General features: G+C 31.6%; 45 protein-coding genes and 5 pseudogenes (1 of these 50 cut by a window edge). 10 read left to right on the forward strand and 40 right to left on the reverse strand.

What is annotated here, in order from left to right:
- The 4 genes and pseudogenes from AC1Q51_RS23210 to AC1Q51_RS23225 all read right to left on the reverse strand — a co-directional run.
- Positions 1–197, reverse strand: a pseudogene (locus AC1Q51_RS23210) (GNAT family N-acetyltransferase); its annotated part reaches 79 nt to the left of the window's first position; the annotation flags it as partial.
- A gap of 142 nt (positions 198–339) precedes the next feature.
- Entirely contained in the window at positions 340–1,209 is an 870-nt protein-coding gene (locus tag AC1Q51_RS23215) for an ankyrin repeat domain-containing protein (RefSeq protein ID WP_000287336.1), read from the reverse strand.
- 286 nt (positions 1,210–1,495) lie between these two features.
- Positions 1,496–1,999 (reverse strand): nitrous oxide reductase accessory protein NosL, encoded by a 504-nt coding sequence (locus AC1Q51_RS23220; protein WP_000865665.1) that lies wholly within the window; start codon positions 1,997–1,999, stop codon positions 1,496–1,498.
- 135 nt (positions 2,000–2,134) lie between these two features.
- Complete coding sequence (locus AC1Q51_RS23225) at positions 2,135–2,389, reverse strand: hypothetical protein (RefSeq protein WP_000857376.1); 255 nt, start codon at positions 2,387–2,389, stop codon at positions 2,135–2,137.
- A gap of 254 nt (positions 2,390–2,643) precedes the next feature.
- Here AC1Q51_RS23225 and AC1Q51_RS23230 point away from each other — a divergent pair, with 254 nt between their 5' ends.
- On the forward strand, positions 2,644–3,948 hold the full coding sequence (locus tag AC1Q51_RS23230; protein ID WP_053565293.1) for a CitMHS family transporter: 1,305 nt from the start codon (positions 2,644–2,646) through the stop codon (positions 3,946–3,948).
- A gap of 46 nt (positions 3,949–3,994) precedes the next feature.
- Here AC1Q51_RS23230 and AC1Q51_RS23235 read toward each other — a convergent pair whose 3' ends face one another.
- The 7 genes and pseudogenes from AC1Q51_RS23235 to colA form a co-directional block, all read right to left on the reverse strand.
- Positions 3,995–4,687, reverse strand: a complete 693-nt coding sequence (locus AC1Q51_RS23235) for a response regulator (RefSeq protein ID WP_000503468.1) — start codon at positions 4,685–4,687, stop codon at positions 3,995–3,997.
- Between the two features lie 2 nt (positions 4,688–4,689).
- Positions 4,690–6,297 (reverse strand): ATP-binding protein, encoded by a 1,608-nt coding sequence (locus AC1Q51_RS23240; RefSeq protein WP_003269387.1) that lies wholly within the window; start codon positions 6,295–6,297, stop codon positions 4,690–4,692.
- 144 nt (positions 6,298–6,441) lie between these two features.
- Complete coding sequence (locus tag AC1Q51_RS23245) at positions 6,442–7,389, reverse strand: methyl-accepting chemotaxis protein (protein ID WP_372584488.1); 948 nt, start codon at positions 7,387–7,389, stop codon at positions 6,442–6,444.
- Positions 7,384–8,418: pseudogene (locus AC1Q51_RS23250) on the reverse strand (HAMP domain-containing protein); the annotation flags it as partial. The pseudogene AC1Q51_RS23250 and the gene AC1Q51_RS23245, both read right to left, overlap by 6 nt.
- Before the next feature lie 248 nt (positions 8,419–8,666).
- A complete protein-coding gene (gene floT, locus AC1Q51_RS23255) occupies positions 8,667–10,235 on the reverse strand; it encodes a flotillin lipid rafts scaffold protein FloT (protein ID WP_000154998.1) in 1,569 nt (522 codons plus the stop codon).
- 12 nt (positions 10,236–10,247) lie between these two features.
- Positions 10,248–10,796, reverse strand: coding sequence for an NfeD family protein (locus AC1Q51_RS23260; RefSeq protein WP_001173146.1), 549 nt, complete (start codon positions 10,794–10,796; stop codon positions 10,248–10,250).
- A gap of 245 nt (positions 10,797–11,041) precedes the next feature.
- A complete protein-coding gene (gene colA, locus AC1Q51_RS23265) occupies positions 11,042–13,939 on the reverse strand; it encodes a collagenase ColA (RefSeq protein WP_492331744.1) in 2,898 nt (965 codons plus the stop codon).
- Between the two features lie 246 nt (positions 13,940–14,185).
- Between colA and opuD the strand changes: the two genes are divergently transcribed.
- Positions 14,186–15,736, forward strand: coding sequence for a glycine betaine transporter OpuD (opuD, locus tag AC1Q51_RS23270; protein ID WP_071739131.1), 1,551 nt, complete (start codon positions 14,186–14,188; stop codon positions 15,734–15,736).
- A gap of 101 nt (positions 15,737–15,837) precedes the next feature.
- On the opposite strand, the gene AC1Q51_RS23275 is transcribed toward opuD, so the two are convergent.
- The 4 genes and pseudogenes from AC1Q51_RS23275 to AC1Q51_RS23290 all read right to left on the reverse strand — a co-directional run bounded on the left by AC1Q51_RS23275 (position 15,838) and on the right by AC1Q51_RS23290 (position 20,486).
- Complete coding sequence (locus AC1Q51_RS23275; protein ID WP_090978362.1) at positions 15,838–16,701, reverse strand: GNAT family N-acetyltransferase; 864 nt, start codon at positions 16,699–16,701, stop codon at positions 15,838–15,840.
- A gap of 156 nt (positions 16,702–16,857) precedes the next feature.
- Positions 16,858–19,854 (reverse strand): leucine-rich repeat domain-containing protein, encoded by a 2,997-nt coding sequence (locus tag AC1Q51_RS23280; RefSeq protein ID WP_492331745.1) that lies wholly within the window; start codon positions 19,852–19,854, stop codon positions 16,858–16,860.
- Positions 19,855–19,982: 128 nt separating this feature from the next.
- Positions 19,983–20,135, reverse strand: a pseudogene (locus tag AC1Q51_RS23285) (sporulation protein YhbH); the annotation flags it as partial.
- A gap of 183 nt (positions 20,136–20,318) precedes the next feature.
- Positions 20,319–20,486: a hypothetical protein gene (locus tag AC1Q51_RS23290; RefSeq protein ID WP_166504398.1), complete on the reverse strand. Its 168-nt coding sequence runs from the start codon at positions 20,484–20,486 to the stop codon at positions 20,319–20,321.
- Positions 20,487–20,608: 122 nt separating this feature from the next.
- Here AC1Q51_RS23290 and AC1Q51_RS23295 point away from each other — a divergent pair, with 122 nt between their 5' ends.
- From AC1Q51_RS23295 to AC1Q51_RS23310, 4 genes are all read left to right on the forward strand, one after another.
- Positions 20,609–22,156, forward strand: a complete 1,548-nt coding sequence (locus AC1Q51_RS23295; RefSeq protein ID WP_492331746.1) for a recombinase family protein — start codon at positions 20,609–20,611, stop codon at positions 22,154–22,156.
- A 585-nt stretch (positions 22,157–22,741) separates the two neighbouring features.
- Positions 22,742–23,059, forward strand: a complete 318-nt coding sequence (locus AC1Q51_RS23300) for a PadR family transcriptional regulator (RefSeq protein WP_492331747.1) — start codon at positions 22,742–22,744, stop codon at positions 23,057–23,059.
- Positions 23,052–23,639, forward strand: a complete 588-nt coding sequence (locus AC1Q51_RS23305) for a DUF1700 domain-containing protein (protein ID WP_492331748.1) — start codon at positions 23,052–23,054, stop codon at positions 23,637–23,639. The genes AC1Q51_RS23300 and AC1Q51_RS23305 overlap by 8 nt, the downstream gene beginning before the upstream one ends.
- Positions 23,636–23,800 (forward strand): hypothetical protein, encoded by a 165-nt coding sequence (locus AC1Q51_RS23310; RefSeq protein ID WP_492331749.1) that lies wholly within the window; start codon positions 23,636–23,638, stop codon positions 23,798–23,800. Before AC1Q51_RS23305 ends, AC1Q51_RS23310 begins: the two co-directional genes overlap by 4 nt.
- 314 nt (positions 23,801–24,114) lie before the next feature.
- On the opposite strand, the gene AC1Q51_RS23315 is transcribed toward AC1Q51_RS23310, so the two are convergent.
- The 5 genes from AC1Q51_RS23315 to AC1Q51_RS23335 all read right to left on the reverse strand — a co-directional run bounded on the left by AC1Q51_RS23315 (position 24,115) and on the right by AC1Q51_RS23335 (position 27,499).
- Entirely contained in the window at positions 24,115–24,894 is a 780-nt protein-coding gene (locus AC1Q51_RS23315; protein WP_492331750.1) for a hypothetical protein, read from the reverse strand.
- On the reverse strand, positions 24,891–25,559 hold the full coding sequence (locus tag AC1Q51_RS23320) for an ATP-binding cassette domain-containing protein (protein ID WP_492331751.1): 669 nt from the start codon (positions 25,557–25,559) through the stop codon (positions 24,891–24,893). The genes AC1Q51_RS23315 and AC1Q51_RS23320 overlap by 4 nt, the downstream gene beginning before the upstream one ends.
- A 12-nt stretch (positions 25,560–25,571) precedes the next feature.
- Positions 25,572–26,312 (reverse strand): hypothetical protein, encoded by a 741-nt coding sequence (locus AC1Q51_RS23325; RefSeq protein ID WP_492331752.1) that lies wholly within the window; start codon positions 26,310–26,312, stop codon positions 25,572–25,574.
- Positions 26,293–27,234, reverse strand: coding sequence for a YydG family radical SAM peptide epimerase (locus AC1Q51_RS23330; protein ID WP_492331753.1), 942 nt, complete (start codon positions 27,232–27,234; stop codon positions 26,293–26,295). Before AC1Q51_RS23330 ends, AC1Q51_RS23325 begins: the two co-directional genes overlap by 20 nt.
- A gap of 79 nt (positions 27,235–27,313) precedes the next feature.
- Entirely contained in the window at positions 27,314–27,499 is a 186-nt protein-coding gene (locus AC1Q51_RS23335) for a hypothetical protein (RefSeq protein WP_492331754.1), read from the reverse strand.
- A gap of 1,529 nt (positions 27,500–29,028) precedes the next feature.
- On the opposite strand from AC1Q51_RS23335, the gene AC1Q51_RS23340 reads away from it, so the two are divergent.
- The gene (locus tag AC1Q51_RS23340; RefSeq protein WP_492331755.1) at positions 29,029–29,628 is read left to right on the forward strand and encodes a hypothetical protein; all 600 of its coding nucleotides are present in this window, start codon (positions 29,029–29,031) and stop codon (positions 29,626–29,628) included.
- Positions 29,629–29,899: 271 nt separating this feature from the next.
- Here the strand turns inward: AC1Q51_RS23340 and AC1Q51_RS23345 are convergent, their stop codons facing one another.
- The 7 genes from AC1Q51_RS23345 to AC1Q51_RS23375 form a co-directional block, all read right to left on the reverse strand.
- A complete protein-coding gene (locus AC1Q51_RS23345; RefSeq protein ID WP_098577411.1) occupies positions 29,900–30,580 on the reverse strand; it encodes an MAE_28990/MAE_18760 family HEPN-like nuclease in 681 nt (226 codons plus the stop codon).
- Entirely contained in the window at positions 30,573–31,691 is a 1,119-nt protein-coding gene (locus AC1Q51_RS23350; RefSeq protein WP_098577412.1) for a DUF262 domain-containing protein, read from the reverse strand. The genes AC1Q51_RS23345 and AC1Q51_RS23350 overlap by 8 nt, the downstream gene beginning before the upstream one ends.
- Positions 31,692–31,714: 23 nt before the next feature.
- Positions 31,715–34,231 (reverse strand): BsuBI/PstI family type II restriction endonuclease, encoded by a 2,517-nt coding sequence (locus AC1Q51_RS23355; RefSeq protein WP_327906223.1) that lies wholly within the window; start codon positions 34,229–34,231, stop codon positions 31,715–31,717.
- 48 nt (positions 34,232–34,279) lie between these two features.
- Positions 34,280–34,711 (reverse strand): GIY-YIG nuclease family protein, encoded by a 432-nt coding sequence (locus tag AC1Q51_RS23360; protein ID WP_180226271.1) that lies wholly within the window; start codon positions 34,709–34,711, stop codon positions 34,280–34,282.
- A gap of 371 nt (positions 34,712–35,082) precedes the next feature.
- Positions 35,083–36,651 (reverse strand): recombinase family protein, encoded by a 1,569-nt coding sequence (locus tag AC1Q51_RS23365; protein ID WP_492331756.1) that lies wholly within the window; start codon positions 36,649–36,651, stop codon positions 35,083–35,085.
- Positions 36,648–38,102 (reverse strand): recombinase family protein, encoded by a 1,455-nt coding sequence (locus AC1Q51_RS23370; RefSeq protein ID WP_492331757.1) that lies wholly within the window; start codon positions 38,100–38,102, stop codon positions 36,648–36,650. The genes AC1Q51_RS23365 and AC1Q51_RS23370 overlap by 4 nt, the downstream gene beginning before the upstream one ends.
- Positions 38,103–38,157: 55 nt before the next feature.
- Entirely contained in the window at positions 38,158–38,289 is a 132-nt protein-coding gene (locus tag AC1Q51_RS23375; protein ID WP_257147204.1) for a hypothetical protein, read from the reverse strand.
- Between the two features lie 40 nt (positions 38,290–38,329).
- On the opposite strand from AC1Q51_RS23375, the gene AC1Q51_RS23380 reads away from it, so the two are divergent.
- Positions 38,330–38,707, forward strand: coding sequence for a helix-turn-helix domain-containing protein (locus tag AC1Q51_RS23380; protein WP_070174212.1), 378 nt, complete (start codon positions 38,330–38,332; stop codon positions 38,705–38,707).
- Positions 38,708–38,801: 94 nt separating this feature from the next.
- Here AC1Q51_RS23380 and AC1Q51_RS23385 read toward each other — a convergent pair whose 3' ends face one another.
- Entirely contained in the window at positions 38,802–38,969 is a 168-nt protein-coding gene (locus tag AC1Q51_RS23385) for a hypothetical protein (RefSeq protein WP_492331758.1), read from the reverse strand.
- A 123-nt stretch (positions 38,970–39,092) separates the two neighbouring features.
- Between AC1Q51_RS23385 and AC1Q51_RS23390 the strand changes: the two genes are divergently transcribed.
- Positions 39,093–40,640: a recombinase family protein gene (locus tag AC1Q51_RS23390; RefSeq protein WP_492331759.1), complete on the forward strand. Its 1,548-nt coding sequence runs from the start codon at positions 39,093–39,095 to the stop codon at positions 40,638–40,640.
- Positions 40,641–41,051: 411 nt separating this feature from the next.
- On the opposite strand, the gene AC1Q51_RS23395 is transcribed toward AC1Q51_RS23390, so the two are convergent.
- The 10 genes and pseudogenes from AC1Q51_RS23395 to AC1Q51_RS23440 form a co-directional block, all read right to left on the reverse strand.
- A complete protein-coding gene (locus AC1Q51_RS23395; protein ID WP_492331760.1) occupies positions 41,052–41,705 on the reverse strand; it encodes a serine hydrolase in 654 nt (217 codons plus the stop codon).
- A pseudogene (locus AC1Q51_RS23400) lies at positions 41,689–41,868 on the reverse strand (hypothetical protein); the annotation flags it as partial. The pseudogene AC1Q51_RS23400 and the gene AC1Q51_RS23395, both read right to left, overlap by 17 nt.
- Positions 41,869–41,909: 41 nt before the next feature.
- Positions 41,910–42,143: a hypothetical protein gene (locus AC1Q51_RS23405; RefSeq protein ID WP_492331761.1), complete on the reverse strand. Its 234-nt coding sequence runs from the start codon at positions 42,141–42,143 to the stop codon at positions 41,910–41,912.
- A gap of 264 nt (positions 42,144–42,407) precedes the next feature.
- Entirely contained in the window at positions 42,408–43,520 is a 1,113-nt protein-coding gene (locus AC1Q51_RS23410; RefSeq protein WP_492331762.1) for an MBL fold metallo-hydrolase, read from the reverse strand.
- A 25-nt stretch (positions 43,521–43,545) separates the two neighbouring features.
- Positions 43,546–45,729, reverse strand: a complete 2,184-nt coding sequence (locus AC1Q51_RS23415) for a hypothetical protein (RefSeq protein ID WP_492331763.1) — start codon at positions 45,727–45,729, stop codon at positions 43,546–43,548.
- Positions 45,730–45,747: 18 nt separating this feature from the next.
- Positions 45,748–46,977 carry an MFS transporter gene (locus AC1Q51_RS23420; RefSeq protein WP_492331764.1) on the reverse strand — a complete coding sequence of 410 codons (1,230 nt, stop codon included), beginning with the start codon at positions 46,975–46,977 and terminating at the stop codon, positions 45,748–45,750.
- 20 nt (positions 46,978–46,997) lie between these two features.
- Entirely contained in the window at positions 46,998–48,248 is a 1,251-nt protein-coding gene (locus AC1Q51_RS23425; protein ID WP_492331765.1) for a zinc metalloprotease, read from the reverse strand.
- On the reverse strand, positions 48,241–49,653 hold the full coding sequence (locus AC1Q51_RS23430; protein WP_492331766.1) for an ABC transporter substrate-binding protein: 1,413 nt from the start codon (positions 49,651–49,653) through the stop codon (positions 48,241–48,243). Before AC1Q51_RS23430 ends, AC1Q51_RS23425 begins: the two co-directional genes overlap by 8 nt.
- Positions 49,650–50,768, reverse strand: a complete 1,119-nt coding sequence (locus AC1Q51_RS23435) for a ThiF family adenylyltransferase (RefSeq protein WP_492331767.1) — start codon at positions 50,766–50,768, stop codon at positions 49,650–49,652. Before AC1Q51_RS23435 ends, AC1Q51_RS23430 begins: the two co-directional genes overlap by 4 nt.
- A 311-nt stretch (positions 50,769–51,079) precedes the next feature.
- Positions 51,080–52,513: an ABC transporter substrate-binding protein gene (locus AC1Q51_RS23440; protein WP_492331768.1), complete on the reverse strand. Its 1,434-nt coding sequence runs from the start codon at positions 52,511–52,513 to the stop codon at positions 51,080–51,082.
- Positions 52,514–52,677: 164 nt separating this feature from the next.
- Between AC1Q51_RS23440 and AC1Q51_RS23445 the strand changes: the two genes are divergently transcribed.
- On the forward strand, positions 52,678–53,925 hold the full coding sequence (locus AC1Q51_RS23445) for a helix-turn-helix domain-containing protein (protein WP_492331769.1): 1,248 nt from the start codon (positions 52,678–52,680) through the stop codon (positions 53,923–53,925).
- A 231-nt stretch (positions 53,926–54,156) separates the two neighbouring features.
- Here AC1Q51_RS23445 and yhbH read toward each other — a convergent pair.
- Positions 54,157–55,191, reverse strand: a pseudogene (yhbH, locus tag AC1Q51_RS23450) (sporulation protein YhbH); the annotation flags it as partial.
- A 452-nt stretch (positions 55,192–55,643) separates the two neighbouring features.
- The gene (locus tag AC1Q51_RS23455) at positions 55,644–57,539 is read right to left on the reverse strand and encodes a PrkA family serine protein kinase (RefSeq protein ID WP_000353273.1); all 1,896 of its coding nucleotides are present in this window, start codon (positions 57,537–57,539) and stop codon (positions 55,644–55,646) included.
- Positions 57,540–57,671: the final 132 nt, after the last annotated feature.

Consider the following 57,671-nt stretch of genomic DNA (forward strand, 5'->3'; position numbering starts at 1 on the left):
GCGGTACTATAAAGTGGAATGCGCCTTTTCTCTTGTATTGATATGGCCCAGGCTGTAACAACATCAGTACCATATCCGTTCCCTTGAAACTCCGCTAAAGTTTCCACACTTGCCTCAGCAGCTACGGGCGTACTTCTGGCACTGCAACAAACAGAAACTACTTTTTCATTTTTTACAATTGCCAAATAAGGTTGCCTCCTTATTTACTCCATATACAATCCATTCATAATCTATTTTTCATGTTCAAAATAAAAATCCCATTCAAATACACATTACTGAATCCATCATACTAACTGATTTCTTCATTCTGTCTATCTAAATGGGATTATTTTTCGTTTTTTACTCTACTGGTTGTTGTGGCTGTACTACTTCATTCGCTCCAGCTACCCTCAACATATTTACAATATCTTTAAAACCTCTTTTTTCAGCGTATTGCAGTGGCGTCAGATGTTCCTTGTTAGCCATGTTTACATCTGCACCGTGATCAATAAGCAATTGAATTACTTTCTTATGGTTTTCACTACCATTTCCTAATACAATTGCTTCTAATAGCGCTGTTCCACCACGTTCATTTTTATAATTCACATCAATATCTGTATGCTCTAATAATTCTTTAACAACCTCTACATGGCCACGTTCAGATGCAGAAATAAGTGCTGTCCCACCTGACCTAGTCGTTTCTTTCGTATTAACTCCTGCATTAATTAATACTTTTACAATATCCGTATATCCTTCTCTACTTGCATAAAGAAGTGGATTACTTTTTTTCTCATCTTTAATTTCAATATTAGCACCTGCACCAATTAATGCTTTAACTGTCTCTACATGATTTTGGTACGTCGCTGCAAGGACAGGCGTTTCTCCGTTGTCACCTTCTACGTTTATATTCGCTCCATCCTGAATCAACTTCATAGCTGTCTCTGTGTCTCCAAGAGTAGCTGAAAGTAACAACTGTTTGTCCATTAAATTTATACTTTTCTCTTCTTTAGATTCTTCCTGTTCTTTATGCTTCTCTTTTTTCTTTTCATTTTTCACATGAACCGGTTTCGATTCTGGTTCTTCTTGCTTATCGCAAGCCACTACCGTCATTAAAAGTCCTAATAAAATACATAATAAAATTTTTTGTTTTCTCACAACTACAGCTCCTATGAAAGATAATGTTTTCTTAACCATTCCTCCATCACATACAATAACTCTTCTTGAGTACATTTATCCATAAGCCCTTTAGATTCCTTCTTTAATCGGATTATCTTAAGCTTATACTATGTTTCTCAACCTATTGAAATGATACGCCTGATGGCCCCATCATTAACATTATGAAGCAATTAGTTTAGCACGTTTTTACCGCATTTGTATACATTTCTAAAAAGTACATAAATGATTGCTTTAGGTTACTATATTCCATTGTAACCGTTCTGCTAAAAATTTTACACCTTTTCTATATTTGCACCTGAGTAATAATAGAAAAAGACAACTACATAGTTGTCTTTTTCTATTAATGATGTCCACCATGATTTCCTGCTTTCGGTTTCCCCATCATCTCTTTATTCATTTCCCATTTATGCTCTGCTAGCTCTTTATACGAAAGAACTTTCCCCTTATAGTTAGATACAAAGCTCTCTGCATCTTTTTTATTTTTAAATGAAATGACATTATAAGCCATCGGTGTCGTTATTGTTTTATCATATACGTAAGTAGCGTCTTCTAACGAAATCCAATCTTTCGAATCATAATCTCGGACAAATTTCTCTTTCGTCTTTTCATCTGAGTTGATCTCCATCCATTTATACATACAACCGATATCATCAAACTTTAACGCTTTTCCATTTTCTAAAATAATTTCTGTTGCAAATTGATTATCTGTTACCCCAATTTGGCAAATATCACATTTATCATGTTTCTCATCAATGGCAACAGCTGCTGTTTCCTTTTTCCCACACCCGACTACTGTAAATACGAAACATAAACATATAGCAAGTACGACATATTTTACTTTCATCAATATTCCTCCCTAGAAACCGTATACTCCACGAAAAGAATACCAAAAGGTTGTGTGAGATTTGTGAAAAAACAATGTGCTTTTTGTAATATAGGAAACAAAAAAAGATGTGTAGTTATTTCTACACATCTCTCATCACTCACAACCTGTAATTAATAAATCATCTTCTAATTTAACTAATAATGTATCCGCACTAATTTCCTGTCCAACTTCTACATTTACCAATCTTATATTTCCACTAATCCCGACTGCAATTTTTTTTAGCTCACCGTCATTTTTTCGGATCATCAGTAATTTTTCCCATTCATATACGTAAGAAGATTCATTAATAAAAATCTCCTCTACTTTTCCTTCATAAGAGCTATAAATCTCTTCTATTCTCGTTTTCATATAACATCTACTCCCTATTTCACACTTCACTATTTTCATCTTATTCTACCATTCTTACGAGGAGTGGCTTACTTTTTAAAAATTCAAATTAACTACCGTGAACAAAATGAACAAAATAAAAATTATGCTTCTAATGATGTTATTTTTCAAATTATTTACCATTTGAATAGCTGCTTTTATTATAAATAAAAAACCTTTTTCTGAATTTTTATTCTATTTTGAAAGCGCAATCATTCTTTTGAGGGGGAAATTACATGTTAGCACTACTTGGATTTGCGATGGTATTTGTCTTTATGTTTTTAATTATGACGAAACGTATGTCAGCACTAGTAGCCTTAATATTAATTCCGAGTGTTTTTGCAGTAATTGGCGGATTCTATGCCAATATGGGGCCTATGATGTTAGAGGGGATTCAAAAATTAGCACCTACTGGTATTATGCTTATGTTCGCTATTTTATATTTTGGGATTATGATTGATAGCGGTTTATTTGATCCTGTCATTAGTAAGATTTTAAAATTTGTAAAAGGAGATCCTTTAAAAATCGTTGTCGGAACGGCTATATTGACTATTATCGTTTCTCTAGATGGTGATGGTACAACAACATACATGATTACAGTTTCCGCAATGTATCCACTATATAAGCGCCTTGGAATGAACCCCCTCATATTAGCTGGAGTTGTTATGTTAGGGGCGGGGGTAACAAATCTTACACCTTGGGGTGGACCCACAGCTCGTGTTATGAGCGCACTTGGACTTGAGGCTTCCGAATTATTTACACCTCTTATTCCAGGAATGATTGCTGGTGCAATTTGGGTTGTTTTCGTTGCCTACTATCTTGGAAAAAAAGAAAGAAAACGTTTAGGAATTATGGATGTACAGTATTTAAAACAAATGCAAACAATGGATGAGCAAGCTGCAACTGTTGAAGCTGCAGCGCATAAACGCCCTAAACTTCTATGGATTAACTTTTTATTAACCGCTGCATTACTTGTTTGTCTCATACTAGAAGTTATGCCGTTACCTGTTTTATTTACAGTCGCTTTTGCTATTGCTGTTATGATTAACTATCCAAACTTAGAGCAACAGAAAGAACGTATTGCTTCTCATGCAGGGAATGTATTAGCAGTTGTTTCTCTCGTATTTGCTGCCGGTATTTTCACTGGTATTTTATCTGGAACAAAAATGGTAGATGCAATGGCTAACAGTGTAGTAACTCTTATACCAGATGCACTTGGACCACAACTACCAATTATTACAGCACTTCTCAGTATGCCATTCACATTTTTCATGTCTAATGATGCATTTTACTTCGGGGTATTACCTATTTTGACGAAAGCTGCTGCTACTTACGGAATTAGTGCAGCTGAAATGGGACGCGCTTCCTTACTTGGGCAACCCGTTCACTTATTAAGTCCTCTTGTCGCTTCCACTTATTTATTGGTCGGAATGGCCAAAGTTGATTTCGGTGAACATCAACGCTTCACTTTATTGTGGGCCGTTGGAACGACAATGGTTATGTTAATTACCGGAATTGTAATTGGGATTATTCCAATATAAGATGCAAAAAAACAGTAGAAGAAATAAAATCCTCTACTGTTTTTTATTATGAAGAAGCAAGAAAATACCGTCTCTCCGGTCTCCCAACACTTCCATATATTAGCTCTGCGTGGACTTTCTTCCCAGATATCAAATACTCTAAATAGCGCCTTGCCGTTGATCGGCTTACTCCAATCATTGAGCTTAACATTTCTGCTGTAATCCCTTCTTCATTAACTGTTAACATATGCTTTTTTACTTTCGCTAAAGTATAAGGATCTATCCCTTTCGGGGCATATTCTATTTGATCTCCCTTCACGCCTCTTTGAGACCATAAATATTCAATTTGTTCCGTAGATAATTGATTGTTCTTCTTTAACTGTATAATCTTTTTTTGATAGCCTTCTAGACTTGCTTTAAATCGATCAAACATTAGTGGCTTTACGATATAATCTGTTACTCCGCCCCGTAGGGCGTGCCTCACTACATCTGTTTCCGATGCCGCTGTAATCATAATAATATCTGTATCGTGCAAATGATTCCTAATATATGTGACAAGTTCCGTTCCTTGCATATCAGGTAAGTACACATCTAATAACACGAGCTGTGGCTTCACAAGCTCTAGCCATTCTTTCGCTTGTTCTCCAGTCGTTGCCGTTCCAATTACTTTAAATCCCTCAATTTTTTCAGTAAAACGACGATGAATGTCAGCAATCCGAATATCATCTTCTACAATTAATACTTCAATCTCCTCACCCATTACTATTCGCCTCTCTCTTTCGGTAGTGCAATAATAAATAACGCACCACCTAAATCCCCTTTTTCAATCGCAATACTTCCATTTAAATCTTCTACTAACTCTTTCACTTTTGCTAATCCATACCCTCGCTCTCCTCCTTCTTTCGTCGAAAAGCCTTTATAGAATATGCTAGTAATTATTTCATCATGAATCCCTTGCCCTGAATCTTCCACTTCAATTAATATTTCTTCTCCAATATCAGTTACAAACATCCTTACTTTCTTATCATTCTCTTCATTTTTTTCAATTGCTTCAAATGCATTCGTAATTAAATTCCCTAAAATAGAAACGACATAATTACTCTCAATATGTGGACTTAATTTGTCTAAACCACTTTCTCTATCTAGCATAAAATCAATCTTCAACTCTCGTGCTCTATTATAAAATCCAATTAAAATTCCACCTAGCCATGGATTTTGAATCCGCTTCATAATAAATTGAACAAAATCTTGATATACCGCTGTTTCCTTATGAATAAGCTCTAAAGCATCTTCGTATGATTCTAATTGGATAAGACCTGAAAGCGTATACAATAAATTGTTATATTCGTGCGTTTGCGCTCGTAATGCCTCTGTATATTGCTTCGTCTGAGATAATTCTGCTGTTAACTGATCCATTTCAGATTTCAAACGTAAGCTCGATACAACGCCAGTTACTTTATTCTTTACTTTAATAGGTAGACGGTTCGCAATAACAGCCTGTCCTTTTATATTTAATTGACGATCAAACTGTTCTTCACCAGTTTGAAGTACATCTAGTATCGTTGAATTAGGAATTACATTTAAAATAAATTCCCCAATAATATTTTGTTGCTTATCTAGCGAAAGAATATCATAAGCTGCTTGATTGACTAAACTAATCATGCCATTTTTATCGATTACAATAATCCCTTCACGTACAGATTGAATCACTGTACTATGCTCTTCATATAAAGATGAAATTTCTTCTGGTTCCATCCCGAACATCATTCTTTTTATACTTGCCGCTAAATATATAGAGCCGATTATTCCAATTAAAAGACCTATTATTGTAATCCAAAATACACGCTTTCCATACACTTCTACCGCTCCATGAATATCAGCCATTGAAAACCCAACAGACACCACACCAATAATTTCATTTTCCTGGTTACGGACTGGGACTTTCCCACGCAACGAAGGGCCTAATGATCCATTAGCTTTAGAAACATAAGATTTCCCTTCTAATAAAACGCCTTTATTATCTCCGCCAACCATTTTTTCTCCTATTTTATCTCGCTCAGGATGCGCATAACGAATCCCCTCTTTGTTTCCAACTACAATAAAGTCAGCCTCTGTATCAATTCGAATTTTTTCTGCGATTGGCTGAATAATAGAAGCTGGATTTTCTTTTTGAAAAGCTTCCTGAATTTCTGGTATCGCGGCAACTGTTTTCGCAACATGCAAAGCCCGTTTACCAATTTGCTCTTCTACCGTTTCAGATAATATGTAATAAAATAAATAACTCGTTAGCATAAGTACAACTAAAATAAGTGTACTAATAGTTAATGTAATTCTCGGTTGGAGTTTTAATTTTTTAAATTTCAAAACCATTCCCCTAACATGATTAAAGATAGAATTTAAAGAAAATACAGTTTTTTATTATCATAACACGGTTACTATATATTTCTTTCTTTTTTATCTTCATAAAAAAAGAAACGAAGCATAAGTACTACTTCGTTTCTTAACAGTTTATTATTATATTTTAAACTTACCAATCATCTCTTGTAATTCTTCTGCCATTTGTGATAAATGGACTGCTGCTGCATTTATTTCATCTACTGAAGCTAATTGTTCCTCAGAGGAACCAGCAATATTTTGAACACTTGCGGCATTTTCTTCAATCGTAGCTGCAATTTCATTAATAGATGCACTTACTTGTTTTGCATCTACCGTCATTTGTTTTGCTACATCTACCATGCTATCAATTTGTACAACTGTATCATTTGTAGACTTCAATATTTCGACAAAGCTTTGCTTCGTTTCATTTGCAACTACAAGTCCTGATTGTACTTCTGCTCCAACTTGATTCATAGAGCTTACTGTTTCTTTTATATCAAATTGAATCTCTTTCACTAGTTTCCCAATTTCCGTAGAAGACTGTCCTGATTGTTCCGCTAGCTTTCGCACTTCATCTGCTACAATTGCAAATCCTCTACCTTGCTCTCCAGCTCTCGCAGCCTCAATTGCCGCATTTAACGCTAATAAATTTGTCTGTTCTGCAATATGTTGAATTACTTCAAGGATTGCTCCAATTTGTTTCGACTTATCGTCTAACAAACCAATGATTTTGTCTGACTGTGAAACAGACTCATGAATTAATTGCATTTGATTCACAGTTTGTTCAACTAACTTCCCACCATTTTCAGCTTTTTTCTTCGTATACATAGAGGCTGTAGATACTAATGAAGAACTATCTGCAACACGCTGAATTCCTTCTGTAACTTCTTCTAACAATGTTGCTCCTTCTTCAACTTCTTTCGTTTGTATTTCTGCACCACTTGATACTTGCTCTATAGCCTGTGTAATTTGTTCCGTTGCTTCGCTTGTCTGCTTCATACTAGCTGTTAATTCTTCTGAAGATGCCGCTACATGACTTGCTGAAGTGTTTATATTAGAAATGACACTTTGTAACGATGCAGCCATCTCGTTAAAACTTTCTCCTAGCTGTCCAATTTCATCTTTAGAATGAACTGTAATTGATTCTGTTAAATCACCTTCACTAATCTTCTTCGATGATATGACAAGTTGTTTTAACGGTTTAATAATAGACGCAATTATGAAGTAAATTACAATCCCACCGATTATTAGTGAAATTCCAAGAACAGTTATTGTTTTATAGAAAATAGGTTCAGCCGCTTCGATAATTTCTTTGGAAGGCATAATTCCTGCTATTTTCCATCCAGTTTTCTTATTCGTTTTAAAAGTGATATTGCGATCTTCACCATCTAATGAATAATGAAAATCCCCAGCTTCCTGTTTATACAATTCTTTACTAAGTTTCTCTTCTAATTTCTCTCCTGGCTTCATTTTCGGGTGCGCTACTACATTTTTATCTTGATCAAATATCGCTACATATCCTTCCTTACCGATATTAACCATCTTAGAAGTAGTAACGATATCATTAATGATTAAGTCAATCCCAAGAACTCCACTTTTATCCTCGTTTTGTTTTGCTAGTGTAATAACAATATTTCCTGTCGTTTTTGACTTATATGGAGCAGTTACAATTACTTCTCCGCTTTTCTTCACTGCCTCTTTATACCAATCTCTTTCTGTAGGATTATATCCATCTGGCATCTGAATAGCTGGTGATTGAATGAACTGTCCATTACTAGATCCTGTATAGATTGCTTCCATTTCTGGATGCAGTTTATTGTATTCTTCTAGTTTATTTTGTATGTTTTGAATTTGATCTGCTTGGTAACTTGATTGTGTAAATAATTTCGTAAAATAAGTTGCATCTATTTTTTTACTATCCAATTCCTTATTAATTACATTATCCAAAATTTTTATATTATCTTTCGCCGAGTTTAAAATTGTTTCATTAAAATTCGTCTTCGCCTGTTGATAAGACGTCCAACCAATTACAATACTTGGAAGAATTAAAATAATAATAAATGATACAAGTAACTTTGTTTTTAAACTACTACTCCTTAATTTCCTTTGAAACATACTTCTACCCCTCCATACCGTTTTAAATGTAATTAATTAACATTTAATCTTTCTATAAAAATAATACGATTTAAATGTATCAATGAGACTCTCTATCTTTTTATACATCTAAAGAATTGATACATATCTTTTTCATTCTATATAAATTAAATAATTAAAACAATGTATAAAAATGTATATTATTCGAAATATTATAATTCATAGGAGAACCTCTAGTATTTCACTTACTAGAGGTTCTTTTCACCTTACTATTCTTTATCTACTTCTTTTTTCTCATCTTCTACTACAGATACAACAGGTTTATCGCTTGATAATTGTTGTACCGCTCCTTTTCCTGCAAATCCTTCTAATAGCTCTTTTAAGTCAATGCCAGAAGAAGCTTTTAACGTTTCTTGCATCGTTGCCATTAAATCAGTCGCATAACCCGCAACTTTTCCGGCCCCGCTATTTTTACCACCGCCGCCTGTATCGACAACTGTGATTTTATCAATATTACTAAGCGGACTTGCAAGTTCCTTCGCATAACTTGGAAGCATTTTAAGAACCATATCCATAATTGCCGCTTGACCATATAATTCAAATGCTTCTGCGATTTTTTGTTTCGCTTCTGCTTCTGCTAAACCTTTTAATCTAATAACATCTGCCTCTGCTGTACCTTGCGCTTTTTGTACTTCCGCTTTCGCTTGACCTTGTGCTTTTTCAATTTCCGCCTTCGCTAAACCTTCTACACGTACTTCTTCTGCACGTGCTCTCGCTTCTGCTTCAATCTTATATTGATCCGCATCGGCTTTTTTAATTTGTTTTACTTTTTCTGCTTCCGCTGATTGCTCAACAGCATAGCGATCTGCATCGGCTTTTTTCTTAACTTCTGCATCATATTGCTTTTCACGACGCGCAATTTCTTTTTCTTCTAACTCAATTTGCTTTTCACGCTCAATGATTTTAACGCGCATTTGCTCTTCTGTAACACCTTGTTGTGCTTTCGCTTGTTGTAATTCGTAAGAAAGATCCGCATCTGCACGCGCTTGTTCTTGTTCTCTCTTATAAGACTGTACTTTTAATTCTTTATGTTTTTCAGCTTCAGCGATTTGTGCATCACGTTGATATTCTGCTTCTTTTGCCTCTTTTTCAGCACGTGCTTTTTCAATACGTGCTTCTTTTTCACGCTCTGCGTTCGCAATTGTTGCATCACGCTTAACGGTCGCAATTTGCGGCTGACCAAGCGCATCTAAATATCCGTTTTTATCCATTATTTCTTTAATTGTGAAAGAAACAATGCGAAGTCCCATCTTCTTTAAATCTGTAGAAGCTACTTCATGTACCTTTTGAGCAAATTGCTCTCTATTACTATACGCATCTTCTACTGTCATAGAAGATAAGATAGCACGGAGATGCCCTTCTAAAACTTCTTTTGCTTCTATTTTTAACTCTTCTGTTTCTTTTCCTAAATATTGTTCAGCTGCTGTGGAAACTTCTTCAATTGTTGATCCCACTTTAATAATAGAAACACCGTTTACTGTGATCGGTACACCTTGTTTCGTATACGTATCACGTGTACCAACTTCTAATTTATAGTTTAATAAGCTTAAAGGCTCTGCTCTTTGCATAATTGGAACTACGAAAGTACCGCCCCCGCGAATAATCTTAATCTTCTTTCCATCATCAGTGGTAACTACATTCTTTCCTCCACCAAGCCAGTTCCCTGTAACAATTAACGCTTCATCCGGACCAACCGTACGATACTTCGTAATAAATACTAAAATGAGTAGAATTAAAATTGCGAGTAAAACTCCACCGATAATTAATGGAATCGTCATGTAAATTCCCCCTTATAATTTTGGTTTCTTTAAAGAATAAGCGATGTTTTGTACAAGTAAAACACCATCTTGGACTCCCTCGATAATAACCTCTGTTCCTTGCGAAATATCTTTTTTTCCAACAGTTTTAGCTGGGATTGCATTACTTCCAAATTGGGATGAAATTAATACTTCACCAAATCCTTCTGTAGGAATTGTCGTAATGACTTCTCCTTTGCAACCGATAAATTCATCCATACGTTGCATCGTATTTTGTTCTGCTTCTGCAATCGGTTTTAAAATTAGTATTTTCATGATGAAAACACCGATAAAAGATATAGCAAATGCAGCCCCGAAAATAGTAATACTATTAAAGGAGAATAAGTACTCTCCTATATAACTAAGCCCACATAACATGGCGAAAAAACTAAGTAATAAAGTAACAACGGATACAGATCCGCCCCCAAAACTAAATATCGATTCAAATATATCTCCAAAAAAGATATAAATAACAGTGAGTATAGTAGCAATAATAAATCCATATAAATAAATTGTTTCAAGTGGATAACCAAACAAAGCCATTTCTTATCCCCCTCTCTTAAACAATCCTTTTTTGTTATGTGTATGCCCCACCTCTTTCAAAGATCATTGTTCTTAATTTTCAGTTATTTACCTTTTAAATAAAAGCCTGTAAGACAGGCCTCTAAAAAAGAACAGGAGAAACCTATTGTGACAGGCTCCTCCTAGAAAATAACCGATATATTATATATCTATATAATATACTGTTTTCCACAAAAAGTAAAGTTAAACATACATTGGAAAAGCACTTATTTTACTGACAATTCGTATGTTCCATCGCCATTATCATATTTATATACATACAAGTAATACTTACCTGGTTTTGCATTAAATTTTGCTTCTATATGATTCCCATTAGCTTGACCGTAAGCCGCATAATTTTGCATATCTGATTCATGGTGAAGTACCCATGTCATCCCAATTCCATACTCATTTAAAACAGAAATATCGATATCTTTCGCTGATGCTACATTAAATGTATAAACATCAGTGTGGTCCCCGCCAATAAGACTACCTTTTATCTTACTATTTAGCTCGATACGATTTGCTTCCTCTGGACGATTATTTGGTTCTGATTCTGTTAAACTTCCATCTTTAATCGTAACAGTTGTTTCGCTTCTGCTCTCTTTTCCTTTATCGTCTTTTACTCTTAACGATACTTTATAAGAACCTTCTTTTTCATATACATGTACTGGATTCACTTCTGCACTTGTGCTTCCATCTCCAAATTCCCATAAATAAGAAACAATTTTTCCATCTTCATCGTTTGAATCATCACTTTTAAATTGAATTCCCTCTTTTACAAGCCCATTATAAGGGCCATTTATATTAACTGTTGGAGCTTTATTTTCTCCATCATCTTTCGCAATTCCATGGAAGACTACATCATATTCAAATTCATTTGAACTATTCACACGATAATTAACGAAGTAAGCTGTAACAGTTTTGTAGCCACTCCATTCTTTTTGCGCCAATTGTTCTAAAGATTCATTTACTCTTTTACTCATTTCTTTCCAATCTTCTGATTCACCTTTTGTGACACTTCCTGTATACGTACCTTCTAATGTAAATGTATTAAAGAATTGAGAATTATGTTTTGTCATTTTTGTATCTTTCATAGGCAACGTATCACTAATTTCTTTCTTCACCGCTGTTAATGACTTCGTTGCATGTTCAGCTAAATAATCACCAGCTACTTCTGGTACAGTGTATGTATCTTGATTATCAATTAACTGCTGCATATACTCTTGATACTCTTTATTTAACTTAGGATTTTTACTTAGATTTTCACGATATGCATCATAATTTTTCACATCATTCGCACGAATCAAATCTTGAATTTTATCAAATGTTTCAAACTGATGCGTATATAAGTAAGACTGCAATGCGAACGAGTAATTATAGAAATCCCAAGAACCGTATTTAGCAAATAGTGTACGCTCTGCTGTATAACGGCTTGCAGGATCAGATGATAATCCGCTAATTATGCTCTTTCTTGGTACAACGTTATTCGTACGAGTAGATCCTGCGAAAAACTCTGCATTTCCTTCTTGGAACCAAGTTAACCTTTCATTTTGATACATATCTCCTCTTCCAAATAGACCTGGTACTTCATATCTACCTTGCAGGTAATGAGTAAATTCATGACGGAATAACTCTTCTAAACTATAAATACTTTGCTCTGGTGTACGCTCATATGTAAAGAATGTACCTGTCTCTTCAATATAAATTCCACCGTTGTTTGTTTCATATCCATACAATTGTCTATTTAACTGATATTCATCTGGACTATTATAAATTACGATCGTTAATACATCATCCGCATTTCCTGGCTCTAACGCTTTGTCATTTCCAATTACACGGTGATACTGTGCCTTTACTTCCTTCGCAGCCCAATATAGTCTCTTAATTTTTTCTTCTGATACTTTATCTCCTGTTTTGAACACAATTGATCCATCGTCGAATGTATACGTTTTTGGTAAGTATTGCTCTTTTCCTTCTTTACGTATTTTCTCTAAATCTACTGTATTCCCGCTATAATCTTTACCATTATAATTTGTTGTAATTTGTTCTACCGCAACAAAATAAGGTTCACTTAAGCGCGGGTACATATGCATGGCTTTTGTAACAACCTCTAATCCTTTATTTGGATTGCTATGAAACTTCCCTAAACGGCTAGCAAAATAAATTCCATTATTAACGAGCCATTTATTTTCTGACGTTACTTCATTTAGAAGAGCAATACGATTTATTTCATTAATAAACCCATCTACTTTTCCATACCACATCGTTTCATTCGCTTCTTTACGAGCCTCAGTTAAGTACGACTGTATATCATAGTCAATACCTTGCATAATATCGTATATTGCTTGTCCCTTCATTCGATCATTTACATAAGTAGTATAATTATCATTGTATTGCTTTAAAATATTCGATGCGTATTGAACCGTTTCAACATCGCTTGAAGCATTACTAATTAATTTACCGTATGCAGATACGACTGTATCTTGTTCAACTGTACCAAGCTTAAAGTTTGGATTTTTTGCGATTGCTTTTAAAGCAGGTAAACATTTATCCTGGAAGCTTCTTTCATTTAAGTCGCTTAATTCACTATTATAAAATGCAAGATAAAAAGCTGAACGCAACACTTCAGTAAACGTTTGAATTCCTTTTGAATCATCTTTCGTAAATGTACTACCTCTATGAGCTAATTCATCTATAATGACTTGCATTTTTCCTTTATCTTTATAAAAAGCCTTTGCATCTTCATTAAACTGGAATAAGTCTGTAATTTGGTGCCACTTAATACTGCCTAACGTTTCAACTAATTCTTGATCATTCATTTTGTTTAAATCAGCCATTGAATAGCTTTCTTTAACTTGCTTTACTGCAGTTTTCTTCGTAATAGATGCTGGTCGCTGTGAAAAATCTCCTACTTTTAAACGTTCTTGAAATGATAAAGTTTCATCAACTTTTGAAATATGTCCAACTTCATCTACCGACTTTTCAATTCCAACCGGTTTCGTTTTCAACACGTTATACGGTACTTTTTCTTCCGCTGCTGCATGAGTTTGAAGTGCCCCTAACGATAAAGCCATTGTACTAATGCTAAGCATCACTTTATTGATCTTTGATTTCTTGTTCATATCCTTGCCCCCTATTTTAATATTCCATTCAAGAATTTAACATAAAATCTGGATGTAACAATATAAAATGCAATATTTCATATTATTTCTTCCTATAATTTGTACATATCGTGAACGCATTGCTCTTTACCTCCCTAAAACAAATTACATCCTTTCATGTTACAAAAAGAGAATTTTTTGACAATTAAAAACTTAATTGTTATGATTATTATAATTGTTAACTTTATTAAATAAGGGTGGGATTCTATGATAAAAAAAGAAAACAGTGTATTTTATATCTCCTTCTTGCTAACAACATTATTCATTATATGGGGAATTACCCCAGCAAGTTGGATACAAGGCTACGATTTACAAAGTGTTACATCTTCTTTAAACTCATTTATCCTCAATAAATTTGGGTGGTTTTACTCTCTACTTATGACTACAATGATTATTTTGGCTGCTTATTTAGCATTTTCTAAGTACGGTTCTATTCGTCTTGGTAAAGATGGAGAAAAGCCAAAATATAATTATCCATCTTGGCTATCCATGTTGTTTGGGGCAGGAATGGGAATTGGACTCCTCTTTTATGGAATCGCTGAACCGATTTCACATTTTACAGATCCATTAACAGGAAAAGCAGGTACAGAAGAAAGCGCCAAACTCGCTATGCAATATTCATTTTTCCACTGGGGACTCTTTCCGTGGTCACTATACGCAATGGTCGCTTTAACAATTGCATATTTCACATTCCGCAAACAAAAAGGTAGCACTATCGGGGCTACAGTTACTCCATTATTTAATCGATCGAAAAATTCCCGTATCGGAAAAACAGTTGATATTTTAGCTGTTTTAGCCACAGTGTTTGGCATTGTACCATCTGTTGGGATTGGTGCTCAACAAATTGCTGGAGGATTAAGCTATTTATTCCCTTCCATTCATAACACTTTACTTACCCAGCTCGTACTTATAGCTATCTTCGCTGTTTTATATTTAACAAGTGCACAAACTGGCTTAGATCGTGGGATTAAATATTTGAGTAACTTGAATTTCTCTCTTGCAGGTATTTTACTCATCTCTTTCTTACTTTTAGGGCCAACCGTATTTATTATGAAATATTTCACATCTACACTCGGTTCTTATATTGGAGCTTTGCCTAGTATGGGATTAAATTTAGGAGCATTTAATGAAAAATCTTCTTCTTGGATTGAAAATTGGACTATTTTCTATTGGGGATGGTGGATTTCTTGGTCTCCATTCGTCGGCACATTTATCGCACGTATTTCTAAAGGGCGTACAATAAAAGAATTTATTTTTGGAGTTGTATTAGTCCCAACTCTTATCTGTACATTTTGGTTTGCAGTATTTGGTGGTACCGCAATTCATATGGAAATGTTCCAATCGCTTGGAATAGCTGATGAAATTGCAAAAAATGGTACAGAGATTGGATTATTTGCTGTTATTTCACATCTACCATTCTCTACATTTTTAACGATTATCGGGTTAATTTTAGTAGCCACATTTTTTGTTACTTCTGCTGATTCAGCAACATTTGTTGTTTCCATGCAAACGAGTAACGGAAGCTTATCACCGAAAAATAGTTTAAAACTTATATGGGGATTAACAATCGCGATAATTGCCGCTATTTTATTACAAGCTGGAGGATTAAATGCACTACAAATCGCAGCTATCATCGCAGCACTACCATTTTCTATCGTAGTCGTTCTTATGGTCATTTCGCTCTTTAAGGAGCTGCGAAAAGAAGATGTTAATTTGCAAACAAAAGAAGTATCTCAAAAAATAAAAAAGGTTATGTAACGATTAGCACCTCAAATTACTTCTGAATCCGTAACAACTGAGGGAAAAGTAGATTAATAAAACCCATTCGTATGAAATATAATTTTCATACGAATGGGTTTTCACTCTATTATATAGTGTTGTAAACATGCCTTCTCCTCAAATTCTACTTTCTTGTACAATTTCATCGCACGATCATTATTCGTATTCAAACATAATTCTATCTCCTTCATTCCTTGGAAGGAAATAATATACTGAATTGCCTTTTGTAATAACCGCTCTCCGACACCTTTTCTTCTACTATTTTCAGCGGTTGCAATAAATTCGATATTCGCTTCTTGAAACTCTGGATTTACTTCCACATATACATAACCTTCTAACTTATCATTCTTCATACTTACAAATAATTTATTCGTATTACTTAAACGTTCAATAATTTCGTTTCCGTCATAATACGTATTAGAAAACACATGATTGTGTAAAGCGATAAACTGCTCAAACACTTGTGGTAAAGCCTCTTCTACATTACATATAATACGGTGCTTCACAATATTATTTAAAACGAGAATACTATGTCGACCTTGTTCTTTTGCATGTAAATTCCTCATTAAACGGGCACAATTATTATTTTCCACATGATAAAAACCATAAAATCTCTCAATATGAAAAGGCACCTTTTCTATAAGTTCCTTCCACATATGTAAAGCAACTTCTTCCCAATTCTCTGCGATAATAAACGGTCCCCATATCTCTGCACATTTCTTTACTTCATCCACATCAAATCCTAATAAACCTATTAAATTATTATTCTCATAAGTAGCAACAAAAGATTGTTCCCAGCCTATATCTGAAAAATCATGAATAATTGTCTGTAACAACTCCTCTTTCTCATCTCCACAATAGCCAACATGATGAGTAGCATCTTTATTCATATTCGCAATAAATGCTGCCACCTCTTCAATTTCCAAAATAGAACTGACATACATAACCTCTCCTCCTTCACTAATATATTCACACCTTTTCCATTTATCTCCTTCTAAAAAAGACATCACCATAAGCATATTTCAAAATGAAATCGCCATGATAATGTCTTCTCAAAAACTCATATAATCATCTTACGTTATAATAAGATAGAACGTTTTTTATTTCTTAAATAATCTCTTTCTAAATACAAACATACTCAGTGCTGAAAGAACTAACGCTATGCCTGAAAGTAATGTTGATGTATTCTCTTGTCCACCTGTTGCTCCTAATGATTTCTTACTTTCTTCTTGCTTATTAACAGCTGGTTTATTTTCTTTCACAACTTGATTATTCACGTTTTGTTCTTGGACTACTGCTGATTGATTTACCGCGTCTTTTGAACCTTCAATTTCTTTTCCTGTTTCTTTTACCTCCGCTTTCGATCCTTCAACTCCTGTTGTTGGCTCGTCCACTTCCTCTTTCGCTTCTTCAACTTCTTTCGTTGGCTCTTTTACTTCCTCTTTTACTTCTTTTACCGGTTCTTTCACTTCTTCTTTTGTACCTTCAACTTCTTTTACCGGTTCTTTCACTTCTTCTTTTGTACCTTCAACTTCTTTTATCGGTTCTTTCACTTCTTCTTTTGTACCTTCAACTTCTTTTACCGGTTCTTTCACTTCTTCTTTTGTTTCTTCAACTTCTTTTACCGGTTCTTTTACTTCTTCTTTTGTTTCTTCAACTTCTTTTACCGGTTCTTTTACTTCTTCTTTCGTTTCTTCAACTTCTTTTACCGGTTCTTTTACTTCTTCTTTCGTTTCTTCAACTTCTTTTGTTGGCTCTTTTACTTCTTCTTTCGCTTCTTCAACTTCTTTTGTTGGTTCTGTCACTTCTTCTTTTTCAACTATATTTTGGATTACCGTTCCGTTAAACCTTATGCTAATTTCATCAGAATCTAAATCAAATTTATACACCTTTTCACCTGGGGTACTCCATTTTATTACTCCGTTATTAAACGTCCCTCCCTCACTTACCAATTGAATATTTTCAATACTTTCTCCTTCTAAATCATATACAGGAACTTGAATTTCTTCGTTTATTTTTGCATCATTTAAAATGATATTTTGTCTTCCAACATCAATTGTAAACCACTGACCTAATTGTATTAACGGCCTTACATCACGAATCTCATTTCCAGCTAAATTTAAGCTAAATAAGTTTAGCATGGAACCAATAACCGTTAAATCTTTAATATGATTGTCCGCAAGATTTAACCACTGTAAATTTTCCAATGAAGATAGTGGTGTTATATCTTCAATTTGATTATGAGATACATTCACATTATTCAATTGTTTCAAGTTTGAGATAAACTCAATATTTTTCAGGCCTACTCCTTCTAAAGTGAGTTTTTCTAAGTTCGTCATGTATTCTAAACCTGTTATATCTTTTATCTCATTTCCTTTTTCTTTAAGTATCTCTAATTTTTTAATCTGTAATAAATCTTCTTTTGTGATAGGAGCGTTTACATTCTCTCTACCTAAATTCTCTTTATTAATATGTTGTTGTAAAGTTTTATCGAGAATTACATTTTGACTTTCTTTTTGTTTTTCAACTATATTCTGTATAACTGTGCCATTAAATCTTATTTTACTTTCAGTAGAATTAGTATCTAGTTTAAATTCATATATTTTTTCTCCAGGACTATTCCATTTTATAAATCCGTTATTCAGAGTAGCCCCCTCACTTTGTAGATTAATATTTTGAAGTGGCTCTCCTTTAAGGTTGTATACTGGGATTTTTATTTCTTCATCTACACTTGCTTCATTTAAAAAGATTTTTTGTCTTTGAATGTCAATTGAAATTCGCTTACCTAATTCCTCAACAGGCCTTACGTCAGAAATTTCATTTGCTCCAAGATTTATCTCATGTAAATTTGTTAAGGTGCTCAGCGGCGATACATCAGAGATATAATTCTCTTCTAAATTCAGCACTTGTAAATTTCCTAATTGAGATAGTGATGATATATCTTTTATTTCACTATCAGAAATTTCTAGTTCAATAAGATTACTCATTTTACTAATAGATTCAACATTATTAATTTTATTGTTCCCTATCCATAATAGTTCCACATTATTTAATCGATCAATTCCCGTAAGATCACTGATTTGATTATTTGCTAAGTATAATTGTTTCATAGTTGATAATGTAAATAATGGCTGGATATCTTTAATGTTATTACCGATTAAATCTAATGTTTTAATTTTTTTCATTTTACTTAATGGTGTAAGATCAGAAATTTTATTATCTCTTAAAAAAAGCATATTAATATTCTCTAGCTGCTCAATTGGGTGAATACTTTCAATTGAATTAGACGTTAAATCAACGTACTTCAAACCTCTCAATTTCGAGATGGCTGATATGTCTTTTACATTAGACTCTCGTAACGTCAACTTCTCTAAATTTGTCATATACTCTAAACCAGTTATTTCATTTATTCCTTTACCAGAATAAATGGATAACGTTTTAATTTTTAATAAATCTTTCTTTGTGATTGGCGCATCAACATTATCTCTATCTAAGTTGTATTTATTAATATATTTTTGTAATTGCTTATCTAATATTACATTTCCGTTTTCATCTTGTTTCTCCTCTTTATTTTCCTTTTGTTTTTCAGGAACATTGTTCTCTAAATTCAATGTATTTACTTCAAACTGTACTTGGTACTTATTGTCATAGGCCATTGTTGGAATATAAATATGCATTCGCATATTATACCTTTTTCCTAATTCCCCTACTTCAAACTGAATCACTTTCGTTCCATTTTTCTTTTTATCTTCTGATATTACTTTCACATCATGAAACACACCTGGAGTATGAATATCCTCTGTTTTCAAGTATTGAAAGAAATCACTATCACTTAACGTTGCTGTTACAATTTTCTTTCCATTCTCAATTGTTAATTTCGGATCCTTTATATAAACAGCTGCCATAGACTCTTCATTCGTTTTATCTTTATAGGCTTTAATAACAGCATCAAATGTACCATCTTTTAAACCTTGTCCAGTTTTATTCGCCTCAATCGCTACCGCTGCTAAAGCAGGTGTCGAATACACAGCAAACGGAAGTGATAACGCCGCCGCTATAATCATTGCATTTATACGTTTTCTTTTATTTTGTTTCAACTTTACATCTCCTCTGAAATATATAATTCGAAATGTAATCATTTCTCGAATAAATGATAATGATTTTCATTATCATTGTCAACTAGAAAAATAAAAAGTTTACAAAAAAAGAACCTCTTTACAAGAGGTTATGCCATTTTCTCACCTGATTCTTCTCTAAAAAAGCTTTTCATCGCATGAAATACGTCTGCTTTTTGCTTTAAAATATAGTATCTAAAGTTTTCATCTTTAATATTTTTATAGGCTGACATGAGTGTACTGTGGCGATTATACTGGTTTAGCTAGCGGGGATGTACCCTGTACTTCACAAAATAAACATCAGGGTCTAGAAATTATTCTTCTATCATCTGTATTACAAACAAGATTTAAAAACAAGCATCCACGCCTGAACTGCACCTCCAATTGTTAGACACAGTCTAACAATTGGAGGTGCAGTTCACTCTTAAGTGAAGAGGATGCTCTTTTTATTTTTCGTCTTCCTGACAACTCACTGCCGCTTCAACTATAGACCTTAAAATTGGATTTTTCTTTTCCCACTCTTGTTGGAACCATTCTTTTTGTTCTTCTTTTTCCATTGATGCAAGTGGTGAATGGATAATGACTTTTGTATTACCAAATTGGAATTCTTTCATCATATCCCCCCTTGCATTATATGTATGCAAGACAGAAAAAAAGACGAACTATTACTTTCATAGGACAAGCTAGCCATACATACTTATAAAAATAATAATAGACAAGCTGGTAGGTGAAACTAATGTACCGTCCACAAGAACTTGATGTATTCATTTATTTACGTAAAAGTCGAAAAGACCTTGAAGAAGAGAAAAAGGCGATGGAACACGGACAACATTATGATACACTTGAACGTCATCGTACTCAGTTATTAGAACTCGCTCACAAAGAGCATCATAATATCATTGATATTTTAGAAGAAGTTGTTTCTGGTGAATATATATCTGAAAGACCTATGATGCAAAAACTTCTTCGCGAAGTGGAAACCGGCATCGCTGATGCAGTATTGGTGATGGATCTAGATCGCCTTGGCCGCGGCGATATGGTAGATCAAGGGACGATTTATCGTGTGTTTCGCTATTCAGAGACATTCATTATTACTCCAACAGAAATTATTGATCCCAATGATGAAAATCAAGAGTTGACCTTTAGTATAAAGTCTTTAATTGCTCGAGAAGAATTAAAAACAATTGTTAAACGTATGCAGCGTGGTAGAAGGGTTTCTGCAAAAGAAGGAAAATCTATCTCTCGCGTACCAGCTTATGGATACTTACGAGATAATAACCTGAAACTTTATCCTGATCCTGAAAAGAGTTGGGTGATACCAAGAATTTTCGAATTAATGGCGAATGGAATGGGAAGACAGGCAATTGCCCAAGAATTGGATAGGTTATGTATTTCTCCTCCTGAAGGTGAATATTGGAATCCTTCAACTATCTCCTCTATTACAAAAAACGAAGTATATCTTGGTCACATTATTTGGGGGAAAATACGTTATACCAAACAAAATGGAAAGTACATTCGTAAAAAAGTACCGAAGGAAAGATGGCAACGACACGATCATGCTCATACTCCACTTGTATCAGAAGAGTTATTTCAAAAAGCCAATATAGCTCATAGCAAACGTTGGAGACCTCCAACAATAAAAACAAAAAAACTTTCCAATCCATTGGCGGGCATCTTATTATGCAAACTATGTGGTCATTCCATGCTTTATCAACCGAGAAAAGATCGTCCTAACCCTCAAGTCCGTTGTGTACAGCCGTCATGTAAAGGAGTTCAAAAAGGAGCCTCCTTAGCACTTGTTGAACAGCGTATACTGGATGGATTAAAGCAAATCATCGAGAGTTTTGAGATACAAGAAAACATGGTACAAAAAAAGAAACCTAAAAATAATATTCAGCTACACCAAAAAGCTCTCGAAAAAAAAGAGCAACAAATTAATGATTTACAAAAGCAAAAAAATAAACTCCATGATTTATTGGAGAAGGGTGTATACGATATTGAGACTTTTTTAGAACGACAAAGCTCGATTGTAATACGTTTAAAATCTACCCAAGAAGAAATTGAAAAACTTGAACATGAGATTAAGGGTACATTAAAAAGAGAAAAACATATAAATGAGTTTGTGCCCAAAATTAAAAATGTATTGGAAGCATATCATGCAACAGAGGATGTAGAAAAGAAAAATCGCCTTCTTAAATCAGTACTTGAAAAGGTTACATATTTACGAAAAAAAAACTGGCAAAGAAAAGATGAATTTGTAGTTGAATTATATACTAAAATATAAAATAACTTAAAATAAAGAACTAGGTTATCTGTTGGATATGCAAACTATCCTAAAAATAAAAACCATGATTTCCTTTCGAACTTCCGTTCTAATAAATATAGTTCTTCTATAGAATTTATTAAAGACATAAGAACATCCACCCTTTCATGTTGTATCCCTGAAAGAGTGGATGTTTTTGATTTATGCCATCTATGTATTGATTTGCAATAAAGTCGTGTAATTACAAAAAAGTTATTTAAAATGTCCGTTCGGTTATTTTGCGATCGGGCCAGATTTTGGCGTAAGAAATGTCCAAATAATGAAAGAATTCCACGAAATTAAAGAAGTATTTTCGATCTAACAATCAAATATCTTTAGGTGATTTGGAACAGTAAAATAATTTATTAAAAGGTTGATAAAAAAACAAGACCTTGAGAAAACCTTTGCCCTTAAGGCTTTGTACCATTATAAATCACTCATTAAAACACATTTACTTAATATACAAATATCCGCAAAAATAATATAAACGACTTAATCATTCTAACAGTATATATCTTGACACATTATACTATGTATTATATAGTATAATTCATCAGGAGGTATATTATGAATACACAATTAAAGAAAGGTCTTTTAGAATATTGTGTTCTTGCTGTTTTAAAAAAACATGATTCGTACGGATACCAGATTATAAAAGATATTTCCGAATATATAGAAATATCAGAATCTACACTTTATCCTATTTTGAAAAGACTTGAGAATAATGGTCACCTTGAAACCTATTCTAAAGAGCATAATAGTAGGTTACGTAAGTATTACCATGTCACAGAAGATGGAAAAGACCGAATTAAAATTTTTCTTCAAGAGTGGCATCATGTAATGGAGGTATATAATTTTATTAAGGAGAGCGATACGAATGAATAAAGCCTACTTTTTAGACTCTTTAAGACAAAATTTAAGAAGTCTTTCAAAAGAAGAGCGATCTAAGTTTATTTCTTATTATGATGAAATCATAGAAGACTACATAGAAGATGGATACGATGAAGTGGATGCAGTAAGAAAAGTAGGAGACCCCTCAATAGTTGCACAAAATGTTTTAAAAGAAACGAGGGAAAATAAAGTAAAAGTACTTTCTAGAAGCGGGAAGGTTCTCATAGGATTCTTAATTATTTTAGGTTTTCCACTTTGGGGCTCTCTTTTATTGACTGGAATATTACTTGTTCTATCAGTATATATATTGATTTGGTGCCTCCCATTTACAACGGGTGCTTTTGCCGTAGCTGGATTAAGCGCTTCTTTAATTAGTATTATAGGAACACCTTTCCTCTTTAAAGAGGAATTCTATCTTGCTGTGACCCAATTTGGCCTTGGAATTTCAGTATTAGGATTGAGTATTTTATGCGGTATCATTACGCTAATAATAGCTAAACACTTCCTCAAAATCACTATTTGGTTTACTCAGAAAATTATTATGTTTTTTAAACGGACGGTGGTATATCTATGATAATAAAAGAATTAAAAAAGAAAAGCTTTAAGTTATCTATTATATTATTAATAAGTGGTATACTTATATCTCTAGTTGGTTTTGGAATGTCAGGATGGGATACAAAAAAATATAACACTAAGGATTCAGCTCCTTGGTATCGTACAATTCAAATGAACTAATTATAAAAATATAATGAAACTTTAATAATATCTAACTTAAGCCTTCATGAAAATGAAGGTTTTTTGTATAATCCAAATAGACAACCTAGATAAGTAATACTATTCTTAACCGCCAATTCTCATTAGATAAAAAAATAAAGTATGTTCTCCCCTCATCATTAGCTTCCACTCAAAGCATTAACTTGTTTGGTTATTTCCCTTATTAAACACAAAAATCATCAAATTTGAAATGACTATATAAAAATAAGAAAAGAGTTTATATAGAATCTCTTTTCTTTAAAATAATTACTAACTATTCATTTTTGCATAACATATTAGTAACTTGATTTATATTCAATAAAATTAAATCTCGATTTTTTTAAACTTATTAAAATAACCAATGAAAATACCAACAGTATTACGATATTTATTAGTAATGATTGATAATAAAATAATTCATCTAAATATTGCGGTTTATCAGGAAGAACACCAATAGGTAAAATATTTATATATTGATTAGTGGTAATATTCCCCTGTGGAATTCCAATAAACCAATCCAACTTTGAGTTCTCCTTCTGAATAAGATTAATAAACCAGTAGCTTAGTCCATATGTTGATGTAACATAAATCACTAACATAATCACTGGGCTTATTAATTTGTTATGAATGTTCTTACAAATAATAAGAATCCCATTTAAAAGAATAAAAAATGAAATTATAGAAACTACTTTGAACAGTACCGTTTGACCTATAAAAAGAGGAAAAGATTCATACAACTTACTATCAATTGTAAGTAACTTTCCTATAAAGCTTTCCATAAAATAAACTAGGAAATACATTGCAAATACTAATGATTTAAGTAACAATACTTTTTGCTCTTGGATAGGTAATAAATGTGCCAATGTATCTCTTGAAAGATAAAAGAACTTATACAAACTTTGCCACGCATAAATAGCAATAAATATCCAAGATATCATCAACCAGATGCTGTGAAATGATGCTATTATAGCCTTATCTGAAACTTTATCTGCAATTAAAAATAATAGTTCTATAATATAGACAGCACAAAATATATTAAGGTGTTTTTTACACTCTAATGAGAAAAATGCTTTCATCGTAACCGCTCCTTAACAAGCTCCTCTAAGGAAGTTTTATTATTATTTACTAACTCTTTAACAATAGCTTGTTCTACAATTTCCCCATTATTAATTATAATAATCTCATCAAAAAGAGATTCAACATCCGCAATTAAATGTGTGCTCAACAATAATACACTATTTGGTTCTCTTTCATCCCTAATTAATTCGACTAGAAAATCCCTAGTTAGCGGATCCACAGCTGCTAAAGGTTCGTCAAAGATATAAAAAGGAACTTTTCTAGACAAAATTAATATAAGATGAATCTGCTCCAGCATTCCTTTTGAACACTCGGATATCTTAATCTTCGAGTCTAAACTTAAATCTCCTAATAACCTAATTGCTTTTATTGAATCAAAATCAGAAAAAGCATTATCAAAAAAATCTATTGCTTGTTTTATAGTCATAAAAGAATATAAGAAAGACTTATCTGGCAAATAACTTATTTGTAATTCTGTATCTTTTTTTATGCTTCCCTTAAAACGCTGGATATTTCCAACTAAAGTATTTATTAATGTTGTTTTCCCTGAACCATTAGGTCCAAATAACCCTATTATTTTATTCGAACGATTGATATTTAATGAGATATTTTTTAATATATGTTTTTTCTTCATTTTAACATCTAAATTTTCTATAGTGATCATCTTTTCTCCTTACTATAAAAAGATTTGAGATAGTATAACAATGAGGCCTATCACTGTTAATCCCCAGTTAATTACTTTTATCCTTTTAATAAGTTTAATATTTAATTCGTTATCTGTACGCTCTTCAAAATCTAATATAGTTATTAGAACCTTATATCCATCAGAGTTTAATAAGGGTAAACTATTACATAGTATTCCGTATGAAAAAAAACGACAAACTAAAACCATCTCAACATTGTTATAAAATACAGCAATTACATAAACAACAGTATTAATAATAAGATTAAACATAATCCCACTAGAATGAACGATTATTCTTTCTTTATTAGTTAACATATACATATCATTCATTTTTATATAAAAAGCAGGAAATAAATAATTAAATTTGAATCCTACTTTATCGATTTTTCTCCCAAAACATTTCAAACTTACTATATGGGAACCTTCATGAAAAAAAACATGCACTAAAGAGTAAATGATGGCAATCCATAAAGTAGAGAAATTTAATTTGAAAGACGTACCATTCACAAATAATATATATATATTAATTAAAGATAGTATTAATAAAATACCTAGGTAAGCAATATAAACATATGGATTAATTTGTTCCTCTCTGTTAGTCCATTTGATATCCTCGTATTTTTTTATGTTTTTAGAGACAAAAAAATTATTATGTACTTTATCTTTTACAATAACTTTTTTCTTTGATTTAAATAACTCTACTTCGTTATTTTCAAACTTTTTGTAACACATTTATATACTCTAAAATATCATTTTCTAAAGCGTTTAACATTTCATTATCCTTGAAGATATCTTTACATATATGACAAACAGAAACATATTTGTCATGTAACTGAAAATTAGGATTATATTGCTTATATTTGTCAATAAACCAACGTAGCCCCTCTTTTTTCATAATGAAAAATATTAAATTATTTCTTAAATTAAAATCGAGCTCTTCTAATGAATTAGTTCTTATATTACCAACTTTTAATACTGTTTCAAAAACAGCTGGAGAACAGCATGGATAAGCATAACCATCATGATGTATAACAAAGTTTGTAGATGACGGGCATCTTAAATCATCATCTATTGTCACTTCACATATATAATCTTCTTCATTTATATACTTTTTAGCACTCCCCACTGGAACCACTGGATATTTTGTAACAGGTATCCCTAAAGTTGCTGTTCCTAATTGCTGAATAATATCATTTCCCTGATCTTGATTTGAAACTGCCATATTCAATGCATAATGTATATGCGTTGTTCTCGAAGCGATTAATAAATTTTTGATATTTTGCACATCAATATATTCCGAATGATAATCATCGTAACTGATAGTAAGAGTATTTAACCCTAGTTTTTCTAATTTTTGAAGTTTTCTCTTAGCTATATCAATAGTTTTAGCCCAATATCCGTTTGTAATACAAGTAACATTCTTACCTACATCTGCTAATTCTTTAATTAGTCTACAAACCAATTTTTCATTTAAAAAAGGTTCTCCGCCAGATATTGAAAATTCAGTAATATTTTTATTGTTTTTTGCATAGCTAACAATTTTATCAATTTCATCATTAGTAAGTTCTTCTTGCTTTGTAGGAGAACAACTAAAACAACAATGTTTACAAGCAGCGTTGCATTTTCCGAATAGATTAAGTGTTAAATTATTCATAGCATATTATCCCCTTAAATAAAGTAGGTCTTATAGTTGATGTATAAATCTAAATTTCAGTCCTAATTACTTAACCAGATTAAGCGTCACTGCTACCTGATCCCATGACCCATCCGCCACCGACGAACCACCATAAGTCTTTTACATCTGTTAATTTTTCTAATTCTTTGTCTACACCTTCAACAGCAAATTTACTGCTGATAAGCACCTCTTCATTATCATTGTGTTCTTGTAATTTATTGTGTGTTGTTTTATTTACGTTCATATGTATTCTCCTTTAAAATAATAATTTCAACTATAAGACCCACCAATATATTACAATATCACATTATTAATAACAAGGATTTTTTTCCATTTTATTTAACCTAGTGTATTATTCGTGGATATTATTCCGAATTCTTATATTTTATTATTAAATTAGTTGAAATTTAATAATAAAATATAAGAAACACGTGTTTTCTTTAAATTATTGAAGTTTCCTATGTAAGGTATATCTTCCTTATTTTGTTTTATAAAAAATAATACTAAACTTACTAATCATTATTGGTTTTAATACGTTCAGCTTGGCGATACGCCCAAACCTACTGAATTCCACTATACAATAATAAAAGAGAGGAGAAATTTTGATTGGACTTCTCAAAAATAATTAGAGAGAAAATTAAGGATATTATAAACTGTATTGAGGATGATCAAATGTTATAATATTTCGGAAGGAGAATTGTCTTTGAAATAAGGTAATAACTGTTGTTACTTTATTTTTTGTTGTTTTTGATGTTTTTTGTACCATTTCAACAATTATTTTCTCTATATTCCTCTAGGTTAAAAGAATGTTAGCTAAAGTATTAGAACGTTTAAATGCAAATGATTCACTTATCCTTCATTCCGAACAAGGTTGACAATATCAAATGGCCAAATACCAACACTCTTAAAAAGAACATAATATTACTCGAAGCATGTCACGTAAGGGGAATTGTTTAGCTTTCCATTCAAGGGCTGCTTTTTATTGTATTTGTTTCCAAGAATAAACTCTACTCACTTTTTATAATTCAATAGGACAATATTTAAACAAGTTTTGAGGAACTACATGAATAATTTAATTTCTAACAATTTAACTAGAAATACATATTGCAACAAAAAAGGAATGATAACATGGGAAATACCCACAAAATTATAAGTATACTACTGAAATCATTACACAAACTAGTAACTATCATATTAACTGTTCTTATTTTTATCTTTTTGCTTATATTCAATCATACAAAAAAATATATACAACGCGAAAAATATGAAAATTTTGCTGTTTTATCGACTATTCTCTTAGCTCTTATTATACTAATTAACATTAATCTCCCACATAAAATTGCTCTATTTTTTTCTTATATAATCGTTCTAGTTTATTTTTACATTTTATTTCCCGTCTTATATAAATTATATACAAGGTTTCAAGGTACAATTACACTAAATTATTACAGTATAGATGCTGCAAACCAGGATTTAGGCTTCAGATTATCTTTATGTCTACAATCTTTATCAATATCATCTGGTGCACTACTTTTTATAACTATAATATTTTCTCATGAACTGACTTTTCTAATAACTAAAGAACTTAACTTTTTTCTGCAATTCATAAATTTGTTACTCTCAATTATCGTCATAATTTCTTTTATATTATGGCTCACTTTCAAATACACAACTATTCTGTCAACTTCGCTAATAATCGCAGTTTCTCCAATTGTCAGTGCATACTGTTTTATTTTAATTAGTGAAAGCGCTAGAACAGCTATAAAAACTTTCTTGAATATTCATTTTATATTTATAACTGACTTTTTATTAGGCATAGGTACAACCGTTATTTCTATCTTAATCCAAATTAGTATGGCTATGTTTCGTCCTCCATATAAATTAAAAGAAACACATCTTGCATTTACTATTATTAACAGTATTTATGTATTCGTTACATTAACTGTATTTATTTTTGTAAAAGGAATTTCTTCATTTATACATAATACGTTTTATCCTTATGCATCTGTAAATGAAATAAGTGAAGTAATTATTCAATTTATTAGAATTACCTCTTTTCCTTATGCATTTGGAGCAACTATCAGTATATTAGCAATCTCTATTAGACAATACAAACGTAATAAAAATGCTGAAGATATTTTCTTAGAGGTTATAGATATCTCGACAAAAAAAAATCTACTGTTATTATCTAGTTTTGAGAAAGAAGAACTTTATTCAAAAATAAAACAATGTTGTTTTGATGGCGGATTTCAATTTAAAGTACACTTCTATCAAAATGAAGCACTAAGAAACTTTATAGAAGAAATGGATAGCAAACAAAATAAGAATACTCCCCATCAAGAAACCAGAAGCTATGAAGCCAACTTTGATTGATCCCTTTCTCATGAAAGATCTTTCATCACGTGTAGTCAAAGCCAAACAAGAACCTAAAAGCCAAAATAAACAGGTAACTAATATTAACAAACTAGTAACCGTTATAAACAAAGCTAATATTATTAAATTAAGCACGTTGTTTTCCCCATCCTAAAAAAATATGTTTGGGTATATGGTAAAGTGTTGTACTGGTTTAATTAACTATGATGTACTCATTTTGTAAATAAAAAAATGAGTACATCATAAGGACGAAATAAATTATAATAAATTTCTACGAACTGACCTTTAAATAAGTTTTTTTTAACCCAGCATCAATTATTTGTTCTTTAAATTCATCCATAAGTTCTAAAATGATATGATATAATTCTTCAAAGTCCTTTTTTGCTTCATCATCATTATCTTTATCAACTAAATTTATATACTCTCCATGAGCTATAGCATTTCTCTTTTTTAAAAGCTTACGATCAATAATTTGCTTTTTCAATTCAAACTTTTCTACTTCAAGTCCTAAACTAAATAATATTTCTTTAAGTACGTCAAATTTCAAATTACTTTCAGTTGATATAATATCCTTGTCCATTTGTTTAACCTTGAAGCACTCGTTATCTTGATTGTTTATTTTATCTAATAAAGTTGCGAATTTAGTGGTTTTATTAGATTGCTTAACATCAATAATTGTCTTTTTTAAGTGCAAAACCAAAAAATTCTCTTGAAGCTCTGATACTTTACATTCTTGAGCATTGAGATATGCTAAATATTCTCGAGCTGCAATTTTTATGTATCCTTCCCAATGTGCATAAAGTAAGGAAATTCCAGCCCTTATTAAAGTATTAAGAACTTCTTCTTTGGAAGTATTAATATTTCCAGCAATAAGAGATAACTCTTTTTTTCTCCAAGCTAATTGTTTATCTAATGTCTCCTGAAGCTCCTCAAGTAAATACTGATTACTCATCTCCAAAGACTTCCTTGCTTAACTTAGAAAGTTTTTTGAAGCGATTTATAGGCCTTGTACCCGATTTAACAGCTTCTGCATAATCCTCCATATCATAAATACTTTTTATGATATTTTTAAGTTCCTCCTGTTGTTCTGCCGAATACTGAGATATTTTATCGATATTTTCACTTAAACCTGTAATAATAACTTCAAAAGCTGTAATAGATAATGCTCCATAAAATTTATTCTTTGTAGAATTGAACTTTTTAAAACTTTCCTCACCCAATATTTCTTTTAAAACCTCAAAAGTTTGGACAAAGATTTCCTTTTCCTTTTCTCGATTATACTCTTCATCTGCTATAATCTTTAACATACCATCAGTTATAAAGTCCCTTATATCTTCGTCACCTTTAATTGTTGTTGTATCTGTATATCTATAAACCAAGAATCTAATAATGTATTCCAGTTCCTCTTGTTCTGATAACTGCTTTTCCGTTAATGGTAAACAAACTTCAAAAGCAGGAATATCTTTCAATTCATTAATCCAATTATAAAATTCCTTATCTAACATAATCATTAGACAATTTCTAATTTCTTGCTCTGTGAGTGCTGTTCCTCCTGTATTCAATCTTTGGAATAACTCATACTTTGCATCCGCGTCACTACTTCTTTTTATTATGTTGATGTCCATTTTAGATCTTTTAAAATCAATCCTTTGTTCATCAGTAAATGAATTATCCGTATCCTCTGTATTATTCCACATTTTCCCGCCTAATGAAGGTAAGAATTTAGTCGCTTGTAAAACACTAGGTGGCACTGGCTTTTTCTCTTTGTCTTTTAAAACACCTGTAAATTCGAATATTGTAGAAAGCCTCTGAAGTCCATCAATAACATCCCAAACACCACCTTTACTTTGAGCAACAAAAATTGGTGGAATTGGTATTCCTAATAATATAGATTCAATAAATCTTGCTTTTTGAGAATCTGACCAACGAAAATAACGTTGAAAATCTGGTGTAATCTGTATTTCTTCCTCTTTATACATATTCATTAACTCACCAATTGACATCGAATAACTATCTGTTTGTATTTCTTTTGATTTCTTATCAATCTCTTCTTGTAATACCATTTCTCTTCTCTCCTTAAGACCTATTATAAGTATTTTCTTGGACCTAGAAATCTGTCCCCATTTAAATGCATCATATGCTCCGGTGCATCTGCAAACCATACTTCTGTATCCCAGGCGATATCATCCGCATACTTTTTAAAAGCGGACATATCCGGAAATGCAGTAACATATATACGACCTGCCGAACAACTTTCTAATATTTTCTCTAGTTCGTATAAACGTTTAGGTGAAACCGGCCCATGTGAAGTAACAGCCTCAATTAAAAATAACCAATTCCTTTTCCGATCATAAAGAACTACGTCTGGTAATTTATCATAACTAAAAGGTGGAATATTTAATTCCTCTAATTCCGGTGCTTTAATATATAAATATTCTTTTTCAGCATCGCCTAAGTATACAAGCTCTGAACCCGCAGCAAAGATAGCACCAAAATCCTCTACTATTTGCTTTTGCAAGACCTTATGTTCTCCGACTGATAGGCTTACAGCCTCTTCTTCACCGATTTTAACAGGAATACGTGTTGTGTTTCTTTTTTGTTCATACTTTTGAGATAACGTTGAAAATTGTTGCTTAAATTCTGTAACTTTCTCTAGCCATTGATTCGTTCCGTACGTCTTAACTACAGATAAAAATTCATCAGTTACAGCATAAACCGTATTCCCACTATGAGTAGGCCTAGAAGGATCATCCGGGTTTCTCTCAATTAAGTTTGCTTGCTCAAATTGATGAACTGTTTGTCTTCTTATTGCTTCTCTGCTATTAGGAGCATAGACCTGATCATAATTCTTAGCCATAAAATCCATTATATCTACAATACGAAGTAACCTTTTTTGAGCAGCACTCCATTCATCATCTTCTTTAATGTCTACTAGAGCTAGTAAACTCAATGCTGAACGCTTATTTTGTTGTTTTTTAGGTAATCCCAACTGCAGTAAGATACTTTTTGCCTGTTCTTCCTTATTCATTTCTCCCAACTCCAAATGTTCTTCTACATTCTGTTTTGTCTCATTTATAAATTCCTCTTCTAGTATTGCATCTACATCTGGATAACCTATTCTTTTTTTCAGAATATCCCTTCCTAATTTTACAATAAAGTCATATTCAGGAAAAGGTAAAGGTCTAATATCTGAAGCATTTACTTGTGTATTCCCATTAACAATCCTAAAGTACTGATCCACCAAATTTGAATTCAAGAACGCTGCTACTCCTAATGCCTCCACTTCAGATAAACCCTCATCAATTTTATAAATATAATTCAAATGATTCTCTAATCCCAACATTTTGAATGCGTATTTTTTTGCTAAATATGTTCCACAATCAATCCTCTTCTTCTGTTCTTTTGAAGTAAAACGCTTGAGTAATACATAGTTACTAGCTGGAACAACCAGCCTTTTTTCAATAGCCTCAAAAACTATGCCCTGATTGTTTTGTTCCAAAGGGAATGCAACTTCCAACTGCTTTAAATTTTTCATGTATAATAATGGATATGAATCCTTCTCATCGTAATCTTTAATATATTCTTTATGCCTAAAAGCCACTACAAGGCCTGTAGAAATATTCATATTCATTAATGTTAAGTTATTACTCCAATTATCAAATACTTGTAGTATTTTGGATTGTTCTTTATTTACTGGTAATCTAATCAAATTAATTTGATCAGTAGAATCTATAATAAGCGATTTATTAAACACTTCTTCACTATAGCTCTCTTGAATATTTAGACTTAAGGATGAACTTATAGTAATATAAGGGCGCTTTTCTTTTCTTTTAAATCCACTTAATATAATAGTCTCTTGTAAAACATTTTCACTCTTAAAGTTTCCTTTTCTTGATTCAAATAAATGAAAATGATCTGGATCTACACTCTTGAAAAAGAGATCCCTGAATCTTTCAAAATATGCACCCGAGCAATAACTTCTAGGAGTAATAAAAACCAATTGCCCTTCTTCAACTAGCAATTTTTCAGCAATAACCATAAACATAAAATAAATGTTTGGTTGCCCGTGTACATATTCCTTTAATATTTGTGAATATATATGGTTCTTATTTAATTTATAATAAGGGGGATTACTAATCACTAAGTCATATTTTTTCGTACTTTTTTCTTCATCCAAAAGGCAGGCTTCAAATAAATGCTTATGAACTAATATAAAATCTTCTGCATGCACCTTATAACTTAATTTATTCCCTTGCCTCTCCATCACACCTTTACACATTTCCATCGTTTCATATAAAAAAGGAAGTACTTTTTCATCATTCTCAAACAAATCTATTTCTAAATGAACATTTTTCTTCTTTTCCTTAACAATTCTGGCCACTAATGCTGCAGTCAGCATCCCTGTTCCACTACCTGGATCTAAAATCTTTATATTACTTTTTTTAAAATTGACCCTCTCTGCCATAAATTCTGCAACTAAGCTGGATGTAAAGTATTGTCCTATCTCCTTTTTCTTCTTAGCTGCTGAAATCTCATTTACATTAATTGATGCTTTTTCTACAAACCTCAATACATCGCTACTGTCAATTAACTCGCTACTCATTATATACACCCACTCTAGATTAGTAATTCAAAGGTCAGTCTTAGATGTTTAGTTTCTTTTTCCTCTCTCTGGCTCTACATAATAAGCATCAAAAGCAAACGTAAACAAACATTCCAGTTTCCCACGTATCTTATGATTATCTTGTACAATGATAAACTGAACATAACACCGCTTTTTTAAAAATTCTTTAGCACTTTTCAAATCGATCACTTCATTCCTAGAAGGATCCTCAATTAGATATTTCTTCAAGCGCGCTGTACTTAAATTACCTTGTAAATGATTTGTATAAATCCGCCTTTGTAAATTTAAGGTTCTTCCAACGTATAGAACTGTATCATCTATTTTATCCTTTATAATATAAACGCCTGAATCACTAGGAAGTTGACTTGGCTTTAATCCATTAAACATAATCCTATTACTTCTCTGAATTTTCTCTATGTACTTTGTCCCCATTAATAATTTACTCTGAATGTCGCTCATAAATTCCCTCCACCAAAACATATCAGTAACTGATATATCAGTTACTGATATGCTAATGCATTAACTTTAAATTGTCAACACACTAAAAATGAGCTAAATAACCGAGTAATGTGAAATTTAAACCTTTTCAATCCACCTAATTGCCGAATATGTTTATTTCTCTAAACTACTGCCCATAATGGTAAACAAAGACAAAACCTTATGCCTTAAGAGATAGGCTCTTTTTCAAGAATATCAAACTCGGTGATTAGGTAGATATGGTATACCACTCTATCCTAATTACCGAGTAGCAAAAGAATTTTCATCTACAGTTCAGCCCAAATACCGATACATCAATAACAAAAAAAACAGCCACCAATGTGATAGCTGTTTTACAAAATTAAGCTGATTTGATTTTTTACATCACGCTTTGAAAAATCGGTTCGTAACTGTAATGAAATATCATATTCTTTACGCTTTTTATTTTCTTTAATGGATACAGATTGAATGAGTGGTAATAAAAATCGTCTTTTATCCATATCGCTTATTTCTTGAAGCTTGACATCATCTTGAAATACTTCATTCAAAGTATGTAACCATGTTTCTTTGCTTTTATCAACTTTTTCTTTGAGGGTGATTTGCTGTTTAAAGTCATTGATTTGTTGTGTGACTTCCTCTAGCTTTCGCTGTACATCCAAGCGATAAATTGCTAACGACTTCAAAAAACGTTTATCATCGTTATTTTTCATACGCTGTTTGAGTTCTTCTGTAATATTGTGAAGTTTGATGGTGTAGTTTTCGAAGAGACGCTTATGCTTTTGAATATTGTTATTCAATTCTTGTATCTCATACTGAATTTTTTGTTCTATCGCATGATACACATTATGAAATCCACTTATTTTCACATCAGTAAGTGTTTGATTCACTACTTTATCATGGAGGAGGTCTGCATCTATTCTTAATTTGCAGTTAGAACAGAAATAAATTTTCCCTCCATACTTTTTATTTGTAGAACTTACTGTTTGTTGATTCTTTGTTTTCATTAGTTCCTGGCACCTTTCACAAGAAAGCAGCCCTTGCAAAAGAAAACTTGTTTTGTAATGTTTAGGAACCATGTTGCCATTACGTTTTTCTGAATAAATAAGCCAACATGCTTCCCATGTCGTTCGTGAAATGATTGGTTTTACATAGTGGTTTGGTGCTTCAATCCAAATATCCCTTGCATTTCGTTTTCCATCTGTTTGTCGGCGCCATGATAATAAACCACAATAAAAAGGATTAAGTACAATCGCCTTTACATTCTCTTTTCCCCAATCTTTTCCGCGGCGGGAACCGTTAGGGAATGTATTAGCAATATACTGAAACCCATGACCATTTACATATAAATTGAAGATTTCTTTTACATAGCAAAGCTCTTCGGGGTGTTCTATAAACTGCCCACTATTCTTATCATATGTGTAACCAAACGGCGGCTTACCACCAAGCCATTTCCCTTGTTTTGCTTTGTTTTCTAGACCTGATCGTGTTCTGGCGATAATGGTGTCAACTTCATATTTGGTAAAACCATCTTCCATAAGTTGCACAATCAAGTCAGTATCAGTATTGTACACACTCTCGGTTGAACTAATAATGATGGGAATATCTAGTGTCTTCATGACAATACGTATCGTTTGATGCTCAAGTGGATCTCTAGCCAAACGATCACTTTTATAAACAATGACAAAATCAAATTCTTTTCTTTTTGCCGCTTCGAACATATTTTCAAGTTCTTTCCTACTTGTAATTTTATTTTTACGAGCGGAAACAGCCTTATCAAGAAAAGAATGAGTATGAATGCAATCATATTTGCGAATCAATTCCATAACGGAATTCAATTGCATATCCATATCTTGTTTATCCGTAGAATGACGGCCATAAAAAGCAGCCTTCATATTTGGTTGTACTATATGAGAGAGCTTCATGATGTTAACACCTCTTGAGCACGTAAGAATGGGTGTTTAAAAACAATTTCGCAGTTCTTTCCGTCAGTTTTAATTTGTTGTATTAAATCTTGAAAAAAGGAACCTAACTGTCGATTCTCCTTTATCTCTTCATAGGACAACGACATAGAGGATTGATAATTACTTATCTTTTCACGTAATTGCTTTACATCATTTAATTCCTGTGTTACCTGTTCTTTTTGTTTTTTATATTTTGCCAGCTCATCATACAGCGCCATAATTTCGACTTCTTTCTGATCCTTATAAGGCGCATCAGTTTCGTGATACCACGTATCTATTTTTGTAATTAACTTTTCATTCATAAGCTGGATTTTCTCTTCAATGGTTTGTATTTTCTGTTGTATTTGTTTTTTAGCATTTTGTTCATATCGATCGAATAGTTCATGAAAATGGGAAGTAAGTAAGCTATCAAAATATTCCTTACAGCGTTCAAAGATTAATGGTTCAATTGTACTCTTCAGAACATAAACCGCATAATGATTTAAACATTTATACTTTAAATTTTCTTTTTTTCTGGCCTTTACTTTTTGTAATGATTCATTACATTTCGAACAAATTAATAAGTCTTGCAATGGATATAACACTTGTTCGAATACATAATCTTGATGAGTCTTTTTGGGATATAAGATGGTGACAATACTACATGCTTTTTCCCATATATTCTTATCAATAATGGAAAGTCTTTCATATTTACTAGTAACATCTTCACCAAAAATATTCATAGTACGCAATCCAATATATGTCGGGTTTAATACAATTTTTCTTATATCGGCCGAAGTCCAAGACTTACCATTTTCTTTCAAGCCTAATACACTACAAAGCTCTTTCAAGGATTCATATTTTCCCGATACAAGTTCTTCATAAATCCTTTTAACAATTTGTACTTGCTTATCAACCAATTCAATTTCTTTCGTTTCTTTATTCCATTTGAACCCATACGGAAGATGTCCTGGGTTTTTTCCACTTTGGAAATTTGACTTTAATGTTTGCTTTAAACGTTCAATAATTTGTTCACCTTCACGTTGGGCCATACCCGCCATAATTAATTCAAGATATTCACCAATTGGTGTGTAGTACATTGGTGGCTCATTCGGTGCAGTTAAAATAACATTTATTTTCTTGTTTCTTAGTATTTGATAAATTTCATAATACTCCATCACATTTCGAGCTAGTCGATCTCGCTTAAATACAAATAAGGTTCTGACATCGTTGTTGTTGATATCTTGTAATAATTTCTGTAGAGCTGGACGTTTTTTTAAACTGACTTTTCGGGCTGATACCGCTTCATCAATATATTCTTCATCGATAATCAATGCCATATCAATGGAGCGAGTAAGAACTGAATTTTGTTGCATTTCGATTGAGTTTTCCTGAGAATCAATTGAACTTCTATAATATGCAACGGTTTTCAATTCAGGACCTCCTCTCATGATGTTCTATTTACACTGTATGTATCAAAAATAGCAGCTAGTCCTTTTTAATTGCTTTAACTAATTCTTTTTCAACAATCTTGATATACGCTTCAAACCATTTTTGAGCTGATTCTGGATCATGAACATAACTTACTGATGTAATTGTAATTTTCTTTCGCTTATTCATTTTATGTATTCCTTTCAATAAACCCATGGAGGTTAGTCTTATGATAAATGAAATTGGTAAACACATTCGTACACTACGTACTCAAAAAGGCATTGGACTAAACACCTTTGCAAAACAGCTGGGTGTATCACCAGCTTATTTAAGTAATCTTGAAACAGGAAAGACGGGTACCATTCAACTTTCATTATTACAAAAACTACAAGATGAACTTCACCTCATTACAATAGATAATTCATCCTTAACTCTAGATGAAACAAAATATAGAATTGCTCGCGCAAGCACCCTACTACATAACTTGATACAACAGGATAAAGCACTTGGATATTACTTATTAGAAACTCTAGAAAAAGGTATTGATCTATCTCAAGCTTCACCTATCTTCCATAACAATGATCAAGATTATTATTTACAGAACTAAAAAAGCTATTCACAATAAAAAACAATTATTTATGTTAATGAATAATTTAACGAAAAAAGAAGAGCATATCTCTTAATGAAAGAGAATGCTCTTTTTATTTTTCATCTTCTTGGCAGTTGACTGCCGCTTCAACTATAGATCTTAAAATTGGATTTTTCTTTTCCCACTCTTGTTGAAACCATTCTTTTTGTTCTTCTTTTTCCATTGATGCAAGCAATGAATGAATAATAACTTTTGTATTACCAAATTGAAATTCTTTCATCATATCCCCCCCTTGCATTATATGTATGCAAGGCAGAAAAAAAGACGAACTATTACTTTCATAGGACAAGCTAGCCATACATATTTATAACAATAATAATAGACAAGCTGGTAGGTGAAACTAATGTACCGTCCACAAGAACTTGATGTATTCATTTATTTACGTAAGAGTCGAAAAGACCTTGAAGAAGAGAAAAAGGCGATGGAACACGGGCAACATTATGATACACTTGAACGTCATCGTACTCAGTTATTAGAACTCGCTCACAAAGAGCATCATAATATCATTGATATTTTAGAAGAAGTTGTTTCTGGTGAATATATATCTGAAAGACCTATGATGCAAAAACTTCTTCGCGAAGTGGAAACCGGCATCGCTGATGCAGTATTGGTGATGGATCTAGATCGCCTTGGCCGCGGCGATATGGTAGATCAAGGAACAATTTATCGTGTGTTTCGCTATTCAGAGACATTCATTATTACTCCAACAGAAATTATTGATCCCAATGATGAAAATCAAGAGTTGACCTTTAGTATAAAATCTTTAATTGCTCGAGAAGAATTAAAAACAATCGTTAAACGTATGCAGCGTGGTAGAAGGGTTTCTGCAAAAGAAGGAAAATCTATCTCTCGCGTACCAGCTTATGGATACTTACGAGATAATAACCTAAAACTTTATCCTGATCCTGAAAAGAGTTGGGTGATACCAAGAATTTTTGAATTAATGGCGAATGGAATGGGAAGACAGGCAATCGCCCAAGAATTGGATAGGTTAAGTATCCCCCCTCCTGAAGGTAAATATTGGAACCCTTCAACTATCTCCTCTATTACAAAAAACGAAGTATATCTTGGTCACATTATTTGGGGGAAAATACGTTATACCAAACAAAATGGAAAGTACATTCGTAAAAAAGTACCGAAGGAAAAATGGCAACGACACGACCATGCTCATACTCCACTTGTATCAGAAGAGTTATTTCAAAAAGCCAATATAGCTCATAGCAAACGTTGGAGACCTCCAACAATCAAAACAAAAAAACTTTCCAATCCATTAGCAGGCATCTTATTATGCAAACTATGTGGTCATTCCATGCTTTATCAACCGCGAAAAGATCGCCCTAATCCTCAAGTCCGTTGTGTACAGCCATCATGTAAAGGTGTTCAAAAAGGAGCCTCCTTAGCACTTGTTGAACAGCGTATACTGGATGGATTAAAGCAAATCATCGAGAGTTTTGAGATACAAGAAAACATGGTACAAAAAAAGAAACCTAAAAATAATATTCAGCTACACCAAAAAGCTCTCGAAAAAAAAGAGCAACAAATTAATGATTTACAAAAGCAAAAAAATAAACTCCATGATTTATTGGAGAAGGGTGTATACGATATTGAGACTTTTTTAGAACGACAAAGCTCGATTGTAATACGTTTAAAATCTACCCAAGAAGAAATTAAACAACTTGAACATGAGATTAAAAGTACATTAAAAAGAGAAAAACATATAAATGAGTTTGTACCCAAAATTAAAAATGTATTGGACGCATACCATGCGACTGAAGACATAGAAAAGAAAAACCGTCTTCTTAAGTCAGTGCTTGAAAAGGCAACATACTTGAGAAAAAAAAGATGGCAAAGAAAAGATGAATTTGTAGTGGAATTATATACTCGGATATAAAAAGAGTATTTAGCACACTCTTTTTTCTTAATTTTATACAATTTGCTTATTACAACTAAGATTACTCTAATTTGCAAATAACTTTTTATGTTTTCTTTAACTCATACTACTTTTACTACATTAATTTCCATATCGATCCAATGTAACTATACTAACTCTAGATATTAAAAAATGAAAATATAAAATATGAGTAAGCAATAGATAAAGTAACCAATAATTTAATATATTAATACCTACAACAAAATTAAATCAAATTATTTATTTGTAATTACTGTTCATTGTAAGTCCTACCTTTAAACAGATTTTACCACCTTAAATAGCACAACTTTTCAGTTGTCCATATATCTAGAAACCTATAAAAAATCCCTTCAGAAGAACTGAAAGGATTTTTTGTTCATATAATCTGTATCCTTAGTAATTACTCATTATTATTCTTCCTATTTTTTGTAGAATCTCTTCAAGGTGACACCATTCAACTTCTGTATCTATAGTTTCCATCAGTCCTATTACAATAATCTTTCTATCTTCAAATTCGAAATATCCTATATCATTACACACCCCATCAAGACCACCAGTCATATGATACCAATTATAGTGTCCTTTTAACTTAAAACCATCTTCATCATTTTGTTGTTCTAAGCTCTTTATAATCAAATGTTTAGAGCTACTTTTCAAAAGTTCTCCTTCCAATAAAAGTGACAAGATTGCGCTTATTCCATTAGGAGTGCCCAAGTTATTGACTTTGTCTTTATTATCATTATCAACTTTTATTTCTATATTTAACTCTGCAAGTCGATTGTTTATTTCCTCACTTGATATTTTCTCCAATAATCGTTTATAAGAACTACCACAATGCTTACTGATTACATTAAAAATATCTTCTTTTTTTATATTTACATTTTTAGCTAAAGCGAAAATAGCTGTGATTAATTTTGAAACACTAGCTAATGGAAACCAGTCATTTTCATTTATAACTATTTGCTCTTTTGTTTTAGTATCTAGTAAATAAAATCCTAATTTAACATTTGACGGTACTAACTGTGTGATCTCACTTTTTAAAATCATTCCTCTCTCCTATTACACCTTCTATTTTTTTACGCATTGTATAAATACAATATTTTTTCTTCACACAAGTGTTTTTTTCAGTTTTTTCTAATTTAATTGAAAGTCGAGCAATAAGCTCTAAACTATTACCATCAGTATCATCAAAATAAACTGCTATATGGGCTTAGTTTGGAAATACACTTGATTCCGTTTCAAAAACTTTCATCACTGTAGTTCCTTGATTTCTTCTTCAGAATAAGATTTAATTATATTTCCATCTCTATCATGGGCTTTCCTAGGTGATTTCCCATCATTAATTAATGTTTTTCGTGGTTGTTCATTATTTAACGTTTCTTTAGTATGAGATTCAAGATTGTCCACAAATGCTGTGCTAGTAGGCGATAATAAAGATGTAGAGAATTCCAGTACAGAAACTTTAGACAAATATTTTCTTTGCATAAATAGCCTCCTCATATATTATTAGTATAACACTTCCATCACAACTCACAAATATTGTATATATTATTTTTTCTGAACCTTCAAATAATCATTCAATTTAGGGATTCAGTGCATTATAGCGATTTTTTTAATTAATCTATATTCTAAATCCACACAGTGTCCCCAGTTCTACTATATATAGAAAGAATATTCGAATAATAAACTCTGTTCTAAAGGCTTAACTAGATAGTGTCCATATTACTATACTGACACCGCATTTATATTTTAGAGACCGAATTGTACTGCACAACGATTAGGTCCACTTTCAAATTCCTTATATTCCTCTTCAGATACTTCTATACCTCCTTTATTTATATTTCTTATCATTTTGTATTTATTAGGCGGACTAGGCAATCTACTTTTAATAAACTCATTAAAAGAATTAATATTACCAGTGATATTATTATCATAAAGAAAATTAATATCTTTAATTTTCTTACATATTAAACCAAATTTATCAATCTCATCTATAGAAGTAAAGTGTGACGGAAAAACAACTATATCATTTGAAAAGGTTGATAATATATTCTTAATGGAATAAAATAAATCAGAAACTTGTTCCTCAACTTTTCCCGCTAAATCTGGCCTCCCTATAGAATTTGTAAACAATGTATCTCCTGTAATCATAAAAATATCATTAAGTACTAATGATACACTACCTGTGGTATGACCTGGAGTAGATATCACCCTAATTTTAACATCATTTAAATAAAAGGTATTTCCTTCTATTAAAGGTTGATATTTTAAATTTACGTCTTCCATAGGATTAATCCAGTAACTAATATTCTCATATTTAGAAAATAAAACTCCTCCTGATATATGATCAGCATGTAAATGTGTATCAAGTACATGCTCAATTCTGACATTCTTTGATTTAGCAAAAGCCATATACATATCTATATTATATCCAGGATCAACTAATAACATTGTTGTATCAGAAACCATAGCATAAGAAATGCAGCCCTTTCCAATTCGAATAAACTGATATAGTTCTACTGTATTAGATAGGTCTGTTACTTTAGATATTATATAATGTTTCTCCCATCCAGACATGCCACCATCTAAGTATCTTGATTTAATACCTTTTTCTTTTAATTTGTTACATAGAATCTGAGCAGTAATACCTCTTTGGCAGACAATAATTGGTTCCTCATTAATAAAAGGTATTTCATTCAGAGCAGACTCATTTTTAATTAACGAAAAAGGAATATTTATAGAACTAATATTGTCTCCTTCAATTCTCCATTCTTTATAATCTGACTCCGCTCTAATATCAACAATAAACATTTTTTGATTGTCTCTTATTTTATTAAAAAAATCTTCAATTTTTATAATCAAACTCGTGCATCCCCCTTAAAATTTCTTAAGACTTATGAAAATAAATCGGTTTATTACCATAATAAATCTCCAAATCACTTACTGCTAATGCTTTAAAATAATAAATATGCGGCTTGATATCCCCAATAATCTGATAATTAAACGTGAAATAACTTTCTTGGTATGGGTCTAAATTAAACGCAACATAATCTTTATCTACTTTAATTTTATCACTTGCGCTCATTTGTGTTAGGCCACAATAACCATCTATCTTTTCTGATGTCTTATTTTTTATTAATAGTGTTTGTTGATAACTACCCTTATTAGGGAATTTTTGTTCACCTAATATATTCACTTCAATTTTAGGCAGCTCTGGTGAATCGTTTATGCATCCACATCTTGGGCAATACACTAAGAGTCTCCCCTCTTTAGTGGCAGCATGACTAAATAAATATTCAGTAGAGATATTATTACAAATAAAACAAAAAGGTTTATTAATCTCCTTTTGTTTTATAGTAGTCTTGTTAACGTATATTTCCGGTAAAAAAATACTTATATCAGTCGCAGCTTTCTTCATTAGCTTTTTAATCATTTGTTCCTCAATATTTTTTTTACTAAATACGTATTTTTCAGCTAATTGTTTAATTTTCAAATAACTACTAGAATCAAACTCAATGTTTCTAAAGTGCTTAGCCATAGCATCTATTAAATTATTTAACGCAGCAGTTTCATTTTCTAACTTATTCCCTAATATTATTTTTTGTAGCCCTTCATTCAATTTTTTTATTTTATCCGAATGGTCTTCAGGCGAAATATCTTTGAAATGTAATTTAATTTTAATATAATCCCTTGCAAACATTCCCCATGAATAAATATATAAAAATCTTTTCTTATCAAATTCAACAATTGAATAGTATAAAGGTAGGGTACTTGTATTTTCTAAATAACCCTTTATATTCTTACTCAAATTTGTTATATCAATACAAACTAAAGAGTTCTCTCGTACGTTACTTATTACTATTTCATAAGATTCCTCATCGCATTTCTCGACTTCGAAATAATATTCTTCTATTTTTTTTTCTATTGGATCTTTAAACCTCAATGTAGGGTTTCCAATAACTTGATAACATGGAAAATCAAAAGAAGTTTGCGACAACCACTTATTAAGAATGAAAACTGCTTCCCCCACTGTTGACCCATTATTAATTAAATTATACAAAAAGCAAATTTCTGCTTCAGGACCATGTTTTATACCTACTGAACTAATATATACAGATGCAAAATTTTCCAGGAATGTTGTGCTCAATGAAATATTAGACGGTAATAAGGATTGAATAGGTCTATAACCAAAACAAGTACTATTAACAATTAATTCAGAAGAAATATCAGCCGCTAGCATTCCTTTTTTATGAATTGGACAATTACCATTTATATCACAATCTAATTCATTATTGGCATACTTCTTAGATTTTCCGCAAATAATACTATCACTCATGAGTACACAGTCTTCTGTACCATGTGTAGAAATATAAAACGAATTCAAGAAATTATCTTTTGTCAAATTTACTACTTCTTTTAGCATTTCCGTCTCTGACGTCAATATCTTAGTACTATCTCTGTTATTCTTAACCTTTTTGCTATAACCAGGCAAACAAATTACATTATTCACAGTTTCTACTTTTGTTCTCCGCATACTAAGTAAAGTCTTCAATGTCAGCCAAGTAAGTTGTTCAAAATTTGGAATAAAAAGAAGCCCTACACTTTTCAAAGAATCTTCAGTGAAAATCAATTTGTTAATATCAGAAATTGTATTTAGATTTTCCAAGGAAGAGGCGATAATAAAAGTTCTATCTAAACTTTCATCTATATAGTTTTTTACAAAATCTAAATTTTTGTAAACTATAAAATCTTTTACATTAAAATATTCTAACAAAAATTCGGTATGTTTAGATGTTAAACATCCCTCTTTAACAAATAAAATATCTATTTGGGATTGTATTTCATATAAACAATTAGCAGAAGCTATTTCTTCTGCTAAAATAGGGAATTCTATCATTTCCTTAAATTCTTTATACTCTATAATTTTTATTTCTTCCCATTTATCTAAAATCTTTAGATTATAACCTGTAGGATCCAATAAGGGAAAGAATAATTTAGTCATTTCTCTTTTTTTTAAATTTTGAAAAACATCTTCCCATTCTTGAATACTAGTTGTTCTAATACAAAACAAATTGACCGCTCCTTCTTACTAAATTTGTTTGAATGATTTATTACATAATCCTACCATTCCTGTAAATACTAACAATCCTCCTCCTATTAAAAATACAAGATAAGCTTGAATATAATCAAAAGCCCAACCAGAAATAACAAATGTTATAGGATCTAATCCTACTACTACAAAATTAAGAAACCCGATTATTGTCCCTAAAATACTATTATCAAACGATTTTTGAACTGTTGAATATAAAAGAATATTAATAATAGTTACTAATCCACCCACAATAGCTAATATTAGAGCAATAATCCAAATAGATTTAATAATACCTATTACCCCAAATAAAATCCCAACTATAATAGTAGATAAAAAAATAGTCATCCCTATATTTTGAAATTTTACTTTTGAACATATCACAGATCCAATAATCATTCCAAATGCTATTGAAACTTCCAAAAAAGTGAACGCTCCTATTCCAACATTCATAACTTTATTGGTAATATACGGAAGACCGATAGTCAAAGGACCAAAATAACCCAAATTAAAAATTGCCATCGAGAAGAAAAGGAACAAAATAGGTTTGTTATCCTTGATATGGAAAAAACCCTGCTTCAATACGTTCTTAATAGAATTCAATTCCTTTTCTCCTTGATAAATTTTATTTTTATAATTTATCATCTTTATTAATATACTCGAAATTAACAATACCATTGCTGGAATAATAAAAGCAGACTTTACTCCTAATAAACTAACAGACAACGCTCCTAGTAATGGGCCCAATATAAAGGCTATTTGATTTGAAATCTCTCTATAAGAATTTGCTTTTTGTATATCCTCTTTTTCAATTAATTGAGGAACTAATGCATCTCTAGCTGGTGCAAATATAGCATTACTAGTACCAAATAAAAATGAAATAACAAATAACCACCATAAGTTTGTTACTTCGAAATAATTTAAAACAAATAATGCTAGTAATGTAATGGATCTAACTATATCTGAATAAAACATTAAAGATACTTTGCTAATTCTATCTGATAAAATTCCTCCTAATAGCATAAATAACATATTTGGTATAGCCCAAAATAAAAAGAGCATTCCAAGAACTTTTGAAGAACCAAAAATTTCAATTACAAACCATGACATTATAACCATATACAACCTATACCCTAATAAAGAGGTTACACTACCAATCCAAAGATACAAAAAATTTCTGTTGAAGTACCATTTTTTATTTAACTCTTTAACATCCATTAATGGTTCCATTTATTTGTAACCCTTTCCTTTTACTTAACTACACTTTTTTGCATTACACTAATCTTTTTTGCGTAATCAATTATTAAATAGATTCCCAGCCAAATTATAGGCGTAATTAGATACGCACTTGAGAAAAATTCATCCCAAAATTTCATAGAAAAAATTGATAAACTAACCATATCCATTACTGATCCCATAACATATACTGTACTAAAATATAAGTATAAAATTGATACTACTATGGAGAATACAACTCCAGTGATATAAATAGGAATATATTTTCTTATGTAAGACTTCTCATGTAGTGATAAAACCGACCATTGTTCTTTCTGATTTTCATCTAGTTTTCTAAAACCTATTCTTTGTTTAAGGTAAAGTGCTGTGCTGGAATGAATATCTGTACAGCTCCAATTATTATTGAGGACATAATACAAATCTGACTTAGTAAAAATTAAAGGTTGCGTTATAAAACTCCAGAAATTTATAATATTAACAAATCTCAAAAAATTATAAAAACCATTATTTATTTCTAAGATCCCTAAATCATTCCCTACAACCAAAGATACACCTATACTAAGCATTATACTGTTAAACGCTAAACCAGCTATGAAAATTTCATTTTTCTGTCTCTTAGAAAGAGACCATATATTAGGAATAACTGTTTCAATTACCAGGTAAATTTGTTTACGCCCAAAGCGTATTGATGCTTCTATTCCATTTGCTCGAGCAGCTATAAGGTGTCCCATCTCATGAATAAATATTAACCCCCACATACTAAAAAGGCCCAGAATTACCACTATAGTTAACGAGTCATGGAAAATAAAATCAAATATTTTAGGAAAAGAACTAGGTACCAAAATAAAGAGCGATATCCAATAAATCGTTAATACTCCATAAAAAGACCACGCATATCGATTAAATAAACCTCTTGCATATTTTGACTTAAGCCAGGAAAATTGACTTTTTATATTATTATCTTTTGTCTCTAAAATTTTTTTGTCTATTTGCTTAATAAAGCCTAATTCCGCACACTCTTCTAAAAATTCAATTAAATCAACTTTTTCTTTATATATGTCAAAAATCTCTCTCTGAGCTTCTGTAATACTAAGCTTAGCATTTAAAAAATTTATTGCATCGACAGCTATCTTCGGCACATTAATATATGTCCCTGTATCTTTTCTTCCTACAATATATTCATCTTCCTGATCATTGTATAATTTTATTACTAAATCATGAAAATGCACATCAGAATTTTCTCTTATTTTGTTTTTTTCATTCATTACTAATCACTTCCTTCTTTACCTTAATGGAGCTAAAATCAAATATTCCAAGAGGAGATATATTCAGCTCTTCTATAATACTTTGTTTTAACAAAGGTATTCTATAATGATATATAGGGATAAGAGGGATATCATTCAGAAGAATTTGTTCTGCTTTAATAAGAACTTCGTTTCTTTTCTTACCCGAAATAAATTCAGATTCTTTTAATAATTCGTCATAACTTAGATTATGGTATTGAGAAAAGTTATATTCAGAATCTAATGTATATATATTCAACATCGATATTGGATCTAAAAAGTCAGCTATCCATCCATTGAAAGCTATATCAAACTCACCTTCTCTTAACTTTTCCAGAAATTCTGCCCATTCATATTTCTCTATAATTACACTCCAATTAGTATTCCTTTCTATATCTTCCTTCAATTTCTCAGCCATTCTAACATATTGCTCAATGTTATTTACTAGAAAAATAACTGTTTGCTTTTCAGTATTCAATTTCAAATTATTATCACAAAAGTAATTCTCATCTACTTTAATATTAAATAAATGCCATGGTACAAATGATTTAGCTGGTTCAGCACTTTGCTTAGAGACCTGAGCTATTTTTTGAATATCAATGTGATTTAGGAAGCATTTTCTATTTTCTGTAATAGAAAATATTCCATTTTTACAATTGAACTGTAGAAAAAATGTTCCGAATTCTGGGTAAAAATAAACTTTTCCTTCACTCAAGTATCTTTCAAAACTTTCCGATGGTATTCCATCACTCAAATGTAATTTATCATTATCAAATTCTCTTTGAATCCATTCTTCATCACCATTGCATCCAATTGTTATTGGAGCCTTTTCTTTATCAATTGGATGCAGAGAGATTTTATTATTATCGGCATAAATCATTTTATACTTACCATTTGTGATACTTCCAGGTCTACCATTAAAATGACTAGGAGTAGGTAAGAATGGCGTAGAAGCTAACAACGTAGTAAAATATGGACAGTTATATTCTAACGTAATAATAATATTATTTTTTTCAGCAGATAATCCTATTTCATTTAAATCAATTTCTTTTTTTAGAAATTGCTCTACCCCTTTAATCACTTTAAAATAATGATAGTATGGAGAATCTGATTCAATAACTCTCTTCCACGCTTTAATAAAATCATCGGGTTGAATATATACTCCATCAGACCACTTATAATCCCCTAACCCTATAATATATTTCTTTTCTTTCTCAACAAATTTTATACTCTTAGCCATTCCTAAAACTAAATGTTTATCATCAAATTTTGTCAATCCCTCATACAGATTATGTAGTACATTAGAAGTTGATGTGTCTATTGAAAACGCTGGATCCAACACTCCAAAGCCAAAATTATTATCAAAATTCATCCTAATTTCTCTCATACAGAGGTCTCCAGATTATCAAGTACAGTAGGTATTGGTAATGTTACTTTTTCATTACAGATACACGTATCTTGCTTTTCCCATAATTCTTCAAAGGTGAAATTGAAATTTAAAAAATCAACAAACACTCTTCTCCCCGCAGACTTTAGAGGTAACCCTATACAGGAGTTTAATATTTCTGAACACACGCAATTGGCAATCATATTAATGTATGGTCCAATGGCAGCATTCTTATTATCAAATTCCATTATAGATTTAATATTTTTTTTAAAATTTTCATTTTCCACTAACTTATGATAAAAGCATTCTAAACATGGTGTCTCTCCTGGGATACTAGTAAAAAAATGTCCTTGTGTACAACCTAGTCCACCTCCTAAAAAGGGAATATTTCTGATTTGAGAAAATTGATTACACCATAAAAGAATTTTGAGAATAGGAGTATCCGCCGCACACACTAATAAATCTACATCTGTTGGAACATTTTCTATTAAATCATTTACACCATTAATTTTCATAGATACTCCTTGAATATCTATGTCCTTATTAAATGCCTTGATATTCTTAATTGCTGAATCTAATTTATTTTGCCCAACATCCTCTAACCTGTATAAAAATTGACGATTCAGATTCTTATTTTCTACTGTATCAGGTTCAATGACAAAAATATTTTTTACTCCCAAACCAGCTAACTGTAATAATAGATTACTTCCTAATCCACCTAAACCAATGATACACACTTTTAGATTATGTACTTGTTCCTGAAATTTCCGAGGTGAATTATCAATTTTAGAATAATTAAGAAAATAATTCAGATTACTTAAGTATCTATTTTGACTATCATTTTTATTATAATCGGATTCAACTTCTAGATGCCCATTTTCATTTAAACTACTAACAATTTCACATATATACTCCATATCAATTTCAGGATACTTTACCTTTAACTTTTTCATAATGTACTCAAGAGAATTTTTTCCATTTAATAATTCTAAAAAATCTCTAAAAACCCCTTCTTCATCAATAATTTCACTACTATAGCCTGGCTCATCACCTATTTGTATTTTATTATTTTCTAAAAATATTACAGGGTGTATATCTTTTACTTTTAATTTCATAATATCCTCCTATAAATTAGAATAGTAAAGAAAATATCTTATCAGAAGAGTTTATTCTCCTGATAAGATATTTTTTATTAAGTACCTGGGCGTAATTGCGGGACTGTAACTGTTTCTAGTTTTCTTACAGGAATCTTTTTCATTTTATTCACCTCCTTTTATGTATCTAGATACTTTATTAAGTACCTGGACGTAATTGTGGGACTGTAACTGTTTCTAGTTTTCTTACAGGAATCTTTTTCATTTTATTCACCTCCTTTTATGTATCTAGATATCTTATTAAGGGTATTTAATATAAAATAAAACGATAGTTATCTTTCACTTATTTTTATACTTCTATAATCAATCATACCGGTAGAAGAAATAAAGATTTCCTCTATCCTATCGGATATTAATTGCCTTAAATTATGCTCATATATAGGAATAATTGGCATTTCATCTATTAATATATCTTCTAAATTCCTATAAATTTTATTCTTCTTCTCTTCATCTGATTCTTTTCTAACTCTTTCAATTAAGTTATCATATAAAGAATTACTCCATTTTGTATAATTTGTCGGATTAGACGTAGTTAGTATTTCAAGGAAAGAATGCATATGCTGATAATCTGCAACCCATCCCCCTCTCGCTATATCAAAATCATATTTATCTAATTTTTCCAAAAACTCATCCCATTCACATACTATTAGTTCCACTTCACAATTAAGCCTATCTTTCAATATCGCTTTTATTTTTCTGAACATTTCGACGTACGCTAACTCATTGTTACATAATAATTTTATCTTCTTCCCTTTAACAAACTTTTCAAGCTTACATATTTTAACCTCACTAATATCACTTCTCGACCATTTAATTAAACTCTCTGGAATTAAAAACTTAGTTATTTTCTTTTCATCTCCACTCACTAATATTTCGCGAGATAACAATGAAGACAATTCTCTCCTTACTAATTTATTCTTCATAATAGAACTATTTGTATTAATAAATAAAAAGAAAGTACTTAAAAAAGGATATATTTTTAGATATCTTTTTAAATTCTCTCTCAAAAGTTCTTCTCCAGCTGGACCTCCATCATGAATATCTAACAGATTATTTTTTAATCTTTCTAAAATAATATTATAATCTTTAGAAAACGTGTATTTAATCTTCCTAAATAAATTCCCCTTATTATTAGATATCAATGTTAAATATTCATCATCCCAATTCTCTACAAGATATCCATTATTTGTAATAATGTTAGTTTGTTTATAATAATTTTCTTGTTTGTTTTCACCATAAAAGATACTGCTATGCACAGGTACATATGAAATATGACATATAACTTCTCTAAAATGAGGTATGCTATTTGTAAGCTTTATATTCAAGCGATTAATTGAATCATTATAAATTACGCCAGGTAAATCGTCAGCTTTGCCTTCGTACAACTCCTTAGCTCCCTGGATGTAAAAAAGCATATAACTATTAGGCAATTTATTCTTTAACACATACAGCCAAGTATGATAAAAATCAGAAGGTTTAAGTATTGTTCCATCAGACCAATATACATTCTTCAGATAGAAATTCCAACTTGTAAAATCATGACTAACATAATCTTTTTCAACAAGATCTCTTTGCAGTCCATTATTACTGATTTTATACAATCCCCTAAACAAACAGGTAGAGATATTTGTTTCATTAGTATCATTACAGTAGATAGGTAAAATATTATTAATTGATTGGGTAAAATTTAGATTTATATCCTTCACTAAGCATCACCTTTTATTTTTATAACCTTATTTTATCTGATTATTCCGAAATTGTATATTGAGAAAAAACAAGTTTCTATCCCTATATAAGCATCTTTTTTTCTCAACATTTTACATATTCTGATAAATATTGTATTATATTTTTAGAAAGGAGGCATTTTCAGTTGAATTATGGAGGAATCATTAAATACAATAGATTAAAAAAGCAGATGTCACAGAAAGAATTATCTAGCGGAATATGTTCTATACCCTACATAAGTAAAATTGAAAATAATAAGATAGAAGCTAACGATGAAATTATTCAGTTATTACTTCAAAGATTAGGTATCGAATTTGAAGATAATTTGAATGAAGAAATAAATAGTTTATTAGATGACTGGTCTCATTTATTAAACACACAAAATATAGCTGATTCAGAAACCTTATTTAGTCAACTTAGTGTATATGATCAAAAAATAAACAATCATCCTCAACTATTCATTAGGTATAATCTCTATTGTTTAAAATACTATCTATCTCTAAAAAATTTAAATGCTGCGCAAGAAATTATTGAAAAGTTAGAAATAATAAAAAAAGATCTCACAGAAAAAGAGATCATATCTTTTAACCTTTCACAAGGTATCTATCATTGTTTAAATAACTGTTTCATCGAAGGATTAGATAGTTTTCTGATTGTCCTTAAAATTTATGAATCTACAAATAGAGAAAGCCCAAAGTTATATTATTATTTAGGACTAACATACAGTCATTTATATAATATTTCTGAAGCAATCTACTATATTGAAAAGGCTATAAAAACATATAATGATTCTGCGAATTATATGAAAGTTATTGATTGCCAATTAATATTAGGAATTAATTATACTAGAATAAAAAAATATGAAAAAGCTGAACAAATCTATAAGAATATATTGCCTATAGCTAAAAATTACATTTTAGATGTTAGAAAAACAGGGAAAATACTACATAATCTAGGGTTTGTAAATTATAAAAAAGGCCAATTTGAAAAAGCTTTAGTCTTCTTCAAAAATTCTCTACTTTATAAATCTAAAAATCATGCCGATTATTCAGATACTGAATATTATATTGTAAAATCTTTATTTTTGCTAAATGAAAGAAAAGAATGTGAACTTTACATTAAAGACGCAATTCAGAAGTCTATACGGAATAATAACAAAAAGATATTCTATAAATTAAAGGTATTAGAAATACAGTTGCCACTACAAAATGATAATGATGCTATTGAACTTTTAGAAGAGGCTATTGCATATTTTTCCAAAAAAAAGGATTACAAGAATCTAGCACTATATTATGAACTTCTTGGTTCTACCTACAAGAAAAAGAAGATTTATAAGAAAGCAAGTGAATTCTACTATCAATCAATTCAACACAGAAAAAATATGGGGGAATAAAAAGTTATGAATAAAATTTTATCTTTTTTATGTATTACAGGATTAATGATGATATATTTCAACTCATTAGATAGCAGCAATCTTAATTTGGATTCAAAAAATAAAATTAATAAATTTCATGCAACTGAAGATCATCCTGATTACATTTTATATTAAAAAATTATCAATAAACGAGAGATAATGATTTCTCGTTTATTGATAATTTTTATTTTGTGTATATCTTGGCTATTTATACTGGTTCACTTCCCCATATCCAAACATATTACATTTCTTCATTAATTCTTCCACAAGCTTTACACATCTAGCATTATCTGATGTTAAATTATCACCATCTGAAAAATGGAATGGATAAATATTATAGCGATCTGGTGAATATTTATTATCGATTAGCTCGAGTGCTTTTTTGTATACGGAGGAGCAGATTGTTCCACCACTTTCTCCTTTTGAAAAGAACTCTTCTTCTGTAACGACTTTCGCTTCTGTATGATGAGCAATAAATTCAATATCAACTGTTTCATACTTTGTGCGTAAAAATCTTGTCATCCAGAAAAAGAAGCTACGTGCCATATACTTCTCCCACATTCCCATCGATCCACTCGTATCCATCATCGCTAAGACAACAGCCTTTGAATCTGGCTTTAATACTTCATTCCAAGTGCGGAACTTTAAATCTTCTTGATGAATTGGATGGAAAGATGCTTTACCACGCATCGCATTTCGTTTATATGCGGATATCATTGTTCGTTTCTTATCGATATTTCCCCATAATCCTGTTTTTCTAATGTCATTAAATTCAACATGTTCAATCCGGTTTTCATCTATTTCTTTTCTCTTTAAATTAGGCAGCTCTAACTCTCTGAAAAACGCTTGCTCTAATTCTAAAATAGAGACTTCAGCTTCATAGTAATCTTCCCCAGCTGCATCTCCTGCTCCTTGCCCTTTTCCTGGCCCTTTTTGTTTTTGACCACCTGATCCATCTCTCGCAACGACATCACCAACTTTGCTGTCACCGTTTCCTTGCCCAACATGTTTATTTTTATCATAATTGTATCTAATCTTATATTCATCTAGAGAACGAATTGGTATTTTTACAACATCCTTGCCATTAGACATAACTATACTTTCTTCTGTTACAAGGTCGGGTAAATTATTCTTAATTGCCTCTTGTACTTTTTCTTGATGGCGCTGTTGGTCGTCATATCCTTTGCGATGGAGGGACCAGTTTTCCTGTGAAATCGTATAATTTGGTTGATTTTCTTCGCCCATTCCTTTCCCTCCTTACTGTAATTGTCTTCCTGTATGAACAGCAAGCTACAAATTTTGTTCTGTAATGTGCAAGCTAGAATATTTGAAAGGTAACTGCCCATAGAAAATCATCCCATAAACATTTATAACGTTTTTCATACAATACCCCGAGCATCCTAAACAAAATTTTGCCACTCACATAATAGAAAGAAATATTCAGCCACTGATAAGAAAGAAACACAATGCATTGTTGCACACATTTTTACTTTGCAACATATTGTATTGTGTTGGCTTTTTTCGTATGAATGGTTGGTTACTCTATCATATGCATATTGTAAAAATAATTGACAATAAATTCATGAAATTGCATCTTAATTTATTACATTTGGACAAGGTATGACACTTTACACACATATGACCGGATAATAAAACGCTGTCCCGCAAAATACAAGAGACAGCGTTTTGTTATCAAACTATCGGTTTAACAAGCTACCTACATAGCGTAGTAATTCATTTGCTGAAGAAGAATTATAGCCATGCTCATCAATTAAACGCGCAACAACATCATTGATTTTCTTAAGCTGATTTTCGTCCGGTGTTTTCGTTGATGTTGTAATTTTCACTATATCTTTTAAATCAGCAAATAGTTTTTTCTGAATCGCTTCACGAAGACGTTCATGTGAATTATAATCAAAGCGTTTTCCTTTACGGGCATAAGCAGAAATGCGAATTAAAATCTCTTCACGGAATGCTTTCTTAGCATTTTCTGAAATTCCAATTTGCTCTTCAATTGAGCGCATTAATTTTTCATCTGGACTCATTTCTTCCCCTGTTAACGGATCACGTAATTTCGATTTATTGCAGTACGCCTCGACGTTATCTAAGTAATTATCCATAAGCGTCTTAGCTGATTCTTCATATGAATAAACAAACGCTTTTTGTACTTCTTTCTTCGCGATTTCATCGTATTCTTTTCTCGCTAATGAGATGAAATTCATATAACGTTCACGGTCTTCATTACTAATCGATGGATGCTGATCCAGCCCATCTTTTAAAGATCTAAGTACATCTAACGCGTTAATAGATGGTACCTCTTTTCGAATGATTGTAGACGAAATTCGGTTTATGACATAACGAGGATCAATACCCTTCATACCTTCATCTTGATATTCGCGTTGTAATTCTTCTACATCAATCGCATTATAACCTTCTACCGTTTCTCCATCATACAAACGCATCTTTTTAATTAAATCAATATCCGGACGCTTCGGATCTTTTAAACGAGTTAAAATAGTGAACATTGCTGCAACGCGAAGTGTATGTGGTGCAATGTGAACATTCGACACATCACTTTCACGAATCATTTTTTCATAAATATGTTCTTCTTCACTTACTCGTAAATTATAAGGAACTGGCATTACAATAATTCTTGAGTGTAATGCTTCATTTTTCTTATTTGCTATAAATGAGCGATACTCTGTTTCATTCGTATGTGCTACAATTAATTCATCTGCTGAAATAAGCGCAAATCTTCCCGCTTTGAAATTCCCTTCTTGCGTAAGCGATAATAAGTGCCATAAAAACTTCTCATCGCATTTTAACATCTCTTGGAACTCCATCATTCCTCGGTTTGCCTTATTTAATTCTCCATCAAATCGATACGCACGCGGATCTGATTCTGAACCATATTCTGCAATCGTAGAAAAGTCCAGACTACCTGTTAAATCTGCAATATCCTGTGATTTTGGATCAGACGGGCTAAATGTACCAATCCCTGTACGGCGATCTTCAGAGAAGAAAATACGCTCTACAACTACATCCTCAATTCTTGATCCGTATTCTTGCTCTAAACGCATGACATTTAGTGGTGATAAATTCCCTTCAATTCTAACTCCATACTCATCAAAGAAATCATCTCGTAAATGATGTGGAATTAAATGCAGTGGATCCTCATGCATTGGGCATCCTTTAATTGCAAAAATTGCTCCGCGATCTGTTCTTGAATATGTTTCTAATCCTCTTTTCAACATCGTAACTAACGTTGATTTCCCTCCACTAACAGGGCCCATTAATAATAAAATTCTTTTTCTAACATCTAATCGTTTTGCAGATGGATGAAAATATTCCTCTACAAGACGTTCTAGAGCATCCTCTAATCCAAAGAGCTGATTACTAAAGAAGTTATACTTTCTTCTACCATCAACTTCTTCAATTCCGGCATCTTTTATCATATTGTAAATGCGAGAGTGTGCTGTTTGAGCCACCCATGGTCTTTCTTTCACAAGCTCCAAATACTCCGCAAACGTACCTTCCCATTGTAAACGTTCTTCTGCTGCTCGATGCTGTTCAATCTTTTTTAGAATATCCATTATAGCTCCTCCCCCATCTCCTTGTTCAATCGGATTATTATAAAAGGTATGCTAGGATGTCCTTAAACATTCTTTAAATCAAAACGAAATATATAATAGCACGCTAAAATTCTCTCCAAAATTCAAAGAAAA

The sequence above is a fragment of the Bacillus sp. MT94 genome (assembly GCF_058792475.1).

Excerpts from the sequence above, each read along its gene's own strand:
- AC1Q51_RS23215 (WP_000287336.1), bottom strand. The coding sequence starts at position 1,209 with ATGTACTCAAGAAGAGTTATTGTATGTGATGGAGGAATGGTTAAGAAA.
- AC1Q51_RS23220 (WP_000865665.1), bottom strand. The coding sequence starts at position 1,999 with ATGAAAGTAAAATATGTCGTACTTGCTATATGTTTATGTTTCGTATTT.
- AC1Q51_RS23225 (WP_000857376.1), bottom strand. The coding sequence starts at position 2,389 with ATGAAAACGAGAATAGAAGAGATTTATAGCTCTTATGAAGGAAAAGTA.
- AC1Q51_RS23230 (WP_053565293.1), top strand. The coding sequence starts at position 2,644 with ATGTTAGCACTACTTGGATTTGCGATGGTATTTGTCTTTATGTTTTTA.
- AC1Q51_RS23235 (WP_000503468.1), bottom strand. The coding sequence starts at position 4,687 with ATGGGTGAGGAGATTGAAGTATTAATTGTAGAAGATGATATTCGGATT.
- AC1Q51_RS23240 (WP_003269387.1), bottom strand. The coding sequence starts at position 6,297 with ATGGTTTTGAAATTTAAAAAATTAAAACTCCAACCGAGAATTACATTA.
- AC1Q51_RS23245 (WP_372584488.1), bottom strand. The coding sequence starts at position 7,389 with ATGGCTGCATCGTTACAAAGTGTCATTTCTAATATAAACACTTCAGCA.
- floT (WP_000154998.1), bottom strand. The coding sequence starts at position 10,235 with ATGACGATTCCATTAATTATCGGTGGAGTTTTACTCGCAATTTTAATT.
- AC1Q51_RS23260 (WP_001173146.1), bottom strand. The coding sequence starts at position 10,796 with ATGGCTTTGTTTGGTTATCCACTTGAAACAATTTATTTATATGGATTT.
- colA (WP_492331744.1), bottom strand. The coding sequence starts at position 13,939 with ATGAACAAGAAATCAAAGATCAATAAAGTGATGCTTAGCATTAGTACA.
- opuD (WP_071739131.1), top strand. The coding sequence starts at position 14,186 with ATGATAAAAAAAGAAAACAGTGTATTTTATATCTCCTTCTTGCTAACA.
- AC1Q51_RS23275 (WP_090978362.1), bottom strand. The coding sequence starts at position 16,701 with ATGTATGTCAGTTCTATTTTGGAAATTGAAGAGGTGGCAGCATTTATT.
- AC1Q51_RS23290 (WP_166504398.1), bottom strand. The coding sequence starts at position 20,486 with ATGAAAGAATTCCAATTTGGTAATACAAAAGTCATTATCCATTCACCA.
- AC1Q51_RS23295 (WP_492331746.1), top strand. The coding sequence starts at position 20,609 with ATGTACCGTCCACAAGAACTTGATGTATTCATTTATTTACGTAAAAGT.
- AC1Q51_RS23300 (WP_492331747.1), top strand. The coding sequence starts at position 22,742 with ATGAATACACAATTAAAGAAAGGTCTTTTAGAATATTGTGTTCTTGCT.
- AC1Q51_RS23305 (WP_492331748.1), top strand. The coding sequence starts at position 23,052 with ATGAATAAAGCCTACTTTTTAGACTCTTTAAGACAAAATTTAAGAAGT.
- AC1Q51_RS23310 (WP_492331749.1), top strand. The coding sequence starts at position 23,636 with ATGATAATAAAAGAATTAAAAAAGAAAAGCTTTAAGTTATCTATTATA.
- AC1Q51_RS23315 (WP_492331750.1), bottom strand. The coding sequence starts at position 24,894 with ATGAAAGCATTTTTCTCATTAGAGTGTAAAAAACACCTTAATATATTT.
- AC1Q51_RS23320 (WP_492331751.1), bottom strand. The coding sequence starts at position 25,559 with ATGATCACTATAGAAAATTTAGATGTTAAAATGAAGAAAAAACATATA.
- AC1Q51_RS23325 (WP_492331752.1), bottom strand. The coding sequence starts at position 26,312 with ATGTGTTACAAAAAGTTTGAAAATAACGAAGTAGAGTTATTTAAATCA.
- AC1Q51_RS23330 (WP_492331753.1), bottom strand. The coding sequence starts at position 27,234 with ATGAATAATTTAACACTTAATCTATTCGGAAAATGCAACGCTGCTTGT.
- AC1Q51_RS23335 (WP_492331754.1), bottom strand. The coding sequence starts at position 27,499 with ATGAACGTAAATAAAACAACACACAATAAATTACAAGAACACAATGAT.
- AC1Q51_RS23345 (WP_098577411.1), bottom strand. The coding sequence starts at position 30,580 with ATGAGTAATCAGTATTTACTTGAGGAGCTTCAGGAGACATTAGATAAA.
- AC1Q51_RS23350 (WP_098577412.1), bottom strand. The coding sequence starts at position 31,691 with ATGGTATTACAAGAAGAGATTGATAAGAAATCAAAAGAAATACAAACA.
- AC1Q51_RS23355 (WP_327906223.1), bottom strand. The coding sequence starts at position 34,231 with ATGAGTAGCGAGTTAATTGACAGTAGCGATGTATTGAGGTTTGTAGAA.
- AC1Q51_RS23360 (WP_180226271.1), bottom strand. The coding sequence starts at position 34,711 with ATGAGCGACATTCAGAGTAAATTATTAATGGGGACAAAGTACATAGAG.
- AC1Q51_RS23365 (WP_492331756.1), bottom strand. The coding sequence starts at position 36,651 with ATGAAGCTCTCTCATATAGTACAACCAAATATGAAGGCTGCTTTTTAT.
- AC1Q51_RS23375 (WP_257147204.1), bottom strand. The coding sequence starts at position 38,289 with ATGAATAAGCGAAAGAAAATTACAATTACATCAGTAAGTTATGTTCAT.
- AC1Q51_RS23380 (WP_070174212.1), top strand. The coding sequence starts at position 38,330 with ATGATAAATGAAATTGGTAAACACATTCGTACACTACGTACTCAAAAA.
- AC1Q51_RS23385 (WP_492331758.1), bottom strand. The coding sequence starts at position 38,969 with ATGAAAGAATTTCAATTTGGTAATACAAAAGTTATTATTCATTCATTG.
- AC1Q51_RS23390 (WP_492331759.1), top strand. The coding sequence starts at position 39,093 with ATGTACCGTCCACAAGAACTTGATGTATTCATTTATTTACGTAAGAGT.
- AC1Q51_RS23395 (WP_492331760.1), bottom strand. The coding sequence starts at position 41,705 with ATGATTTTAAAAAGTGAGATCACACAGTTAGTACCGTCAAATGTTAAA.
- AC1Q51_RS23405 (WP_492331761.1), bottom strand. The coding sequence starts at position 42,143 with ATGCAAAGAAAATATTTGTCTAAAGTTTCTGTACTGGAATTCTCTACA.
- AC1Q51_RS23420 (WP_492331764.1), bottom strand. The coding sequence starts at position 46,977 with ATGGAACCATTAATGGATGTTAAAGAGTTAAATAAAAAATGGTACTTC.
- AC1Q51_RS23425 (WP_492331765.1), bottom strand. The coding sequence starts at position 48,248 with ATGAATGAAAAAAACAAAATAAGAGAAAATTCTGATGTGCATTTTCAT.
- AC1Q51_RS23430 (WP_492331766.1), bottom strand. The coding sequence starts at position 49,653 with ATGAGAGAAATTAGGATGAATTTTGATAATAATTTTGGCTTTGGAGTG.
- AC1Q51_RS23435 (WP_492331767.1), bottom strand. The coding sequence starts at position 50,768 with ATGAAATTAAAAGTAAAAGATATACACCCTGTAATATTTTTAGAAAAT.
- AC1Q51_RS23455 (WP_000353273.1), bottom strand. The coding sequence starts at position 57,539 with ATGGATATTCTAAAAAAGATTGAACAGCATCGAGCAGCAGAAGAACGT.